The 56113-nt window shown below is 73.3% G+C and carries 56 protein-coding genes (1 of these 56 running past the window's edge); 22 read left to right on the top strand and 34 right to left on the bottom strand.

Annotated features, from left to right (window positions below):
• From ACR9E3_RS16315 to ACR9E3_RS16335, 5 genes are all read right to left on the bottom strand, one after another.
• Positions 1 to 313: the start of an LLM class flavin-dependent oxidoreductase gene (locus ACR9E3_RS16315; RefSeq protein WP_460381347.1), read on the bottom strand. 764 nt of this gene lie to the left of the window's left edge; 313 of the gene's 1077 nt are visible here — the first part of the coding sequence; its start codon is at positions 311 to 313; the stop codon falls past the left edge of the window.
• 65 nt (positions 314 to 378) lie between these two features.
• A complete protein-coding gene (locus tag ACR9E3_RS16320; protein WP_460381348.1) occupies positions 379 to 588 on the bottom strand; it encodes an acyl-CoA dehydrogenase family protein in 210 nt (69 codons plus the stop codon).
• On the bottom strand, positions 513 to 1166 hold the full coding sequence (locus ACR9E3_RS16325) for an acyl-CoA dehydrogenase family protein (protein ID WP_460381349.1): 654 nt from the start codon (positions 1164 to 1166) through the stop codon (positions 513 to 515). The genes ACR9E3_RS16320 and ACR9E3_RS16325 overlap by 76 nt, the downstream gene beginning before the upstream one ends.
• Before the next feature lie 266 nt (positions 1167 to 1432).
• A complete protein-coding gene (locus ACR9E3_RS16330) occupies positions 1433 to 2356 on the bottom strand; it encodes an HpcH/HpaI aldolase/citrate lyase family protein (protein ID WP_460381350.1) in 924 nt (307 codons plus the stop codon).
• Positions 2357 to 3550 (bottom strand): CaiB/BaiF CoA transferase family protein, encoded by a 1194-nt coding sequence (locus ACR9E3_RS16335; RefSeq protein ID WP_460381351.1) that lies wholly within the window; start codon positions 3548 to 3550, stop codon positions 2357 to 2359.
• A gap of 225 nt (positions 3551 to 3775) precedes the next feature.
• Here ACR9E3_RS16335 and ACR9E3_RS16340 point away from each other — a divergent pair, with 225 nt between their 5' ends.
• The gene (locus ACR9E3_RS16340) at positions 3776 to 4222 is read left to right on the top strand and encodes a MarR family winged helix-turn-helix transcriptional regulator (protein WP_460381352.1); all 447 of its coding nucleotides are present in this window, start codon (positions 3776 to 3778) and stop codon (positions 4220 to 4222) included.
• Complete coding sequence (locus tag ACR9E3_RS16345) at positions 4219 to 5640, top strand: MFS transporter (protein ID WP_460381353.1); 1422 nt, start codon at positions 4219 to 4221, stop codon at positions 5638 to 5640. The genes ACR9E3_RS16340 and ACR9E3_RS16345 overlap by 4 nt, the downstream gene beginning before the upstream one ends.
• 3 nt (positions 5641 to 5643) lie before the next feature.
• Here the strand turns inward: ACR9E3_RS16345 and ACR9E3_RS16350 are convergent, their stop codons facing one another.
• Positions 5644 to 6909 carry a hypothetical protein gene (locus tag ACR9E3_RS16350; protein ID WP_460381354.1) on the bottom strand — a complete coding sequence of 422 codons (1266 nt, stop codon included), beginning with the start codon at positions 6907 to 6909 and terminating at the stop codon, positions 5644 to 5646.
• A gap of 196 nt (positions 6910 to 7105) precedes the next feature.
• Positions 7106 to 7765 (bottom strand): hypothetical protein, encoded by a 660-nt coding sequence (locus ACR9E3_RS16355; RefSeq protein ID WP_460381355.1) that lies wholly within the window; start codon positions 7763 to 7765, stop codon positions 7106 to 7108.
• A 323-nt stretch (positions 7766 to 8088) separates the two neighbouring features.
• On the opposite strand from ACR9E3_RS16355, the gene ACR9E3_RS16360 reads away from it, so the two are divergent.
• Together ACR9E3_RS16360 and ACR9E3_RS16365 are read left to right on the top strand one after the other, a co-directional pair.
• Positions 8089 to 8814 carry a hypothetical protein gene (locus tag ACR9E3_RS16360; protein WP_460381356.1) on the top strand — a complete coding sequence of 242 codons (726 nt, stop codon included), beginning with the start codon at positions 8089 to 8091 and terminating at the stop codon, positions 8812 to 8814.
• An 8-nt stretch (positions 8815 to 8822) separates the two neighbouring features.
• On the top strand, positions 8823 to 9755 hold the full coding sequence (locus ACR9E3_RS16365; protein WP_460381357.1) for a PrsW family glutamic-type intramembrane protease: 933 nt from the start codon (positions 8823 to 8825) through the stop codon (positions 9753 to 9755).
• A 13-nt stretch (positions 9756 to 9768) separates the two neighbouring features.
• Here ACR9E3_RS16365 and ACR9E3_RS16370 read toward each other — a convergent pair whose 3' ends face one another.
• A complete protein-coding gene (locus tag ACR9E3_RS16370) occupies positions 9769 to 10458 on the bottom strand; it encodes a LysR substrate-binding domain-containing protein (RefSeq protein ID WP_460381358.1) in 690 nt (229 codons plus the stop codon).
• Positions 10459 to 10658: 200 nt separating this feature from the next.
• Here ACR9E3_RS16370 and ACR9E3_RS16375 point away from each other — a divergent pair, with 200 nt between their 5' ends.
• Together ACR9E3_RS16375 and ACR9E3_RS16380 are read left to right on the top strand one after the other, a co-directional pair.
• Positions 10659 to 11126 carry an adenylyltransferase/cytidyltransferase family protein gene (locus ACR9E3_RS16375; protein ID WP_460381359.1) on the top strand — a complete coding sequence of 156 codons (468 nt, stop codon included), beginning with the start codon at positions 10659 to 10661 and terminating at the stop codon, positions 11124 to 11126.
• 43 nt (positions 11127 to 11169) lie between these two features.
• Positions 11170 to 12300 carry a CDP-glycerol glycerophosphotransferase family protein gene (locus ACR9E3_RS16380; RefSeq protein WP_460381360.1) on the top strand — a complete coding sequence of 377 codons (1131 nt, stop codon included), beginning with the start codon at positions 11170 to 11172 and terminating at the stop codon, positions 12298 to 12300.
• 53 nt (positions 12301 to 12353) lie between these two features.
• On the opposite strand, the gene ACR9E3_RS16385 is transcribed toward ACR9E3_RS16380, so the two are convergent.
• A complete protein-coding gene (locus ACR9E3_RS16385) occupies positions 12354 to 13073 on the bottom strand; it encodes a hypothetical protein (protein ID WP_460381361.1) in 720 nt (239 codons plus the stop codon).
• Between the two features lie 193 nt (positions 13074 to 13266).
• Between ACR9E3_RS16385 and ACR9E3_RS16390 the strand changes: the two genes are divergently transcribed.
• Entirely contained in the window at positions 13267 to 14682 is a 1416-nt protein-coding gene (locus tag ACR9E3_RS16390) for a hypothetical protein (RefSeq protein WP_460381362.1), read from the top strand.
• A gap of 76 nt (positions 14683 to 14758) precedes the next feature.
• Here the strand turns inward: ACR9E3_RS16390 and ACR9E3_RS16395 are convergent, their stop codons facing one another.
• The 9 genes from ACR9E3_RS16395 to ACR9E3_RS16435 are packed head-to-tail and all read right to left on the bottom strand — an operon-like array spanning position 14759 to position 25625.
• Complete coding sequence (locus ACR9E3_RS16395) at positions 14759 to 15472, bottom strand: acyltransferase (RefSeq protein WP_460381363.1); 714 nt, start codon at positions 15470 to 15472, stop codon at positions 14759 to 14761.
• Positions 15473 to 15482: 10 nt separating this feature from the next.
• Positions 15483 to 17387 (bottom strand): tyrosine-protein kinase domain-containing protein, encoded by a 1905-nt coding sequence (locus ACR9E3_RS16400; protein WP_460381364.1) that lies wholly within the window; start codon positions 17385 to 17387, stop codon positions 15483 to 15485.
• The gene (locus tag ACR9E3_RS16405) at positions 17384 to 18826 is read right to left on the bottom strand and encodes an O-antigen ligase family protein (protein WP_460381365.1); all 1443 of its coding nucleotides are present in this window, start codon (positions 18824 to 18826) and stop codon (positions 17384 to 17386) included. The genes ACR9E3_RS16400 and ACR9E3_RS16405 overlap by 4 nt, the downstream gene beginning before the upstream one ends.
• Positions 18823 to 19989 (bottom strand): glycosyltransferase family 4 protein, encoded by a 1167-nt coding sequence (locus ACR9E3_RS16410; RefSeq protein WP_460381366.1) that lies wholly within the window; start codon positions 19987 to 19989, stop codon positions 18823 to 18825. Before ACR9E3_RS16410 ends, ACR9E3_RS16405 begins: the two co-directional genes overlap by 4 nt.
• The gene (locus ACR9E3_RS16415) at positions 19986 to 20753 is read right to left on the bottom strand and encodes a class I SAM-dependent methyltransferase (protein ID WP_460381367.1); all 768 of its coding nucleotides are present in this window, start codon (positions 20751 to 20753) and stop codon (positions 19986 to 19988) included. Before ACR9E3_RS16415 ends, ACR9E3_RS16410 begins: the two co-directional genes overlap by 4 nt.
• On the bottom strand, positions 20746 to 21939 hold the full coding sequence (locus ACR9E3_RS16420; RefSeq protein WP_460381368.1) for a hypothetical protein: 1194 nt from the start codon (positions 21937 to 21939) through the stop codon (positions 20746 to 20748). The genes ACR9E3_RS16415 and ACR9E3_RS16420 overlap by 8 nt, the downstream gene beginning before the upstream one ends.
• A complete protein-coding gene (locus tag ACR9E3_RS16425; protein WP_460381369.1) occupies positions 21929 to 22912 on the bottom strand; it encodes an FkbM family methyltransferase in 984 nt (327 codons plus the stop codon). The genes ACR9E3_RS16420 and ACR9E3_RS16425 overlap by 11 nt, the downstream gene beginning before the upstream one ends.
• Positions 22909 to 24201 (bottom strand): MATE family efflux transporter, encoded by a 1293-nt coding sequence (locus ACR9E3_RS16430; protein WP_460381370.1) that lies wholly within the window; start codon positions 24199 to 24201, stop codon positions 22909 to 22911. Before ACR9E3_RS16430 ends, ACR9E3_RS16425 begins: the two co-directional genes overlap by 4 nt.
• The gene (locus tag ACR9E3_RS16435; protein ID WP_460381372.1) at positions 24198 to 25625 is read right to left on the bottom strand and encodes a glycosyltransferase; all 1428 of its coding nucleotides are present in this window, start codon (positions 25623 to 25625) and stop codon (positions 24198 to 24200) included. Before ACR9E3_RS16435 ends, ACR9E3_RS16430 begins: the two co-directional genes overlap by 4 nt.
• A 326-nt stretch (positions 25626 to 25951) precedes the next feature.
• Between ACR9E3_RS16435 and ACR9E3_RS16440 the strand changes: the two genes are divergently transcribed.
• The 4 genes from ACR9E3_RS16440 to ACR9E3_RS16455 all read left to right on the top strand — a co-directional run bounded on the left by ACR9E3_RS16440 (position 25952) and on the right by ACR9E3_RS16455 (position 29401).
• Positions 25952 to 26752, top strand: coding sequence for a class I SAM-dependent methyltransferase (locus ACR9E3_RS16440; RefSeq protein WP_460381373.1), 801 nt, complete (start codon positions 25952 to 25954; stop codon positions 26750 to 26752).
• Positions 26749 to 27429 carry an acyltransferase gene (locus tag ACR9E3_RS16445; protein ID WP_460381374.1) on the top strand — a complete coding sequence of 227 codons (681 nt, stop codon included), beginning with the start codon at positions 26749 to 26751 and terminating at the stop codon, positions 27427 to 27429. The genes ACR9E3_RS16440 and ACR9E3_RS16445 overlap by 4 nt, the downstream gene beginning before the upstream one ends.
• 523 nt (positions 27430 to 27952) lie before the next feature.
• Positions 27953 to 28672, top strand: a complete 720-nt coding sequence (locus ACR9E3_RS16450) for a hypothetical protein (RefSeq protein WP_460381375.1) — start codon at positions 27953 to 27955, stop codon at positions 28670 to 28672.
• Positions 28673 to 28966: 294 nt separating this feature from the next.
• Positions 28967 to 29401 (top strand): hypothetical protein, encoded by a 435-nt coding sequence (locus ACR9E3_RS16455; protein ID WP_460381376.1) that lies wholly within the window; start codon positions 28967 to 28969, stop codon positions 29399 to 29401.
• A 1-nt stretch (position 29402) separates the two neighbouring features.
• Here the strand turns inward: ACR9E3_RS16455 and ACR9E3_RS16460 are convergent, their stop codons facing one another.
• Positions 29403 to 29981 carry a bifunctional nuclease family protein gene (locus tag ACR9E3_RS16460; protein ID WP_460381378.1) on the bottom strand — a complete coding sequence of 193 codons (579 nt, stop codon included), beginning with the start codon at positions 29979 to 29981 and terminating at the stop codon, positions 29403 to 29405.
• A 102-nt stretch (positions 29982 to 30083) separates the two neighbouring features.
• Here ACR9E3_RS16460 and ACR9E3_RS16465 point away from each other — a divergent pair, with 102 nt between their 5' ends.
• The 3 genes from ACR9E3_RS16465 to ACR9E3_RS16475 are packed head-to-tail and all read left to right on the top strand — an operon-like array spanning position 30084 to position 33720.
• The gene (locus tag ACR9E3_RS16465; RefSeq protein WP_460381379.1) at positions 30084 to 30587 is read left to right on the top strand and encodes a 2Fe-2S iron-sulfur cluster-binding protein; all 504 of its coding nucleotides are present in this window, start codon (positions 30084 to 30086) and stop codon (positions 30585 to 30587) included.
• Positions 30584 to 31627: an FAD binding domain-containing protein gene (locus tag ACR9E3_RS16470; protein WP_460381380.1), complete on the top strand. Its 1044-nt coding sequence runs from the start codon at positions 30584 to 30586 to the stop codon at positions 31625 to 31627. Before ACR9E3_RS16465 ends, ACR9E3_RS16470 begins: the two co-directional genes overlap by 4 nt.
• Positions 31624 to 33720, top strand: a complete 2097-nt coding sequence (locus tag ACR9E3_RS16475; RefSeq protein ID WP_460381382.1) for a xanthine dehydrogenase family protein molybdopterin-binding subunit — start codon at positions 31624 to 31626, stop codon at positions 33718 to 33720. The genes ACR9E3_RS16470 and ACR9E3_RS16475 overlap by 4 nt, the downstream gene beginning before the upstream one ends.
• Before the next feature lie 61 nt (positions 33721 to 33781).
• On the opposite strand, the gene ACR9E3_RS16480 is transcribed toward ACR9E3_RS16475, so the two are convergent.
• Positions 33782 to 34210, bottom strand: coding sequence for a hypothetical protein (locus tag ACR9E3_RS16480; protein ID WP_460381383.1), 429 nt, complete (start codon positions 34208 to 34210; stop codon positions 33782 to 33784).
• Positions 34211 to 34254: 44 nt separating this feature from the next.
• Positions 34255 to 35118, bottom strand: a complete 864-nt coding sequence (locus ACR9E3_RS16485; RefSeq protein WP_460381385.1) for an oxidoreductase — start codon at positions 35116 to 35118, stop codon at positions 34255 to 34257.
• A gap of 67 nt (positions 35119 to 35185) precedes the next feature.
• On the opposite strand from ACR9E3_RS16485, the gene ACR9E3_RS16490 reads away from it, so the two are divergent.
• Positions 35186 to 35737, top strand: coding sequence for a MarR family winged helix-turn-helix transcriptional regulator (locus ACR9E3_RS16490; RefSeq protein ID WP_460381386.1), 552 nt, complete (start codon positions 35186 to 35188; stop codon positions 35735 to 35737).
• 345 nt (positions 35738 to 36082) lie between these two features.
• Complete coding sequence (locus tag ACR9E3_RS16495; RefSeq protein WP_460381388.1) at positions 36083 to 36490, top strand: hypothetical protein; 408 nt, start codon at positions 36083 to 36085, stop codon at positions 36488 to 36490.
• A gap of 54 nt (positions 36491 to 36544) precedes the next feature.
• Here ACR9E3_RS16495 and ACR9E3_RS16500 read toward each other — a convergent pair whose 3' ends face one another.
• On the bottom strand, positions 36545 to 36733 hold the full coding sequence (locus ACR9E3_RS16500) for a hypothetical protein (protein WP_460381389.1): 189 nt from the start codon (positions 36731 to 36733) through the stop codon (positions 36545 to 36547).
• A gap of 32 nt (positions 36734 to 36765) precedes the next feature.
• Between ACR9E3_RS16500 and ACR9E3_RS16505 the strand changes: the two genes are divergently transcribed.
• Positions 36766 to 37599 carry a class I SAM-dependent methyltransferase gene (locus ACR9E3_RS16505; RefSeq protein WP_460381390.1) on the top strand — a complete coding sequence of 278 codons (834 nt, stop codon included), beginning with the start codon at positions 36766 to 36768 and terminating at the stop codon, positions 37597 to 37599.
• A 223-nt stretch (positions 37600 to 37822) separates the two neighbouring features.
• On the opposite strand, the gene ACR9E3_RS16510 is transcribed toward ACR9E3_RS16505, so the two are convergent.
• From ACR9E3_RS16510 to ACR9E3_RS16520, 3 genes are read right to left on the bottom strand one after another with little or no spacing between them, the layout of a single operon-like run.
• On the bottom strand, positions 37823 to 38335 hold the full coding sequence (locus ACR9E3_RS16510) for a hypothetical protein (RefSeq protein WP_460381391.1): 513 nt from the start codon (positions 38333 to 38335) through the stop codon (positions 37823 to 37825).
• Between the two features lie 55 nt (positions 38336 to 38390).
• Positions 38391 to 39041, bottom strand: coding sequence for a TetR family transcriptional regulator (locus ACR9E3_RS16515; protein WP_460381392.1), 651 nt, complete (start codon positions 39039 to 39041; stop codon positions 38391 to 38393).
• A gap of 19 nt (positions 39042 to 39060) precedes the next feature.
• Positions 39061 to 39522, bottom strand: coding sequence for an ester cyclase (locus tag ACR9E3_RS16520; RefSeq protein WP_460381393.1), 462 nt, complete (start codon positions 39520 to 39522; stop codon positions 39061 to 39063).
• A gap of 185 nt (positions 39523 to 39707) precedes the next feature.
• Between ACR9E3_RS16520 and ACR9E3_RS16525 the strand changes: the two genes are divergently transcribed.
• The 4 genes from ACR9E3_RS16525 to ACR9E3_RS16540 all read left to right on the top strand — a co-directional run bounded on the left by ACR9E3_RS16525 (position 39708) and on the right by ACR9E3_RS16540 (position 46023).
• Entirely contained in the window at positions 39708 to 40493 is a 786-nt protein-coding gene (locus tag ACR9E3_RS16525) for a hypothetical protein (protein ID WP_460381394.1), read from the top strand.
• Positions 40494 to 40620: 127 nt separating this feature from the next.
• Positions 40621 to 41580 carry an SIR2 family NAD-dependent protein deacylase gene (locus tag ACR9E3_RS16530; protein WP_460381395.1) on the top strand — a complete coding sequence of 320 codons (960 nt, stop codon included), beginning with the start codon at positions 40621 to 40623 and terminating at the stop codon, positions 41578 to 41580.
• Entirely contained in the window at positions 41580 to 45218 is a 3639-nt protein-coding gene (locus ACR9E3_RS16535) for a WD40 repeat domain-containing protein (protein ID WP_460381396.1), read from the top strand. Before ACR9E3_RS16530 ends, ACR9E3_RS16535 begins: the two co-directional genes overlap by 1 nt.
• A gap of 55 nt (positions 45219 to 45273) precedes the next feature.
• A complete protein-coding gene (locus ACR9E3_RS16540) occupies positions 45274 to 46023 on the top strand; it encodes a sulfite exporter TauE/SafE family protein (protein WP_460381397.1) in 750 nt (249 codons plus the stop codon).
• 156 nt (positions 46024 to 46179) lie between these two features.
• Here the strand turns inward: ACR9E3_RS16540 and ACR9E3_RS16545 are convergent, their stop codons facing one another.
• The 6 genes from ACR9E3_RS16545 to ACR9E3_RS16570 all read right to left on the bottom strand — a co-directional run bounded on the left by ACR9E3_RS16545 (position 46180) and on the right by ACR9E3_RS16570 (position 51887).
• Complete coding sequence (locus ACR9E3_RS16545; protein ID WP_460381399.1) at positions 46180 to 46329, bottom strand: hypothetical protein; 150 nt, start codon at positions 46327 to 46329, stop codon at positions 46180 to 46182.
• A gap of 282 nt (positions 46330 to 46611) precedes the next feature.
• Entirely contained in the window at positions 46612 to 48000 is a 1389-nt protein-coding gene (locus ACR9E3_RS16550; RefSeq protein WP_460381400.1) for a glycosyl hydrolase family 28-related protein, read from the bottom strand.
• A gap of 65 nt (positions 48001 to 48065) precedes the next feature.
• The gene (locus ACR9E3_RS16555; RefSeq protein ID WP_460381402.1) at positions 48066 to 48668 is read right to left on the bottom strand and encodes a sugar transferase; all 603 of its coding nucleotides are present in this window, start codon (positions 48666 to 48668) and stop codon (positions 48066 to 48068) included.
• Positions 48665 to 49885 carry a DegT/DnrJ/EryC1/StrS family aminotransferase gene (locus ACR9E3_RS16560; RefSeq protein WP_460381404.1) on the bottom strand — a complete coding sequence of 407 codons (1221 nt, stop codon included), beginning with the start codon at positions 49883 to 49885 and terminating at the stop codon, positions 48665 to 48667. The genes ACR9E3_RS16555 and ACR9E3_RS16560 overlap by 4 nt, the downstream gene beginning before the upstream one ends.
• Complete coding sequence (locus ACR9E3_RS16565) at positions 49882 to 51102, bottom strand: glycosyltransferase family 4 protein (RefSeq protein ID WP_460381405.1); 1221 nt, start codon at positions 51100 to 51102, stop codon at positions 49882 to 49884. The genes ACR9E3_RS16560 and ACR9E3_RS16565 overlap by 4 nt, the downstream gene beginning before the upstream one ends.
• Positions 51103 to 51239: 137 nt before the next feature.
• Positions 51240 to 51887 carry a GNAT family N-acetyltransferase gene (locus tag ACR9E3_RS16570; protein WP_460381406.1) on the bottom strand — a complete coding sequence of 216 codons (648 nt, stop codon included), beginning with the start codon at positions 51885 to 51887 and terminating at the stop codon, positions 51240 to 51242.
• A 339-nt stretch (positions 51888 to 52226) separates the two neighbouring features.
• On the opposite strand from ACR9E3_RS16570, the gene ACR9E3_RS16575 reads away from it, so the two are divergent.
• The gene (locus tag ACR9E3_RS16575) at positions 52227 to 53168 is read left to right on the top strand and encodes a GNAT family N-acetyltransferase (RefSeq protein ID WP_460381407.1); all 942 of its coding nucleotides are present in this window, start codon (positions 52227 to 52229) and stop codon (positions 53166 to 53168) included.
• 19 nt (positions 53169 to 53187) lie between these two features.
• Here the strand turns inward: ACR9E3_RS16575 and ACR9E3_RS16580 are convergent, their stop codons facing one another.
• The 3 genes from ACR9E3_RS16580 to ACR9E3_RS16590 all read right to left on the bottom strand — a co-directional run bounded on the left by ACR9E3_RS16580 (position 53188) and on the right by ACR9E3_RS16590 (position 56084).
• A complete protein-coding gene (locus ACR9E3_RS16580; RefSeq protein ID WP_460381408.1) occupies positions 53188 to 53853 on the bottom strand; it encodes a phosphatase PAP2 family protein in 666 nt (221 codons plus the stop codon).
• 4 nt (positions 53854 to 53857) lie between these two features.
• On the bottom strand, positions 53858 to 54514 hold the full coding sequence (locus ACR9E3_RS16585) for a class I SAM-dependent methyltransferase (protein WP_460381410.1): 657 nt from the start codon (positions 54512 to 54514) through the stop codon (positions 53858 to 53860).
• A gap of 223 nt (positions 54515 to 54737) precedes the next feature.
• Positions 54738 to 56084 (bottom strand): tyrosine-protein kinase domain-containing protein, encoded by a 1347-nt coding sequence (locus ACR9E3_RS16590; protein WP_460381411.1) that lies wholly within the window; start codon positions 56082 to 56084, stop codon positions 54738 to 54740.
• Positions 56085 to 56113: the final 29 nt, after the last annotated feature.

Below are 56113 nucleotides of genomic sequence, written 5' to 3' on the forward strand. Positions count from 1 at the left end.
GCAGCGAGACGGTCGCGGCGTCCTCGGCGAGGCGGATCGGGTCGTGCAGCGGCGAGACGATGAGGTTGGTGCCCACCCGTAGGCGCCGGGTCCGCTCGCCGATCGCGGCGGCGAGCGTGAACGGCGACGGCGTGTACCCGTCGTCGCAGAAGTGGTGCTCGGTGAGCCACGCCGAGTCCAGCCCGATCTCCTCGGCCCAGGCGATCTGGTCGAGCACCTGCCGGTAGAAGGTGCTGAACGGCCGGTCCGGGACCGGGTTGCGGAAGTCGTACCAGAGCCCGAACGCGACCTCGCCGGTGTCCACGTTGTCCATGCGTCGATGCTGGCGAGTGCGTCGCCGTCGGCGGGACTCTCCTGGCGCCGCAGTCTTGTGGACCTCTACAGCGTCGACGCGGCCATCGGGTGCTCCAGCTCGTCGGCGAAGCGCGCGAGGGCCGCCGCGCGGCGGGTGGGGACGTGCTCGGACGGCACCGCCGTCGGCGCGTAGTCGCGCAGCAGGCGCCGGGCGACGCTCACGCGGTGCACCTCGTCGGGCCCGTCGTAGATCCGCGCCGCGCGGGCCCAGCGGTACATCTGCGCCAACGGCATGTCGGTGGTGAAGCCGAGCGAGCCGTGGATCTGCACGGCGCGGTCGAGGACGTCGGGACGACGTGCAGGTCGCCGCGCGAGGCGTTCCCGACCATCCACTTCCGCCCGGTGATCACCCATTCGTCCCCGTCGCGCACGGCCCGGGTGGTGAACTGCCGCGGGTCGGAGCCGGTGCCCTGCTCGGTCATCGCGAACGCCGAGAGGATGCGCCCGTCGAGCAGCGGGTCGAGCCAGCTCCGCTTCTGCTCCGCCGTGCCGGCCAGCGCGATCAGCTCGGCGTTGCCCGAGTCCGGCGCCTGGCAGCCGAAGACGAACGGGGCGAGCTCGCTGCGGCCGAGCACCTCGTGGAGCAGCCCGAGCCGCAGCTGCCCGAAGCCCTGCCCGCCCAGCTCCGGGTCGAGGTGCGCCGCCCACAGCCCCTGCTCCTTGACCCGCTCCTGCATCGGCGCGGCGAGCCGGCGGAACGTCGTGTGGTCGAGGTCCAGCACCTCGAGCGGGTAGATCTCCTCCTCCAGGAACCTCCGCGCCCACTCCAGCTGCGCCGCGAACTCGGGCTCGGTCGAGAAGTCCCAGGCCATGGTCGGCGACGCTAGGAAGCACCGGCGCGCGAGGCCGAACGGCGGCCGGCGCGGGCTTGGAGGTTCGTCCAACGCTCTGGAGGACGGTCCCGCTCCCGGGGGCAACCCGATCCGTTCTCGGGGTGCTCTCCAGAAGGATCTCTCGAGAGTGTCGTCAGTGCTGCGGCGCCGGACGACGCTCCTGACACTCTCGAGAGATCGAGATGGAGAGCTCGGGCGTCACGCACGGCGGCCGGGCAGGGTCTCGTCGATCCCGGCGGCACCGCTCAGGTCCCCCGGCGCTCGATCTCGGCGGCCCGGGCCAGCACGTCGTCGGCGAGCTTCACGTGGGCGGCGTCGACGAGCCGACCGTCGAGCCCGGTGGCCCCGTGCCCCTCGCGCTCCGCCGCGCGGTAGGCCGCCACGGCGCGCCGGGCCTCCGCGACCTCCGCGTCGGTGGGGGCGAAGACGGCGTTCGCGATCGGGATCTGGTCGGGGTGGATCGCCCACTTGCCGTCGAACCCGAGCGCCGAGGCGCGCTGCGCCTCCCGGGTGTAGCCCTGCGGGTCGCGGTAGTCGGGGTAGGGCGCGTCGATCGCGAGCAGGCCGCCGAGGCGCGCCGCGACGGCGACCCGGCTGCGCGCGTGGTGCCAGAAGTCGCCCGGGTAGTCGACGGTCGGGACGAAGTTGACGTCGACGCGGGCACCGAGCGACACGGAGAAGTCGCCGGCCCCGAAGATCAGCGCGTCGAGCCGGTCGGACACCGTCGCGATCTCCTCGGCGTGCGCGAGGCCGGCGACGTCCTCGATGAGGACCTCGAGCCGGATCCGCCTCTCGCGGCGCAGCTTCGTCTCGAGCTGGGTGAGCAGGACGTCCACCCACCACACGTCCCGGGCGGCGGTCACCTTCGGCACGATGATCGTGTCGAGGCACTCCCCCGCCCGCGTGACCAGCTCGATGACGTCGTCGTGCGCCCATTCGGTGTCGACGCCGTTGATGCGCACCGCGCGCGTGGTCGCGCCGAAGTCGAGCTCGCGCAGCGCCGCGACGGCCCTCTCCCGCGCGGCCGGGCGCTCGGCGGGCGCGACCGCGTCCTCGAGATCGAGGAACACGAGGTCGGCGTCCGACGCGGCGGCCTTGGCGACCATGCGCTCGTTGCTCGCGGGCGTGGCGAGCTCGCTGCGGCGCACGAGCGGTCGGCGGCGGGCCACTCAGATCACCCCGCGGACGCGCAGGTCGTCGATCTCGCCGGGGTCGAGCCCGATGTCGGCGAGCACCTCGTCGGTGTGCGCCCCGAGTGCGGGCCCGAGGTGGTCGATGCGGCCCGCCGCTCCCGACAGCCGGGGCACCGGCGCCTGGACGAGCAGGCTCCCGAGCTGGTCGTCGGGGATCCGGCGGAACACCTCGCGGGCGACCATCTGCTCGTCGGCGACGAGGTCGGTGACGTCGTAGACCGGCGCGGCGGCGATCTCGGCGTCCTCGAACACCGCCATCGCCTCGTCCATCGTGCGTCCGGCCACCCAGTCCGCGACGACGGCGTCGACCTCGCCCGCGCGGGCCAGGCGGCGCTGCGGGTCGGAGAAGTCCGGGTGCTCGGCGAGGTCGGGGCGCCCGATCGCGCGGAACACCCGGAGCGCGACGGTCGGGGCGCTGCCGGACATGGCGATCCAGCGTCCGTCGGAGGTCCGGTAGGTGTTGCGCGGGGCCGAGATGTCCCACCGGTTGCCCGACCGGCGCGGCACGGTGCCGGTCGCGTCCCAGGTGAGGAGCGACTGCTCGAGGATCCGCGCGAGCGGGTCGAGCAGGTTGACGTCGACCAGGCGGCCCTCGCCGCCCGACGTGTCGCGTTCGTACAGCGCCGCCATCACCGCGTACGCCGCGGTCAGCGAGGCGACGCCGTCGGCGAGCATGAAGGCGGGCAGGGTCGGCGGGCCGTCGGGTGCGCCGGTGAGGTGCGCGAACCCCCTCATCGCCTCGCCGAGGGTGCCGAAGCCGGGCCGCTCCGCCTTGGGGCCCTCGAGCCCGAACCCGGTGACGTGCAGCATCACCACGCGGGGGTCCTGCTCGCGCAGGCGGGCGTAGTCGAGGCCCCAGCGCCGCAGCGTCGCCGGCCGCGTGTTGGCCACGACGACGTCGCAGCTCGCCGCGAGACGGCGGGCGAGGTCCTGCCCGTCGGGGGTCCGCAGGTCGACGGTCACCGAGCGCTTGTTGCGCGACACGCTCTTCCACATCAGCCCGACGCCGTCGCGCTGCGCGCCCCAGCCGCGGATCGCGTCGCCGACGCCCGGCGGCTCGAGCTTGATCACGTCGGCACCCAGCTCGCCGAGGTAGGTGGCGGCCAGCGGGGCGGCGGCCAGCGAGGCCATGTCGAGCACCCGCAGGCCCGTCAGTGGCAGCGCGGTCACGCCGCGACCCGCGCCGGGCCCCGCAGCACGAGCGACATCCGGGACGGCCGGGCCATGGGGCCTCCTCGCTGGGACCTGGTGTCCCGGGATCGCGTCACCGGCGCTCCCACCGGGACATCCACCGCGCCCGCCGCCTGGCGGGTGCGGTCGGGCTGATCGCGGTCGTCAGGATGAACTGCACAGTCTGAGATGAACAGTCCGGACTGACGAACTACACTGGTCGGCATGGCGGACGTGCAGGAGCTGAGTGCCTCGTCGGTCCGGGCCGCGCACGAGGTGCGCGTCGCGGTCGGACGGCTGCGACGCCGGCTGCGCGAGTCGCACGACCGCGACGAGCTCACCCCGTCGCAGACCTCCCTGCTCAGCCGCCTCGACCGCGACGGCCCGCAGACGGCCAGCGCGCTCGCGGCCGCCGAGGGGGTGCGCCCGCAGTCGGTGGCCACCTCCGTCGGCGCCCTGGAGGAGCGCGGGCTCGTCACCCGCCGTCCCGATCCCGACGACGGCCGCCGCCAGACGATCTCGGTGTCGCCCGCCGGGCGGGCGCTGCTCGACAGCACGCGGGCCGCGGGCGAGGAGTGGCTCGCCCGGGCGCTGCACGAGCGGCTCGACGAGGACGAGCGCGCCACCGTGATCGCCGCGATGGTCCTGCTCGACCGGGTCAGCAGCCGATGAACGCACCCGCCGTCCTGGCGCGGATGTCGCCCGCGGCCACGGCCGCGCCGGACCGCTTCGACCGGCGCCTCGTCGCGCCGATGATCCTCGGCGCGATCCTCAACCCGATCAACTCGTCGATGATCGCGGTCGCCCTGATCCCGATCGGCGTCGCGCTCGGCGCCGCGCCCGCGGAGACCGCGTGGCTGGTCTCGGGGCTCTACCTGGCCACCGCGATCGGGCAGCCGGTGGTCGGCAGGCTCGTCGACCTCTACGGCCCGCGGCGGCTCTTCCTCGTCGGCGCGGCGCTGATCGGCGTCGGCGGGCTGCTCGGCGCGCTCGCGCCGTCGATCTCGGTGCTCGTGCTGTCGCGGGTGCTGCTCGGGCTGGGGACGTGCGCGGGCTATCCGGCGGCGATGACGCTGATCCGCGGCGAGGCGCGGCGCACCGGCCACGACAGTCCCGCGGGCATCCTCACCGTGCTGGCCGTGTCGACGCAGACGGTCGCGGTGATCGGCCCGACGCTCGGCGGGTTCCTCATCGGCGTCGGCGGCTGGCGCGCGACGTTCACCGTCAACGTGCCGCTCGCGCTCGCGTGCCTGGTGCTGGGGGCGCTCTACCTGCCGCGGACACCCACCTCCGGCGCGACGGGCCTGCGCACCGTCGTGCGGTCCGTCGATCCCCTCGGCATCGCGCTGTTCGTGGCCACCCTCGTCACGCTGCTGCTGTTCCTCACCCACCTGACGTCCGGGCTGTGGTGGCTGCCCGTGATCTCGCTCGCCGCCGGCGCGGCGCTCGTGTGGTGGGAGCTGCGCACGTCCCGCCCGTTCCTCGACCTGCGGTTGCTCGGCGGCAACCGCCCGTTGCTCGCGACCTACGCCCGCGCCCTGCTCGCGGCGATCACGTCGTACGCCCTGCTCTACGGCTACACGCAGTGGCTCGAGGAGGGCCGCGGGCTCTCCCCGCAGGTCGCCGGGCTCCTGCTGCTGCCGGTCTTCGGAGCCGGGATCGTCGTCTCCACGATCACGGGGCGGCGCAGCGAGATCCGGGGCAAGCTCGTCGTCGGCGCGATCTCCCAGGTGCTCGTGGCGGCGCTGCTGCTGCTCGTCGACGCGGGGAGCGCCGTCTGGTTCCTGCTCGTCCTGGCCGTGCTCGCGGGCATCCCGCAGGGGCTCAACAACCTCGCGAACCAGAACGCGGTCTACCACCAGGCCGACCCGGAACGCCTCGGCTCCTCGGCCGGGCTCATGCGCACGTTCTTCTACCTGGGCGCGATCACCGCGTCGGCAACCAACGGCATCGTGTTCCGCGACGGCGCGACGACCCCGGGCATGCACGAGCTGGCGATCGTCATGCTCGTCGCGTCCGGGCTGTTCCTCGTGCTCACCCTCGCCGACCGCTCGCTCGCTCGCGTCCTGCCCGACCAGCCCGCGTCCTGACGGTCAGGACGCCCGGCTGGTCTCGCGCGGGCGCAGGTAGATCAGGCGCGGGGCGGGCCGCGGGGGTGGGATGTCGTCGACGGGGCGGCGGGCGCTCGGGACCTCGGGGACCGGGGGTTCTGCGGGGGCGGCGGCCGGCACGTTCATCCGCTCCTCGAGCAGCACGATCATCTGCTGCGCCCGGCGCACGAGGTCGGGGTCGTCGGCGCGGTCGAGCGCGGCGGACAGCCAGTTCACCGCGCCGCGGTCCCAGCGCCCCGGCTCCGGCGCGTGCGCGGCCGAGCGCTCCGCGAGCGTGACGCCGAGGCGGTGGAGCGCGGCGGGCTCGAGGTCGTCGGGCGAGACCTGGGTCGCGAGCCACAGGGCCACCTGGTCGTCGCCGCGGGCCAGCGCGACCCGGGCGACGCGCGCCCGGTCCGCGGCGTCGAGGCGGAACCACAGGTCGCGGGCGAGCTCCTCCGGGACGGCCCAGCCCGCGGGGTCGGTGTCGGCGAGGTGGGAGAAGACGCGGTCGGCGGCCAGGCGGGTCCCGCCGCCCGCGGCCGGCACCTTGCGCAGCAGCCGGACGCCGCCGTGGTCGGCGGTCACGAGCTCGCGCACGGCCCGCCGCAGCTCCCCGGGGCTCATCGCGGGCGCGCCGAGCGCGGTGAGGTGGATCGGCGCGACCTCGGTGAGCAGCGCCGGGGTCAGCGGGAGCGGGACGCCGAGTCGGTCCCAGTCGACGGCGGTGCGCAGCAGCCCGAGCGGGACGAGCCACGAGGAGCCGATCGGGTCGAGGATCGCGTGCGCCTTCACGACCGGGCGGACACGCTCGCCGAACGGGCGCCCGTCGCCCGCGGGCGGGACGGTCACCAGCGCGTCGTCGAGCAGCCGTCGCGTCGCCGGTGCGAGGAAGGCGTCGAGGTGGGTCCGCCGGGTCGTGACCACGAGCCGCACGGCGTCGTCGAGCGCGCCGAGGACGCCGGGCGTGAGCTGGTCGAGCAGCGCGGGCGGCGCGTCGTCGGCGAGCACCACCACGGGACCCGACCGCACCGCGGTGAGACCGGCCTGCTGCAGCGCGTCGGCCAGGTCGACGGTGTGCGGATCGACGATCGGCAGGAGCAGCCGGTCGCCGAGCATGCGGCGCAGCGCGCGGTGCACCGCCCGTGACGTCCCGGCGAGTCGATCCCCGCTGACGACCAGCAGGGGCCGGTCGGCCCCGAGCGCGTCGACCAGCACGTCGTCCACGGCACGCGGCGTGTACGGCCCGTCCGCCTGGTCGTCGTGCACCCCGGCGATCTCCGGACCCGCCTCCGCCGTCCTGGGCGTGTTCGCCCCGAACGGCGAATCTCCGCGCCGACTCTGCCCCCGCGCCATCCACGTAGTGTCACGAGAACTCGATCGAGGGACCAGGGAGCGAAGGTCATCTCACCCGTTTGCGCGGCGTGTCACCACGTCGATCGGACAGATCGAGGTGTAGCGGGGATCAGCTCCCGACTCGGATGTCGGCGTTCCCGTCGATCTCGTCCTCACTGAACGGCACGCCGGCACCACGACCGGACCCGACGCTGACCACGTAGTAGTCCGAGCTCTCCACGTCGGACACCGAGTAGGGGAACGCACAGACGTCCCCGACGCTGTACGACGAGGACGACGAGGACGACGACGACCTCACGGTCCCGGTGCTCATCGAACCCACGCCGACGAGCTTGCCGGCTCCGTCGTGGACGGACACAGAGCCGCCGGCACGCAGGTCGCTGTTGATCCCCATCCCCTCGCAAGAGCTGCCCATCGGCAGGTAGTTGCTCATGTAGAAGTTGACGGTCCCGCTGACCGTCGTCGCGGGTGCGAGGACCGTCCCGAACAAGCCCAGGACGACGACCACGGCGGCGACGGCACCGAGGACCCACGGCCAGCGCGGGCGGCGAGCGGGCGGGGCGATGCCAGGGTGCATCGGCATCCCGGGCATGCCGCCGGTGCCCGGACCGCCGAGGCCGGCGGGCGGCGGTCCCCACGGCGCGGGCGCGCCAGGGACCGTCGTGACCATCGGCGGACCCTGCCAGGACATCGCGGGACGGGCCGGAGCGGCCGTGCCCCCGGGCACCGGTCCTCGCCGGAGCCGCACCGTCGTCGCCTCGTCGATCATGGGGACCCCCGCGTCCTCCGCCTGCACCGAATGCGCAGGTCATGCCGCCTCTCTCGCCGCAACAAGCTGCTCCGTTACGTGGGTAGCTCGTGAGGATGAACGCCGTAACGGGGCGGGTGGTCGGCGGCGATGCGAGGCATGTCGGGCCACGGTGGCCCGCGCCTCGTCGGGGGGATTCGATGATCACGTGCCGCTGCGGCGCACCGCTCGCACCGTCCGCCACGGGCTGCCCGCGCTGCGGCGCGCGGCCTCTGGGCCCGCGGCCGGCGCCGCGTCCGATGGCGGCGACGGGTGCCGTCGCGACGATGGTCCGGCCGGCGCCGATGGCGTCTCCGACGGCCCACCCGATGGCGGGCCCGATGCGGGCCCCGATGCCGGCCGACATCCCGGCTCGCGTCGCCGCCCGCGCGGGCGCTCCCGTCGCCGCGCCGCCCGCGCCCGCCCCGCACCGCTCCGGGACGCCGACGTGGATGGGATGGACGGTCGCCGTGGCCGGTCTGCTCGTCGCCGGCCTGCTCGTCGCGGTCGGGGTCCTGGTGCTCCGCCCCACGACGGTGACCGTCGCGGCGCCCGCGCCCGTCTCCACGACGACCACGCGCACCGTGGTCCCCTCGACCGTCGGCGACCCCGGGGACCTCAGCGGCTACCGCAGCTCGACCGACACCGAGGCCACGAGCACGTCCCTGCTCTCCGAGGCGACCGACGCGAACCGCGGACAGGTCGAGGCGCTCGTCGGGAGCTGGGTGCCGCAGCTGTCGTCGAAGCGGGTCGGCACGGTCGCCGACGGCATCAGCTACGACAGCACCGACATCCTGAGCCACTACAACCAGCTCTCCGACCGCTACGGGCCCGTCCTGCTCCTCGACTCCACCGACTGGCCGGTGTTCCGCGAGGGCGGGTACTGGGTGGTCGTCGCGGCGCAGCCCTTCGCCACGGCCGACCAGGCGAACGCCTGGTGCAGCGCGCAAGGCCTGGGCGCCGACGACTGCTTCGCCAAGCGCCTCGCGCACTCGGGGAGCTCCACCGACAACACCGAGCCCCGGGGCTGAGGGTCACCGTGACCGTCACCCCCGCCGCACCCCGGCACCACGCTCCGGCGCCCTCGTCCGCGCTGCCCGACCTCGCCACGCTGATCCCCTGGCGCGCCTGGCTGCACCACCCCGCGCTGCGGACCGGACCGGTCGCGCTCGTCGTGGCGCTGGTGGTGGTCCCGCCGCTCGGGCTCCTGCTCGCCGAAGGCCACCACCTGGAACCGGCCGTGGTCCTCTTCGCCGCCTACTTCGCGGCGGCGTGGTGGCTGCTCTTCCGGTCGGTCCTCCGGCCGGTCACTCCGGGACCGGCCGTCGCGGGGAGCCTCGTGCTGCTGGCGCTCTTCACGCAGGGACCGCTCGCGTATGCGCTCGAGGAGGCGCTGGACGCCGACACGAAGAATCTGATCGCCGGCATCTTCACCGTCGGGGTCCCGGAGGAGCTCGTGAAGGCGTTGCCGGTCGCTGTGGTCGTGCTCTGGCTGCGCTCTCAGGGCCGGTTCATGGAGCCGCGCGACGTGCTGTTCCTCGGCGTCGTCAGCGGTCTCGTCTTCGGTGCGGCCGAGGCGATCCACTACGTGCTCGACTACTACTCGGGCGTCAGCGGGCGGGTCGAGGCGCTGGAGATGCTGTGGCGGCTCACCTACAACCCCGCCATCCACGGCGCGTGGGCCGGGATCACCGCCTACTTCCTCGGCCTCGCCGCCCGTCGGGATCCGTCGCAGTGGGCCGCCCTGGCGGGTCTCGGCCTCGGGATCGCCGCCGTGCTGCACGGGTTCAGCAACTGGGTCTCCGGTACCTGGCTGTGGATCGTGGTGGCCGGGGTCAGCGCGCTGCTGCTCCTCGCCTACTCGACCGTCGGCGTCCCGTCCGGCCAGGTCCCCCCGCCGGTCCGGGCCGAGCCCGATCCGCCGACCGCGCCGATCGTCTTCCGGGGCCCCGACGGCCGGTGGTGGGCCTGACCGGCGCTCTGGCTCAGGCCTCGGCCTGGGCTCGGGCGAGCGCGACGAACGCCGTCGCGGCCGGGCCGAGCGTGTCGTCGTCGCGACGCAGGACGAGGTAGAGGCACCGTTCGATCGGGTCGCCCTCGACACGCGCGGTGCGCACCTCGGGGCGGCCGTGCCGCTCGAGGGCGCAGGAGCTGACGACGCCGACGCCCTCGCCGGCGGCCACCGCCTCGATCAGGCCCTCGTTGGTGTCGCGGATCGTCCACCGCTGGTCGGTGACGAGCGGCGTCCCGCGCTCCGCGAGGGCGTCGGTGAACGAGCGCCGCGTCCCCGAGCCCTCCTCGCGCTCGACCAGCGGCGTCGCGGCGAGCGCCGCGACCGTCACCGGTTCGTCGGTGTCGAGCGCGTGGCCGCGGGGGACGGCGAGGACGATCTCGTCGGCGCCCACGACGAGCGCGTCGAGGTCGTCGCCGTCGGGCTCGGCGCCGGCGAAACCGACGTCGGCGCTCCCGTCGCGCAGCGCCGCGAAGACGCCGGCGGAGTCGGTGACGACCGTGTCGACGGTGTACTCGGGCTGGTCGGCGGTGAACTCCTCGGCCAGCTCGGGCACGAGGAACTCCCCCGGGATGCTGCTCGCCGTCACGGCGACGACGGTCGCCGCGGCGTCGGGGTCGTCGAGCTCGGTGGTGTCGAGGTCGACGTCGTCGGGCGCGGTCATGGTGTCCTCCCTCGGACGGATCGGTCATCGGCTCCGGCCGTCCGCGCAGCGACGTACCCACCGCGCGGCGACAACCCACGCACGGATCCTCCGGAGCGCGACGAGGCGGGCGTCACCCGAACGGGAAGGACCTGCCGATATGCCTGCTCAGGCGGCTCGCTAGCCTCCGCGAAACCGGTCGTCGGGGGGCGGGGGCGCAGATGGGCGAGGGCAGGCCGCGACGGGTCCTGACGTTCGGCACGTTCGACCTCTTCCACGTCGGTCACCTGCTGCTCCTCGAGCGGGCGGCCGCGTTCGGGGAGCTCGTGGTGGGCGTCTCCACCGACGACCTGGTGCTGGCGAAGAAGAGTCGGCGGCCGGTGTTCCCGTCCCACCACCGGGTGGAGATCGTGCGGGCGCTGCGCTGCGTCAGCGCCGTGTTCCCGGAGGAGGGCCCGGGGCTCAAGCGCCGCTACCTCGTCGAGCACGGCGCCGACGTCCTCGTCATGGGCGACGACTGGGCCGGGCACTTCGACGAGCTCGGCGACGTGTGCGAGGTCGTGTACCTGCCGCGGACGCCGTCGATCTCGACGACGGCGACGATCGAGGCGATCGCGACCACGGTCGAGGTGCCCGACGAGCTCGGTGCCGCCACGGACGCGCGGGGAGACCGTGCTCCGGCGGCGTGAGCCCTCGCGAGCCGGTCGCCGGAAGGTCCCCGGCGGTGCGCTCGTGGCGCGGCTCGCGCTCGGCGCGCTGCGGGCCCTCAACCAGGCCGTCCCCGAGCGCGACGCGCTGGCCGTGCTCGTCGGGATCCCCGACGTCGACGACGGCATGATCGCGCTGGCCGACGAGCTGCTCGCCCGCGGCCGCGAGGTGGTGCTGCTGACGGCAGGCGCCCGGGTGCCGTCGGGGTTCTACGACCCGCGGGTCCGGACGATCCCGCGCCGCGACCCGCGGGCGCTGTGGTCGTACCTGCGCGCGCGGGACGTCGTCACCACCCACGGCGTGTACGGCGAGCGCGGCGGGCCGTCACGGCAGCGTCTGACCTACCTCTGGCACGGCGAGTCGACCGGCAAGCGCATCGACCGCTACCTCGACGGGCCGTCGAAGCCGCCGTCGACCGCACCGGTGCTGTCGAGCATCGGGCAGGCCTTCCGGTGCGCGGAGTTCGGGCTCGGCCCGCACGACGTGCCGGTGCTCGGGGCCCCGCGCAACGACCGGATGCTGCGGTCGGCGCGCGGCCCCCACCCGCTGTTCACCGAGCGCGCGCCCGCCCGTTGCCGGCTGCTGTGGTTGCCGACCTACCGCGCCGGCGCCGCGCAGGGCCGCCGGCGCACCGACTCGACCCGCGGGCACGCGGGGCTGCCGTTCGACCGCGACGAGCTCGCGGAGCTCGACCGGCGACTCGCGGATCTCGACGTCGCCGTGCACGTCAAGCTGCACCCGTTCGCGGCCGACGCCTTCGACCTGGCGACCCGGGCGCTCGTGCCGCTCACCGACGCGCAGCTGTGGGACGCCGGGCTGACGACCTACACCGCGCTCCCCCGCGTCGACGGCCTGATCACCGACGTCTCCTCGGTGTGGATCGACCACCTGCTGCTCGACCGGCCGATCGTCGTCGCGTTCCCCGACCTCGAGGAGTACCGCGCGACCCGCGGCTTCGCTCTCGAGCCGTTCGAGGACTGGATGCCGGCCCCGGTCGCGCGCACCGTCGACGACCTCGTCGACGAGATCACCGCGATCGCCGCCGGCGACGACCCCCACGCCGCGCGCCGCCGGGCCCGCCGTGCGCTCCTGCACGCCCACGGCGACGACCGGGCCGCCGCCCGCCTGCTCGACTGGTGCGCTGCGCGCATGTGAGCACTTCGGCGTGCTGGGGCACTCCGAAGTGCTCACGCGCGGCGGAGCCGCACCTACCCCGCCCACGTCTCGTAGAAGCGCACGTCGGCGCCGCCGGGGGCGAGGCGGAAGAACTCCCACCCCGCGACCGAGGCGCCGGCGGTGGCGAAGCGCGGATCGGACAGCGTGCGCATCGTCCCGTCGGGCAGGGCGAGGACGGCGGTGTCGCCGCGGTAGGCGACGTCCACGCGCAGCGGCCGCTCGTCCTGCGGCAGCGGCGCCGTGAAGGCGTCGCTCGCGACCTCCTGCAGGCGCTCGTCGACCAGCACGCCCGCGGTCCAGCGCTGGGGCGTGATCGCGAGGTGGATGTGCCCGGAGCCGGCGGGGCGCCCGTCGAGGGCGAGGAGCGCCAGCGCGCCGTACCCGTCGCCCGGCCCGAAGCCGAACACGGCGCCGAGGCGGTCGATGCGTCCCACGACGCCGGTGAGGTCCTGGAAGACGTAGGTGGCGGCGGCCGCCGGGGGCAGGTGTCCGACGAGGGCGCCGCCGGCGATCGACGGCGGCGGGGTGCCCGCGGGCTGCTGGACGGTGCGCAGCGGCACGCCCTCGTCGCCGCTGGTCGGCAGGGCGCCGGCGGGACGCGCCGACCACCGGGTCCCGACCCGCAGCGGGATCTCGGGGAACGACGTCGCCGCGGTCGCCGTCGCGCGGTCTCCGCACCCGGCGAGACCCAGGCCGACGGCACCGAGTCCGAACGCGGCGAGGACGCTGCGGCGGGACGGCACGGCGTTCATGGTGCAGCCACCCGCGCGCGGCCCGGCGCCCACCCCCGGCCTCGTGATCGTGGCGGATTTCCTGACTCTGAGTGTCAGCGTTGACGCCAGGCTGGCACCCCGGTGACCACCCCCGGACGGGTGCGGCGGGGCGGTGGGGGCGGGGTGCGGGCGGGACCTACGCTCGCCGGATGCCCGCCCGGAGCACGACCGGATGATCTCGCGGCGGGCGGCGCTGTCCGCGGCGGCGGGCACGCTCGCGCCGGTCGGTCTCGTCGCCGCGGCGTGCCCCGCCACCGCGACCCCGTCCGCCGACGGCCCGCCCGGGCCCCGCCAGGCCCCGCCGCCGTCGGGTGGGGACGACCTCGCCGCCCTGCGGGACGCGATGCCCGCGGCCGGCGCGCTGGTGCTCGGCGCCGGGGTCTACCAGCTCTCCGGACCCCTGACGGTCGGCCCGGCGCAGGACCTCATCGGTGCGGGCGGCAACCTGGCGGACGCCGCCACGACCCTGCGCGCCACCGCGCCCGAGGCGGGCGTCGTCGTCACCGACAGCGCCGGCATCTCGGGCAACCTGCTGATCGACGGCGCCGGGATCGCGCAGGCGCCGTTCGTGCGCGCCTTCGGGGCGGGCGCCGCGCAGCGCACGTTCCTCAACCTCTCGGTGATCGGCAGCGCCGCCGACAACGTGCTCGTCACCGGCGCCCAGAACGACACCTGGCTCGGGTGCAACGCCCAGGAGGCCGCGCGGGACAACCTCGTGCTCGACCAGGGCGCGGGCGGCCACGCGTTCGTGCGCTGCGAGTTCAACGCCGCGGGGCGCTACGGGCTGCGCTGCGACCGCGAGGTCTCCGGCGGCCCGTACGCCGTCCCCACCGACAACACCTTCGACCACTGCCTCTTCGAGCGCGAGAACACCGCGAGCGGCACGGGCGTCACCCAGGCGTTCCTGCCCGCGGTCGACGCACTGACGTTCACCGCGTGCAGCTTCTGGGCCACGCAGGCCGCGACGGGCCCCCGCATCGACGTCCCGGGGGGCAGCGGGACCGTGACGATCGTCGGCGGGCGCGTCCAGGGCGCCTCGCCCGGCGACGGCGGCACCGGCCTGCGCCTCGGCGACGGGTCCCGGGTCGTGCTCGCCGCGCAGCCGCGCCTCGAGAACCTCGCCGTCGGCATCGAGCTCGTAGCGGGCAACCCGACGGTGCACGTGCTCGGCGCCGTGTTCTGGAGCGGGGTCGGGCGGCGCTACGCGGGGGCCGGGCGACCGGACACCTCGGTGCTCACGCCCACCGACCACCCCGTCCAGATCACCCGCGACGAGCCCGGCGACCGCGCGCTGACCGTCGGCCGCGGCGGCGAGCCCGGGATGCGGCTGACGCTCGGCGCCGACGGGTCGCTCGCCTGGGGCGACGGCGCGACCTACGTGCCCACGGCGCGGCTGTTCGCCGGCGCCGCGCCCGGCGTGCTGTCGATGCCGCCCGGGCAGGCGCTGCAGAGCGGGCGCGGCCCGACCCCGGCGCGCCCGCCCGCCGCGGCCGTCGGGCCCGGCGCCGTCTTCTACGACACGACCCTGCGGCGACCGATCTGGTCCGACGGCGCGGTGTGGACCGACGCGACGGGCGCCCCGGTCTGATCATCCGCGCCGCGAACGGGGACTTCGGGCGCATAGAAGCAGCGAACGCCACGTTCGCTGCAACACACCGGCGAGCTCAGGTCCGGCGCGCCCGGGCGTCGCGGAGGGCGGCGCGGGCGCCGGAGCGGGTCCCGAGCCGCGGCTCGGTGCGCGTCGCGAACCCGGCGTCGGCGAGGTCCGAGACGGGTGACGCGGGCACGCCGGCGTAGAGCTTGCCGGGCTCGGTGAGGTCCTTGGACACCACGGCGCCCGCGCCGACGACGATGTTCTCGGCGATCGTCGTGCCCGCGGTGATCACGCTGTTGCTGAACACCAGGCTCGTGCGCCCGACGACCACCGGCTCCGCCCGCAGCGCCCACTCGCGGACGTCCGCGTAGTGGGTCAGCACGGTGCTGCGGACACCGGCGAGGATCGAGAGCTCCTCGAACCGCACGCCGCCCGCGCAGTCGAGGTAGTGCCGCGAGGTGATCGACGCGCCCCGCCCGAGCACCACGCTCGCCGTGACGTCGTGCTCCTCCTGCGGGATGTACTGCGCCTGCGCCGAGAACCAGTTGAACTGGCCGATGTCGGCCTGGTCGGCGAGGTCGACCCGCGCGAGCTCGCGGAAGATGTTCCCGGGGCCGATGTAGGCGCGCTCACCGAGCCGCAGCCGCCCCACCCGCCAGAACACCGACGGGTGCACGCGCGCGCTCGGCGCCACCCGCCACCCCCGCCCGAGCAGGCCGAGCAGTCGGTTCTTGGCGCGGCCGGCGGGCAGGAGGCCCACCACCAGCAGGATGATCGACCTCAACGAGTCCCCCTCAGGACGCCGGCGGCGGCGTCCCGATCGTGCCTGAGCCGTCGTCGGCGGCCTGCGGCGCCCGGGCCGGGGCAGCACCTCCGGCGGTCGGCCGCGCGGAGACCTGCACCAGCGAGCGGGACCGCTCGGCCTTGCGGGCCAGCTCCCGCTCGACGTCGCGCGGCACCTCACGGACTTCCCGAACCTCCCGGGCCTCCGCGAACGAGGTCTCGCCCGAGTGCGCCTCCCCCGCGGGCACGGCGCCCTCGGGACGGCGCCGGGGTTGCTCGGCGCGCTGCTGGCCGGTCGGGTGCGCGGGATGCGGCGTCGACCGCGAGCCCGCCGGCGGCACCGACGGCGGTCCGGACCGACGCGCGGCTCCCGGGGCCTGGGTCGACGGCGCCGGGGTCGAGGGGGCCTGGGTGCCCGCGCGCTCCGGCCGGGCGCCCCGGTCCGCCGCTTGCGCCGCGGTCCGGGCGGCGGCCTGTGCGGCGGCGCGCGGGGCCGCCGGCTGCTGGCCCTGCTGACCCCGCTGACCCGCCGGAGACGCCGCGGCGCGCGACGGCGTCGAGCCGGCCGGCGCACCACCGATCCCCAGCGCCGTCGCGCGGTAGCCGTCGTACCCGGCCGGGTCGCCGCGGCGCGCCGGGGCGTGGGAGAGCACGGACCCGACGACGCGGGCGCCGACGGTCCCGAGCGCCTCGACGGCCGCCGCGACCTGCGTGCCGGTGGTCGCGCCGGCCCGGGCCACGAGCAGGGCCCCGTCCGAGCGGCTCGCGAGCACCGCCGCGTCGGCGACGGGCAGCAGCGGCGGCGCGTCGAGCAGCACGAGGTCGTACTCGGCGTGCAGCAGCGTGAGCACCTCGCCCATCTGGCCGGACGAGAGCAGGTCGGTGGGGTCGGGCGGGAGCGAGCCGCAGACGAGCACGTCGACCCCGGTGCCGCCCCAGCGCTGCATCGCGTCGGAGAGCCGGGCGCGCCGCCCGAGGACGTCGGTCAGGCCGACGTCGCCGACGAGGCCGAGCCGGTCGGCGATCGTGGGGCGGCGCAGGTCGCCCTCGACGACCGCGACGCGCCCGGCGCGCCCGAACGCGGCGGCGAGCGCGCAGACCAGCGTCGTCTTGCCCTCGCCCGCCACCGCGCTCGTCACCGTGATCAGCTTGTGCGGGCGGTCGACGTCGGCGAACTGCAGGTTCGTCCTCACCCGCCGCACGGCCTCGCCGTAGCCGGCGTCGGAGAGCGGGGTGTCGCCGGCCTCCGGCAGCGCACCGAGCGGAGCCCCGCCGGCGAGGCGCGCGAGCTCCGCGGCGTCGCGCAGCGTCGTGTCGAGGGTGCCGCGCACGAGCGCGAGCGCCGCCCCGCCGACGAGCCCCACGACGAACCCGACGACGAGGTCGACGGGGATCGACGGCCGCTCCGGGTCGGTCGGGGCCGTCGCCCGGTCGACGACGTTGACGCTGATGGCGGGCGGCTGCCCGGGCACGCGCGACGCCTCGAGCTCGCCGACGACCGCGGTGAAGCGCGCCGCGACCGCGTCGGCCAGGGCGGCCGCCCGGGACGGGTCCAGGTCCTCGACGGTGATCGACATGATCGTCGAGTTGGTCGCGGTGGTGACCGCGACGTCGTCGGCGAGGTCGGTCGGCGCCCGGCCCGGCGTGAGGTCCGCGGCGACGGGCGCGAGCACCCGCTCGGAGACCACCAGCTGCGCGTAGGACGTGACGCGCTGCTGGGAGAGCAGGCTGCCCTGGTAGGCGGACAGCGCCCCGGCGCTGCCGTCGGCGGCGGACACGAACAGGCTCGTGGTCGCCGCGTAGGTGCGCGGGGTGAAGAAGGCGACGGCGCCGGCGGCCAGGAGACCGACGAGCACTCCGGCGACGAGCAGCAGCCAGCGCTCGCGCAGCGTGCGCAGCATCGACGTGACGGTCACGGACGAACTCCCCCTGCAGGTACGGCCGCCTCGGCGGAGACGGCCTGTGCGGTGGTGGACGGCGCAGCGGCAGTGGCTGCGGGCGCCCCGACCTCGACGGCCTTCAGGCCGGCGATCAGGGCGAACGGGACGTAGAGGTAGAGGTCGGCGAGGTGGTTCTCCACGACGCCGACGGCGAGCCAGGTCGCGGTGCAGATGCCGAGCACGAGCGGCAGCCCGCCGTGCCGGTGCCGCAGCGCGGCGACGTCGACGGCCACGCCGACGAAGGTCACGAGGAACCCGAGGAACAGCAGCGCCCCGCCGGCGGCGAGCAGCTGCAGCCAGATGTTGTGGCCCTGCAGCGCCACCTCGAGCCCGACGCCCTGCAGGGGGGCGTGCACGAAGTCCTCCCACGCCTGGGTGCCGAGCTGGGCGCGGACCTCGTTGCTGGCCACGGCGCTGTCGGCACCGGCGAGGCGCAGACGCTCGGCGGCCCCGCCGACCAGGTCCGGGACGGACACGGCGGCGATCACGGCCGCCCCGCCCGCGAGCACCGCCAGCGGCGCGAGCCACGGCCGCGACCGCTGACCGACCGCGAGCGTCACGATGACGGCCGCGACCGCGGCGACGAGCCCGCCGCGCGACTCGGACACGACGAGCCCGCCGAGCATGACGAGCCCGACGAGGCCCCAGCCGGCGACCGGGCCGAGTGTCCGGGCCCCGGCCAGCCGCCACACGACGACCGGCAGCGCGAGCGCGGTGGCGACGGCGAGGTGCGTGGGCTGCACGGTCAGCCCGGCCTCGCGTCCGCCCACGTCGACGAGGCCGCGCAGCGCGAGGCTGATGTGCGTCACCCCGCCGTTGTCGGTGATCCCGACCAGCGCGCTCGCGGCGGCCCCGAGCGCCCAGGCGTTCGCGAGCCGGCCGGGCAGGTGCGGGCGCAGCGGCACGGCGAGACACACCGCGAGCGGCAGGGCGACCACGGCGACCAGCCACGCGAACGCGGCACCGAGGCCCGGCCACCCCGCCTCGGGGGCGACCACCAGCTCCGGCGGCACGTAGCGCGCGGAGAGGTACGCGGGGCTCGGCGGGCTGATCAGGGTGATCAGCGCGACCAGCGTGATCGCCGCGGCGAGCACCCACACCCACACCGACAGCACGACGGGGCGGCGCAGCAGCAGCGCCCGCGACCCGAGGATCAGCAGCGAGAGCGCGAGCAGCACCGGGGCCGGCTTGAGGCCCCCCGCGGTCAGCGCGTTCCACGGCGCGGTCGCGACCGCGCCGAGCAGCATCGCCACGGCCAGCCCGTCGATCCCGCGCAGGACGACGAGCGCGGCGACCGCCACCGCGGCGCACCCCAGCACGAGGAACGTCGGGCGGGCGCCGAGCAGGTCGTGGGCGGCGACGGCGCCCGCGGCGAGCACCGCGATGCCGAGCAGCGCCGGGAGGACCCGGCTCATCCCCGCGTCACCGCCAGCGCGCGCAGGTCGATGGCGTCGCGGTAGACCTCGGTGATCGCCGCGACCCACGCGGCCGCGGTGTAGCGCTCCGTCGCGACCACGCGGCAGCGGCGCGCGAGGACCTCGCGGCGGTCGAGCACGGTGTCGAGCGCCGCCGCCACCTCGCCGACCTCCGGGGTGCGGCCGACGACGACGCCGGTGCCGTGGCGGGCGATGTCGTCGGCGGCGCCGTTGCCGGCGCAGGCGACGACCGGGGTGCCGGCCGCGATCGCCTCGAGGTAGGTCAGCGGCGGGCCGGCCTCGGGCCACTGGCTGGGCACCACGACACCGCGGTAGTGCCCCGGCAGCGCGCGGCTGACCGCGTGGGGCAGCGTGCCGAGGAACGTGACGTTCGGGCCCGCGAGCGCGCGGAGCTCGTCGGCCTCCTCGCCGTCGCCGACGACGTCGAGGGACCGGTCGGCCGGCCACGCCGCGAGCAGCTCGCGCAGGCCCTTCTCGCCTGAGAGCCGCCCGGTGAACAGCCAGCGCTCGTCACCGTCCTGCGGGGCCGCGGCGGGCGGGTCGGGCACGAAGTTGGGCACGACGGCGAAGCGCTCGCGCCCGACGCCGGCGCCGCCGTACTCGTCGGCGGCACGCTCGGAGATCGCGACGAGGCGGTCGGCGCGCCGCACCACCGGGTGCACGGCCGCGCCGCCGCGGTGCGCGAACGCCAGCGGCACCGTCGCCAGCCGCGACCCGTGGTAGCAGCCGTGCCGCACGCCCGACCACGCCGAGCCGAGCACGCAGTCGGTGCAGCGGCGCCCCTCACGCGTCAGCGTCCCGGCCGCGCACAGCGGGCGGAAGTTGTGCAGCGTCGCGACCAGCGGGCCGGACCACCGCTCCAGCCAGCGCGTGCCGAAGTGCGGGTAGAGGTTGTGGACGTGCACGACGTCCGGGTCGGCCTCGGCGAGCGCGGCCGTCGGGTCGGGGCCCTGGCCCGTGATCGTCGTCGCGGCGGCCTCGAGCGGCCACGTCGCACGGGTCATGCGGTCGTCGGAGTGCTGCGCGACGACCGTGACGTCGTTCCCGTCGGCCCGCAGCGCCTCGACCTGCGCGCGCACCGCGACGTTCTCGCCGCTGGGGACGTCCGAGCGGTAGAAGCCGTGGACGATCGCGATCCTCACGCCTGGTCACCGACCTTCTGCAGGAACACGAACCGCATCGACCGCACCGGCGGCGGGGTGATCGCGGCGAGGCGCCGGAACGCGGTCCACGCGAGGGCCGACCGCCCGGCGTAGGCCGGCTCGCTCTCGTGGGTGTAGCCGCAGTGCGCGAACCGCTCGCGGGGGAACCACCGGCGCAGCGCCGCGGCCGTGTTGAGCCGGTAGTGCGTGGGGAAGGTGTCGCGCGCGTCCTTCGTCGGCTGCACCCGGGCGAGGACGGCGTCGTGCAGGCGGTTGGGCACCATGCGCGCCGGCATCGCGATCGCGCCCCAGCGGTTGGGCGTCCGCGCGCAGATCCACCCGCCGGGGCGCAGGACGCGGTGCAGCTCGCCGGCCACCCACGCCGGGTCCTCGACGTGCTCGAAGGTGTAGTCGGAGACGACGACGTCCACCGACGCGTCGTCCAGCGGCAGCGCCGCCGGGGGCACGACGACGTGCGCGGCGTCGAGGCCCGGGTGCGCGAGCACGGCGTCGTCGACGTCGATCCCGACGACCGTGCGTCCCGGCGCCCGCAGGTCGCGCAGGCGGCGGTCGATGGCCGCGGGAGCGTGCTCGAACCAGTGCCCGCGGCCCGCCCCCAGATCGACGACGGTGGACGTGGCGTGCTCGTCGAGCAGCGCGTGGACCCGCAGGTAGAACTCGACGGTCCCGTTCAGGCGGGAGTAGCCCCCGGCGGCGAGCTCGGGCAGGTCGCGCCGGCGGCGGGCGGCGAGGGTGTCAGGCAACGGTGCTCCCCAGGGGCATCTCGTCGACGGTCAGGTGCGCGACGGCCTCGTCCAGGGCCTCGGCGACGACCGCGGGGTCCGCCGCGGTGGCGTCGACGAGGGCGGTGAGGTGCAGCGCCCCGCCGACGCGGGTGAGGTAGACGGTCACGACGCGGGCGCCGCGCGGCAGGGCCCCGCCGAGGACCGTGCGCGGGCCGTCGGCCCAGGGCAGCGCGTCCCAGCCGGGGTCGGCGCCGCGGTCCGACCAGCCCAGCGTCGGCACCGACTCCCCGGCCGGCGTCCCCGGAGTGGCGCCGAGCGCGGCGAGGACCCGCCAGCGGGCGTTGGTCAGCAGGAACTGCAGCAGCGGCAGGCCGTCGTCGACGGCCGCGGCGAGGTCGGCGGCGGGGGCCCCGGAGCCGCCGGGCAGGGTGACGGTCGAGATGAGGTTGCCGGCGACGGGCTCGCCGGCAGGCAGGTAGCGGCGCAGGTCGACGGGCACGACCACGCGCTCGACCGGCACGCCGCGAGCCCGCAGGGCCATGACGGATCCGTCGAGCAGCGTCGTCGACACCGAGCGGGCCGGCGCCTCCCGGTCGCGGCGGCGCCGGATCGCCCGGGCCTGCCCCGCGGTCACGGTGCACCGGACGACCCTCGCGTCCCCGATCGCGGTCGCCGACGGGCTCGGCGGGGTCACCGGCGCCCGCCGGGCCGCGGCGATCCGGCGGACCGCGCGGGCCACCCGCCGGGGATCCCGCGCCCAGTACCGGAGGCCGGCGGCGGCGACGGCGAGCTGCGACGGACGCGGGCGCCGCACCGCGAGCACCGGCGTACCGGGCGCGGCGACGAGGTCCGCGACGAGGCGCCGGGTGACCGCCGCGTCGCCCACCGCGTGGCTGTAGAGCACGCCGACGACGCCCGCGGCCCCGCCGGTGCCGACGAGCACCACGAGCGGCGGGCCCGACCACGCCTCGCCGGCGCGCGCGAGCACCGCGTCGACGACGGCGCCCTCGCCGTCACCCGCGATCTCCTCGACCACCAGCGACGGCTCGGCCCGGCGCAGCCACGCCGAAGCGGGCAGGACCGCGAGGACCGCCGCGTGACGAGCGCGCACGCTCGCCGCCGTGACCCCGCGCAGCGGGCCCAGCACCGTGAACAGCCAGGCGCCGCTCCAGGGGCGGTCCCAGACGTCGGGCTCAGAGCTCATCGCCACGCTCCTCCGGCACGAGGAGCACGTCGCGGTGCCCGGGCCCGGTGGCCGCGGCGAGGCGCAGCGGCCGGGCGCCCGCGCCGGTCGGGGCGAGCAGCCGGTAGTCGTGGTCGAGCAGGTCGGCGAGCACGCCGTGCAGCCGCCGGGCCCCGCCCAGGACCTCGACGAGCAGCACCGGGCGCGACGCGAGGATCGCCGGCCGGGCCGCGGTGAGCACGTCGGCCTCGCTGCCCTCGATGTCGAGCTTCACGAGGTCGCGGCCCGCGAACAGCTCCGAGGCCGGCGTCGTCCGCACCGTCACCGAGCGGCGGGCGGCCCGGTCGTCGACGCCCTCGGCGCTCTCGCGCAGGTAGGACCCGGTCGGCGCGGTCTGGTGCGACTCCTGGTCGGGCAGGGCGAGCTCGAGGTGGTCCGGGGCGCCGTCGCCGACCGCGGCCGCCGCGAGGACCGTCGCGTGGTGCAGGCCGTTGAGGTCGAGGTTGCGGCGCACGATCGCGGCGGCGTCGGGCTGCGCCTCGACGGCCGTGTAGGCGCCGACCGGAGCCGCGGCGGCGCCGACCACGCTGTAGTAGCCGATGTTCGCGCCGATCTCGAGGACGTCGCGCGCCCCGGCGCAGAGCCGCCGCCACCACGCGGCCTCGGCGGCCTCGTAGCCCTGCTCGCCGAACCACCACAGCACCCGCTCGGTGCGCGAGCCGACGACCTCGAGACGCTCGCCCCGCCCCCCGGGCACGGTGATCGTCGCGTGCGGCAGCGGCCGGTAGTACAGCGCGCTCGCGGGCAGGCGCCAGCGCCGGTCGCGCTCACCGGCGGCGCCGATCCAGCGGTCGTGCACGGCGTCGACGACCGGCGCCGGCACCGCCCGCAGGCCGCCGTGCAGCGTGCGACGGGCCAGCACCCGGGCGCGCCGCCACGGCGCGAGGCGCGGCGGCGCGGGCGCGAGCCGCGGCAGGGGCGCGGTGGTGGTCATGCGACGGACCTCCGGGACGGGACCCAGCGCCGCGGCGCCGCCACGAGCGGGTGGACGACGGCGAAGGTGGCGACGAGCCCGGCGACGGTGGCGACGGCCTGGCCGGTGACGAGGCCGTCGGCCCCGGCGGCGACCGCGCCGACCCCCGCCAGGGCGACCACCGCGACCAGGCGGGCGGCGTTGAGCGCGAAGGCCGTCGCCGCGCGGCGCGTGCCCGACAGCAGGGCCAGGGACGGCACGGTCAGCGCGAAGGCCGCGGCCTGCACCGCGACCGGGAGCACGAGGTCGGCGGCGCCGACGTACTGGCCGAACAGCAGGCGCACGAGCGGGTCGGCGAAGGCGGCGACCAGGGCGACGACCGCGACCACCGGCAGCACGGCGGCCGTGACGCGGCGCCGGCCGGCCCGCAGCGCGCCCGGCTCCCCGGCCGCGTGGCACCGCGCCATCGCCGGCGTCGCCAGCGTCAGCACGGCGCCGAGCAGCACCATCGTCGGCTGCAGCGTCATCAGCTGCACCGCGCGCAGACCGCCCGCCTCGGCCGGCCCGAGCAGCAGCCCGGCGAGCAGCACGACGGCGTAGACCTCGACCTGCCCGAGCACCGAGCTCGCCGTGAACCACCCGGCCACGTCGCGGGTCGTCCGCGCCCAGGGTCCGGGGTGCGCGGGGCGCAGGCCGCGCCCGGGGCCGGCCACGAAGACGACGAGCCCGGCGAGCGCCCCGATCCCCCAGGCCGCGGCGAGCAGGCCGAGGGTCAGCGGCGCGCCGGTCAGCAGCGCCACGGCCAGGGTCGTGGCCTGGGCCAGCGCCCACGCGACGTCGAGGCCCAGCGCCGCACCCGGCCGGCGCTGCGCGAGCAGCAGGTAGCGGGCGAGGTCCTGCAGCAGCGCCGCGGCGATCCACGGCACGAACCAGACGAGCCCGCCGATCCAGACCGACGCGGCGAGCAGCAGCGCCGTCGCCGCGAGCGCGGCCAGCCCGGCGAAGCCCAGGGCGGACCGCACGAGCGCCGGGCGGCGGGCGTCGTCGACGCCGGGCAGGTGCGCGAGCAGCGTGGTGCCGACCAGGCCGCGGCCGGTGGCCAGGACGACCGTGACGGTGCCGAGGGCGACCGCGAACGTCCCGAACGCCTCGGGGCGCAGCAGGAACGACGCGGTGTAGGCCGTCGCCGCGTTCGTCGCGGCGTTGAGCACCTGCCCCGCGAGCCCCAGCAGGGGCGTGACGCGCCGCCGCCGGACCGACCCCGTCCCCGGGGCGGCCCCGGCGGAGGCGTCGGTCGGGACCGAGGTCACGCGACCGTCCGCCGCATCCGCCGCCGCAGGGCGAGCAGTCCGGCGGGCTCGGGCTCGTGGTCGTCGGTCCCGGGGGCCGGCGGCACGTCCGACAGCGACATGTCCTCCACCGAGACCTCGTCGGCGACGAGCTCGCGCAGGGGCACCGGGGTCTGCGGGGTCGCCGTGCGACCCCCACCCAGCAGCGCGAGCCACGCGACGTACGCGCGGCGCGCGGCCGCGGCGGAGCAGCGGGTCACGGCGTAGCGGCGCCCGGCCCGGCCCAGGTGCGCGGCCACCTCCTCGCCGCCCATGCCGAGCGCGACCGTGGCCTCCAGCAGCAGCTCGGGGCGGCCCGGCTCGACGACGATCCCGGCGCGCGCCGCGGTGACCTCACGGGCGGCGGGGCTCGACGGGCTGGTCGCGGCGACCACGGGCCGACCGGCGGCGAAGTACGAGGTGAGCTTGCTGGGCACGCACATCTCGCTGATCGAGGGGCGCTCGTTGACCAGGAGGACGTCGGCGGCCGCGAGCGCGGTCTCGAAGTCGCCGTCGGGCAGCGGGTCGGCGAAGCGCAGCCGGTCGCAGCCCGCGGCGAGCTCCACGAGGCGGTGGCGCTGGTTGCCCGCGCCGAGGAGCACGAAGGTGACGGGCAGGTCGCGGGCCTGCGCCAGGCGCGCGGCCTCGACGACGTTCTCGAGGTTCTGCTTCGCGCCCATGTTGCCCGCGTGCAGGGCGACGGTGTGCTCGGCGGGCCATCCCAGCTCCGCGCGCATCCGCGTCGGGCAGCCGGTGGGACGCCCGACGTGGGTCCAGTTGCGGATCACCGAGACCGCCTCGGCGCGCACGGCCGAGCGGGTGAGCCCGGCGCGGAAGACCTCGTGCACCGCGGCGACCCGGTCGGCGCGGCGCAGCAGCGCGCGCTCGAGCCCGGCGACCGCGCCGCCGCCCCGCCCGCCGAGCACGCCCGCCTCGGCGACCACCGAGCCGTAGAGGTCCTGCACGACGACGCCGACGGTCGGCCGTCCCGCGCGCCCCGGTCGTCCCCGGCGCAGCAGGGCCGCGGCGACCGTGAGCAGCGCGGGGCTCACGGCGATCACGACGTCGGGACGCCGGTGGCGCACGGTCATCGTGGCCAGCGCGAAGGCCGCCTCCATGAGCACGCGGCCCACCCCGGTCGGGCGTGCCGGGACGGGGTGGCGAACGCGGGTCACGCGCACGTCCCCGTCGCGCTCCTCGCGCCGCAGCCATCCGCGCAGTCCCCCGCGCAGACCCCGGTACTCCGGCGCGACGCGCCACTGCGGGTAGTGCGGGAAGCCGGTGACGACGTGCACGTCGTGACCGGCGTCGGCGAGCGCCCGCGCCATGCCCGTCGTGTAGGGCGCGATGCCGGTCGTCTCCGGCGCGTAGTTCACACCCAGGACGAGCACGTCGAGTCGGGGCACAGCACTCCTCGGGACCGGCAGTCGGGGTGGGGACCCCGCACGCCCGGGTCCCCCTGCACTGGACGGGGAGCGAAGCGCTCGTTTCCCTCGACACCGGTCTCGTCGTCGACGAGTGGGGAGCACCGGTGAAGCGGACGTGACGTCACGGCCCTGTCTCGAAGCCATAACGAGGGCCTACGCGTGGCGTTGATCACCCACATGGTGCGTCCTGGTCCGGAACCGACCGGAACCCCCGTTTGCGCTGTGCGGATACGTCGCCCGTTCGGGTCGGGCACCGCGCCGCTAGCTTGGCCGCCACCTTCGCTCCGACCCGAGGAGGTCGCCGGGTGACCGTGATCGACCCTCAGACCACCGCGTCCACCGTGTCCGCCCCGGAGGCGGGCGCCGGGCTCTACGAGGATCTGCTGCGCGGCCTGGTGGCCGACGGCGTCCTGCGCCCCGACGACACGGTGCTCGTGCAGTTCGCCGGCGCGTTCGACCGCGAGGTCACGGCCCGCATCGGGCTGACGCGCTGCACGTTCGTCAACCTCGCCCCGGACTCGCCGTCGAGCCGCCTGCCCGACGCGGTGCACGGCGACGCGCACGCGATGAATCTTCCCGACGGCGCGTTCGACCACGTCATCGGGCACGCGGGCCTGCACCACTGCAGCCGCCCGCACCAGGCGCTGCACGAGATGTTCCGGATCGCGCGCAAGACCGTGGTCGCCGTCGAGAACCAGGACTCGCCGCTGATGCGCGCCGCGTGCCGGCTGGGGCTCGCCGGGGTCTACGAGCATGACGCGGTGCGCGACGGCGGCGGGACCACCGGCGGCGTCGACGGCACCGGCATCCCGAACTTCGTCTACCGCTGGACCCGCCACGAGGTCCGCAAGACCGTCCGCACCTTCGACCCGGCCCACGACGTCCCGGTCGACTTCCACGCGCACTGGCTCGTCGGCCCGGACCGGGCGCTGACGCCGGGCATGCGCTCGGTGCTCGGTGCGTCCGAGGGGACGGGCCGCGTGCGCGCCGGCCTCGCGGCCGGGCTGAACGCGGGGCTCAACGGGCTCGCCCGCCACCAGGGCAACATCTTCGGCTTCGTCGTGCGCAAGGACCTCGCCCGGCCGCAGCCCTGGATCGAGTCGTGATCATTCGCGCGCGACGTCCGCGCACCCTGCTCGCCGTCCTCGCCGTCGTGCTGCCCGGCGCCCTGCGCCGCTGGGTGCACGTGCGCCTGCTCGGCCACCGGATCGACCCGACGGCACACCTCGGCCACTCGTTCGTCGACGTCGACCGCCTCGAGATGGGTCCCGGCGCGTCGATCGGGCACCTGAACATCATCCGCGGCTGCGAGCGCGTGAGCCTCGACGAGCACGCCCTGATCGGGCACCTCAACTTCGTCAACGCGATCCGCCGCGACAAGGGCTTCTTCGACGACGTCGAGCGGCGTCTCGAGGTCGTCCTGCACCCGCACGCGCGGATCATGATGATGCACTTCGTCGACGCCAGCGACCTGATCGAACTGCACGAGCGGGCGTCGCTGACGGGCTACTGGACCCAGGTGATGACCCACTCCTACGACCCGGCCACCGCCCGCCAGGGCACCTGGCCGATCGTGATCGGGGCGTGGAGCCTGGTGAACACCCGCTGCACCCTGCTGCCCGGCGTCCGCATCGCCGAGCGCTGCCTGGTCGCCGCCGGTGCCGTGGTCACGGGCCCTCTGGCGGAACCCCTGACGCTCTACGGCGGCGTGCCGGCGAAGGCGCTGCGCACGGTGCCGGCGGACATCGGCATGTTCGTCAACGAGGACGTCGTCGTCCGCTGACGTCCTCGCGGGCGTGATCGGGACGCTCGCCGGTCGCGGCGCGCGCCGTGCGCCCGCGCTGAGCTGGCGCCCGAGGTGGGGCGCGCGCCGATGGAGCGAGGGCGTCCTTCGCTGCATCCCACGCACCCAGGGCGCCCCTCGAACCGGGCGGGCACCCGGGCGCCGGTGGAGCGAGGGCGTCCCTCGCTGCCTCCCACGCAGCCAGGGCGCCCCTCGGACCAGGCGGGCACCCGGGCGCCGGTGGAGCGAGGGCGTCCCTCGCTGCATCCCACGCACCCAGGGCGCCCCTCGGACCGGCGGGCCCCCGAGCCGACGCCACGAGGGCCCACCCGACGCCGTTCGCCGGCGCCACCCGAGGACCAGCACCTCGGGAGCACGGCTGAGATGTTCCTGAGATTTATCCGTGACCGAACCGTTACCTCACACGATCGAGGGTCGTTACCCCTTCGGCGTAACCGACGGACGGTCGTTCACCCGGTGCGCGCAGAGACCAGTACCCACACCGGTGAAGGGATACCTCCTCATGGGCGCACACTCCGCTCCGACCACGCCACGGGCCGGCCGCATCGCCGGCCGCGGTGCCCTGACCGCCACCGCCGCGATCGCCCTGGTCGGCGGCGGCAGCGCGGCGGCGTTCGCGGCCACCCCGGCCGAGGTCGGCACCGCGGCGGCCACCGGCCTCACCGAGACGGCGCACGACCTGCCCGCCACCCACGGCCTCGCGGCGCTCCCCGAGCTCCCGGCGACTCCCGCGCTGCCCGCGATCCCGGCCCTGCCGACGGCCGCCGCGCTGCCGGCGCTGCCGGCGACGCCCGAGCTGCCGGCCACGCCGGAGCTGCCGGCGACGCCCGCGCTCCCGACCCTGCCGACTGCCGGCACCCACGCGGTCGAGACGAGCCCCGACCACGTCGTCGGCGGCCTGACCGAGCCGGTCACCGACCCGATCGACAGCGCGAGCGACGGCGCGAGCACCGCGGTCACCGACCCGGTGGACGACGCCACCGGCGGAGCGCCGCTCGACAGCGACGCCGTGGACAGCGACGACGTCGAGAGTGGGCACGTCGACAGCCACGCCGCCTCCGACGCCTCCGAGGCCACGGACGCCGCCGACACCTCCGCGCTCTCCGACGCGACCTCCGCGCTCCCCGACCCGACCGGACTCACCGGGAGCAGCTCCTCCGCCGACTCCGGCTCCTCCGCGGACTCCGCCTCCCCCGCCGCCGTTCTCGCGGGGGTTCTCTGACCCGAGCGCGGTCGACGACCGTGCGATGACGTCGGGGGGCGCCCCGGGTCCACCTCGTGGACCCGGGGCGTTCGTCTGTCCGGGTCCCGGATGAGCGAGTGATCCCTCCAGGTGCTCCGTTCACCCGATGTCATCGGGTCAGAGGAGCACCCGGGCGGATCATGGTCGGGCGGACCGGCGCACCGATCGTGGCCGCTGCGCAGACGGGAGGTGTGAACGCGTTCACCACGGCAACCCTGCTCCTACGCCGAACAGCCCAGCATCACCGGACCGCTGGGCGGACGGAGGTGCTCCGTGGGACGCCACACCCGACCCGAGCCGGAGGACGCGGCCGACGCGACCGCCGACGGCCACCGCCGGATCGCCATGGCCATCCGCCACACGATCCCGGCACCCACTCCGGCCGGCCCGACACCCGGACTCGACGCGACGACGCTGTCGATCCGCCCGGTGGCGCCGGCGGCGCGCCTCGCGACGGCACCGGCGGCGGACGCCGTGGTGATCACCCCACCCGTCCCGGCGGCCGGCCCGCCGTCCCGGCTGTCGTGGAGCGCCCGCCGCACGGCGCGGCGCGAGCAGGAGGCGAAGGCCGCGCTCGCGGCCCAGCTCTCCCGGGCCCAGCGCCGGAGCCGGCAGGTCGCGGCGTTCGCGTCCGTTCCGACGCCGCGCAGCCCCGCGGGGCTCGAGGCTCCGGTCGACGCGGCCCGCCCGCCGTGGACCGCGCACTGACCTACTCCTTGTCGGGGTCCGTCCCCGAGTCGCTGTCGGTGCGGAAGTCGTCCGGCGTGGCCTCGGACAGCGCGCGCCGCAGCTGTTCCACCTCGTCCTCGACGTCGGCCGTGGTGGCCGCGGCCGGGTCCGCCTCGTCGGGCTCGTCCTCGGCGCCGCCGACGGTCGCCACCGCGGTGGCGGGCAGCGCCGCCTCCGAGAGCACCTCCTCGTCGGCCTCGATGGGGCAGCCCTGGTGGACGGCGAGGGTGACGGCGTCGCTCGCGCGCGCCGACACCGCGCGGGTGCCGCCGTCCGCCGTCGTCAGGTCGAGCTCGGCGTGGAACTGGCCCTCGACCAGCGCCGTCAGCCGCACACCGGTCAGCCGAGCGCCGAACGCCTCGACGGCGTCGAGGAGCAGGCGGTGGGTCAGCGGGCGGGGCAGCGTCGCGGCCACCTCCGCGGCGGCGAGCGCCGTCGCCTCGGGCGCGCCGATCCAGATCGCGAGATAGCGCCGTCCGCCGGTGCGCTCCCGCAGCAGCAGCACCGGGTCCTCACTGCCCTGTTCCTGGCCCACCCCGGCGACCTCGACCTCAGCCATGTCCCCCACTATCCGCCCGGGACCGCGCCTCGTCGACCGGGCCCCGACAGCCCTGGGCGAACGCGTGCGTAGGCGTAACCGGAACGTGGTACCTCTTAGCTCGTGAAGCTCGACCTCACCCTGACCGTCGACGGGCACCACCACAGCCTCACGGTCGACACCCGCACCACCGTGCTCGACGCCCTGCGCGAGCACCTCGACATCACGAGCCCCAAGAAGGGCTGCGACCACGGCCAGTGCGGCGCCTGCACGGTGCTGCTCGACGGGCGCCGCACCCTGTCCTGCCTGTCCCTCGCCGTCGCCCACGACGGCGCCGAGATCACCACCGCGGACGGCCTGGCCCCGGAGGGCGAGCTGCATCCGCTGCAGCAGGCCTTCGTCGACCACGACGCCTACCAGTGCGGGTACTGCACGCCCGGCCAGATCTGCTCCGCGGTCGGGATGCTCGACGAGGCGGCCCACGGCGCGCCGAGCGTCGTCACCGAGGACCTCACCGGCGACGTGCGGCTCGACCGCGCCGAGATCGCCGAGCGCCTCTCGGGCAACCTCTGCCGCTGCGGCGCCTACGCGCACATCGTCGACGCCGTCGAGCAGGTGGCCCGGTGAAGCCCTTCGCCTACGAGCGCCCCCACGATGCGGCCGGCGCCGTCGCCACCGTGACCGCAGACCCGGACGCCGCGTTCCTCGCCGGCGGCACGAACGTCGTCGACCACCTCAAGCTCGGCCTCGCGGCGCCGAGCACGCTCGTCGACGTCACCGGCCTGACGTCCACCGAGATCACCGACCTGCCCGAGGGCGGGCTGCGGATCGGGGCCGGGGTGCGCAACGCCGACCTCGCCGCCGACGAGCGGGTGCGCGCCCGCTACCCCGTGCTCGCCCAGGCCCTGCTCGCCGGGGCGTCCGGCCAGCTCCGCAACATGGCCACCACCGGCGGCAACCTGCTCCAGCGCACCCGGTGCGTCTACTTCCAGGACCTCACGACGCCGTGCAACAAGCGTTCGCCGGGTTCCGGCTGCGCGGCGCTGGAGGGCTGGGCGCGCCACCACGCGGTCCTCGGCGCCACCCACGAGCCGGCCGACGTCGCCTGCGTCGCCACCCATCCCTCGGACATGGCCGTCGCCCTGGCCGCGCTCGACGCGCAGGTGCAGGTCCTCGGCCCCGACGGCGAGCGGACGATCCCGCTGACACACCTGCACCGGCTCCCCGGGGACGACCCGGCGCGGGACACGGTCCTCGCCCACGGCGAGCTGATCACCGCGGTCGACGTGCCGGCGTCGCCGGTCGCCGCGCACTCGACGTACCGCAAGGTGCGAGACCGCGCGTCGTACGCCTTCGCGCTCGTCTCGGTCGCCGCCGCGCTGGCGGTCGACGACGGCGGCACCATCACCGACGCCCGCGTCGCCCTGGGCGGCGTCGCGCACGTGCCGTGGCGCGCCACCGCGGCCGAGGGCGCGCTCGTCGGCGCCCCGGCCACCGACGACACCTACCGCGCCGCCGCGCGCGCCGAGCTCGTCGACGCCCGGCCCGTCGAGAGCCCGCGCGGCGGCACCGCGTTCAAGCTCCCGCTGGTCACCGCGACGCTGGCCGCCGCGCTGCGCGGGCTGGCGGAGAACCTGGCGGAGAACTCTGCGCAGGAGGCCCGATGACCACCGCATCCCGTCCCTTCGTCCCGCACGCCGTCGGCACGGCGATGCCCCGGCCGGAGGGTCCGCAGAAGGTCCGCGGCACCGCCCGCTACACCGTCGAGACGCCGGGCAGCGAAGCGCTGTACCTCTTCCCGGTGCAGGCCGGCGTCGCGCGGGGGCGCGTCACGGCGATCGACACGAGCGCGGCCGAGACGCTCGAGGGCGTCGTCGCCGTCCTGACCCACGAGAACTCGCCGCGCCTGGCCCGCGAGGCCGATGCCGACCACGGCGTGCTGCAGTCGGCGACGATCCACCAGCACGGCCAGTACCTCGCCGCCGTGCTCGCCACCTCCTCGGAGGCCGCGCGGGAGGCCGCGTCGCTGGTGTCGGTCGAGGTCGTCGAGGAGCCGCACGCGGCCGTCCTCGACGAGGACTCCCCCGACGTCTACGCGCCGGAGGCCCTCGTCGTGGGCGCCACCGACGACACCCGCGGGGATCCGGAGGCCGCGCTCGCGGCGTCCGCGGTCACGCTGCGCCGGACCTACCGGACGCCGATGGAGCACCACCAGCCCCTCGAGCCGCACGCGACCGTCGCGTGCTGGGAGGACGGCCGGCTCGTCGTCCACGACGCGACCCAGGCCGTGAGCTGGACCCGGCAGGCGCTCGCGGCGGCGTTCGGGCTCGACGAGTCCGACGTCGACGTCGTCGCCCAGCATGTCGGGGGCGGCTTCGGCTCCAAGGGCGGCACCCACCCGAACACGATGCTCACCGCGCTCGCGGCGCAGGCCGTCCCGGGCCGGTCGGTGCGCTACGCGCTGACGCGCCAGCAGATGTTCGACCTGGTGGGCTACCGGCCGGCGACCGTGCAGCACATCGCGCTGGGCGCCGACCGCGAGGGCCGGCTCACCGCGATCACCCACGACGTCGTCGACCAGGGCTCGAAGATCGGCGAGTTCGTCGAGCCTGCGGCCGCGTTCAGCCGCGGCATGTACGCAGCCGAGGCGCGGCGCACGACCCACCGGGTGGTGCCGTTGGACATCGGGGTGCCGACGTTCATGCGCGCTCCCGGCGAGGCGCCGGGCAGCTTCGCCGGCGAGTGCGCGATGGACGAGCTGGCGATCGAGCTCGGGATCGACCCGGTCGAGCTGCGGGTGCGCAACGAGCCCGAGGTCGACCCGGAGTCCGGGCTGCCGTACTCCAGCCGCAACCTCGTGGCCTGCCTGCGCCGGGGCGCGGAGCGCTTCGGGTGGGCCGACCGTGACCCGGCGCCGCGCGCGCGGCTGGTCGACGGCTGGTGGCACGGCACCGGGGTGGGCTCGGCGTCCTTCCCGGTCCCGCGATTCCCCGGATCGGAGGCGACGATCCGGGCGACCGGCGCGGGCGACACGGCGGGCTACATCGTCGAGATCGCCGCCTCCGACATCGGCCAGGGCGCGCGGGCGGCGCTCACCGCGATCGCGGCCGACGCCCTCGACGTCGGAGTCGAACGGATCGACCTGCGCATCGGCGACACCGCCTTCGGCCCGGCGGGCCCGGCCGGCGGCTCGGCGGGCACGACGTCGTGGGGCGCGACGATCGTCGAGGCGGCCGACCGTTTCCGGGACAAGTACGGCGACCATCCCGACGACGGCGACGAGGCCGACGCCCACACGCCCGACAACCCGTGGGCCGGCGAGTACTCGATGCACTCCTTCGGGGCGCACTTCGTCGAGGTGGCCGTGCACGCCGACACCGGCGAGATCCGGGTGCCGCGGATGCTGGGGGTGTTCGCCGCGGGCCGCATCGTCAACCCGCTGACCGCCCGCTCGCAGTTCCTCGGCGGCATGACGTGGGGGCTCTCGGCCGCCCTGCACGAGGAGAGCGTCCTCGACGACCGCTTCGGCCACGTCGTCAACCGGGACCTCGCCGGCTACCACGTCGCCTCGAACGCCGACGTCGGCACCGTGGACGTGGAGTGGCTCGACGAGGACGACCCCTACGTCAACCCGATGGGCACCAAGGGCATCGGCGAGATCGGGATCGTCGGCGTCGCGGCGGCGATCGCCAACGCCGCGTATCACGCCACCGGCGTCCGGGTCCGCTCCCTCCCGATCACCCTGGACGCGTTCCTCTGACCGGCCTACGTGAGCGAACTTTGGGCCTATAGGCCCAAAGTTCGCTCACGTACGGGTCGGGTCACCGGGCGGTGGTGATCCCCCGGCCCAGGCTCGTCACGGCCTCCCGGGTCTCGGTCATCGCCGCGACGCACTCCGGCGGCGCGCCGCCGGTGGCGCAGCCGGCGCGCAGGAAGTGGTCGTGACCGGCGACGACGGCCGCGGCCGGATCGGTGATCTCGGGCTGGCCGGGGCGCGCCACCGAGGCCGCGTTCGCCACGTTGAGGACCTCCTCCTCCCACCGGCCGCACCGGGGGTACAGCCCCGCGACGTCCCGCGACGTGTAGCAGGCGTCCTGCTGGACGAGCTCCAGCTTCGTGCGCGCGGCCTCGAGGGACTGGTCGGGCCGCGCCGCGGGCCCCGACGTGCCCTCGGTGTAGTCCGACGAGCACCCGGCCACCGCGACGACGGCGAGCAGCAGCCCGAGCACCACCCGCGCCGCTGCGATCACCGGCCCACGGTGTCAGGGGTCCCGGAGGGTCGCCACCGCGGGGTTCAGGTGGTCGCGGTCGCGGGGAAGTCGGTGTCGCGGCCGAGCGGCTCGACGGCGTCCAGCTCGGCGAGACGGGCGTGGAACGTGTCGCGCACGGTGTCGAACGCGTTGGCGCCGAGCGGCAGGCGCAGAGGCGGGTCGTCCATCGCGGCGACGTCGACGACGGCGTGGGCGGCGCGCTCCGGGTCGCCGGGCTGCGTGCCGTCGAGGGTCGCGAACCGGGCGCGCGAGGTCTCGAGGATCTCCGCGTAGGCCGGGATCGGGTCCGCCACCACCGGCGAACGGCCGGCGAAGTCGGTGCGGAACGGCCCGGGCTCGATCATCGTGACCCTGATGCCCAGCGGCGCGACCTCGGCCGCGAGTCCCTCGGACGCACCCTCGAGCGCCATCTTCGTCGCCGAGTACGCCGACCCGCCGAGCGCGGAGCGCACCCCGGCGATCGACGACATCTGGATCACGTGGCCCGAGCCCTGCGCCCGCATCACCGGCAGCACCGCGCGCGTGACGGCGAGGGCGCCGAAGACGTTGACCTCGAACTGGGCGCGGATCTGCGCGTCGGTGAACTCCTCGAACGCGCCGCGGCTGCCGTAGCCGGCGTTGTTGACCACGACGTCGATCCGGCCGAACTCGCCCACCGCGTGGTCGACGGCCGCGGTGATCGCGTCCGGGTCGGTGACGTCGAGCGCCGCGGTCCGGACCCGCTCGGGCGCCTCCGCGGCCAGGTCCGCGACGTCGCTCTCCTTCCGCGCGGTCGCCACGACGCGGTGTCCGCGCGCCAGCGCCGCCCGGGCGATCGCGCGCCCGAACCCGGTGCTCGTCCCGGTGATGAGCCAGACCGTCCCGGCCCCGTCCTGCGGCGTGCTCATCGCCGCCACCTCCTGATGCCTTGGGTACCAAGACAAAATAGCTTGAGTACCAAGATAGTGTCGAGCCGTGGACGACACCCAGCCCCGCGACGCCGTCGACGCGGAGCTCCCGACGTGGATGGCCCACCTCCCCGCGGTGGAGCCCGACGTCGAGTCTGCCCGCCAGCGCATCCGGCGGCTCTCGCGACTGTTCGACGAGGTGATCGCCGACGCCGCGACCGACCACGACATGAGTGTTGGCGACCTGGAAGCCCTGTCGGTGCTGGCCCGGGCCGACGGGGAGCTCCTGCCCGGCGACATCGCCCGCACCCTCGGCATCACGTCGGGGAGCACGAGCCTCCGCCTCCACCGCCTGACCCGCGCCGGCCTCGTCGAACCCGCGCCGCGTTCCGGCGACGGCCGTAGCCGCCCGGTGCGCCTGACGGAGCGTGGTCGGCAGCGCTGGCGCTCCGCCACCGACCAGCGCACCGGTGTCGACCACGCCCTCGTCACCGGCGCCCTCGACCCCGCCGCCCTGCGCAGCCTCAACGACCTGCTCGCGGCCCTCCTGGGGCACGTCGAGCGCGAGCTCGGCCGGCACGCCCCGGCCCGCGGACCCGTGGAGCGCGTCGAGGGTTGACGCTCGGAAGATCACCAGCACGGCAAGCACGTCGCGGGGCTTCCGGAGGTGCGTGGTGCGCTGCTGATCACGCGGACGGGCCCGCCACCCCAGCGGGCGACGCCTACCACGGCCTTACGGCGCCCGTGACCCGGGTCCCGACCCTCCCGCGATCCCCTGACCAGCACGGATCGCCGTCGTTCCCCCTCATGCGCACCCACGAACCCCAGCACGGAGATCTCACACCTTCGTGAGATCCCCATCACTTACTGCTCGTGGCTGCCGTTGGGCTGATCGGTGTACGGGGGGACACCCACGTTTCCCTCGCACCTGTCTCGACAGCACTGCAGCAGAGGGGAACATCCGATGGGCGCACACCACGCTCCACGCAGCTTCCGCGGCGACCGGGTCGCTCGCATCACGGGTCGCGGTGCCCTCACCGCGGCCGCGGCCTTCGCCCTCCTCGGGGGCGGCAGCGGGATCGCGCTGGCCGGCGAGGCGCCGTCGCACGGTCACAGCCACGACCGCGACTGGCACGACTGCTCCTGCGACCACCACCGTCACGGCGACCGCCACCACCACGACGGCGACCACCGCCGCCACCACGAGCCGGACGGCGTCCGGGGCGGCCTGACCGAGCCCGTCACCGACCCCCTGGACGCCGCGACCGACGGGACCACCACGCCGGTCACGAACCCGCTCGACGAGCTCACCGGGGGCGAGCCGGTCGCCCCGGAGACCGCGCCCGACACGGAGACCGTCGACGCCACCTGATCCCGACAGACGCAGGCCCCGGTCACCACGGCGGTGACCGGGGCCTTCGTCGTCTCAGCGCTTCAGCACGAGCACGATCGCGATCACCACGAGCAGCACCGACAGCAGGTCCGCGGTGACGATCGCGTGCGTCTCCGAGAGGACGAGGAGCTTCGGCCCCTCGACCGGCTTGTTCAGTGGCAGCCACGCCAGCGCCACGACCACCAGCACGCCGGCCAGCACCAGCCGCCCCCGCCTCGTCACCCCGGGAGCCTGCCACGCGACAGGATCACCCCGTGGCCACCGGGGTCGTCGTGACGACGAGCAAGTCCGCGTCCGACGCCGTGCGCGCGGAGGCCCGGCGAGTCGCCGACGCCTGGGGCCTCCCGCTCGTGGAGCGGGGCAAGGCCTCCGTCGCGACGGTGCGCGGCGACGCGACGACGGCGCTCGTGTGCACCGAGGAGGGCTGGGTCGCCGAGTCGGCGCGCGGGCGGCTCGCGTTCCACCAGGGCACGGCGGCCAAGCGGCTGCGGGCGCTGCGCCACGGCCAGACCGATCCGCTCGTCCGCGCCGGCGAGCTCGCGCCCGGCGACCACGTCCTCGACGCCACGCTCGGCCTCGGTCGCGACGCCCTCGTCGCCGCGTGGGCCGTCGGTCCGCAGGGCGCCGTGATCGGTGTCGAGGCCGACCTCGTCCTCGCCCTCCTCGCCACCGAGGGCTTCGCCGGCGCCATCCCCCGCGTCGGATCGGCACCCGTCGAGGTCCGTCACGGCGACTCGCGTCAGGTGCTCGCGGCGATGGCCGCGGCCGGCGAGCGCGTCGACGTCGTGCTGCTCGACCCCATGTTCGGCGACCCGCGCGCGTCCGACACCGGCTTCACCCTCGCCCGTGAGCACACCGTGCCCACCCCGCTCGACCCGGAGTGGGTGGCGCTGGCGCGGGCGGTGGCGCGGCGGTGGGTGGTCGTCACCGCCGAGCGGGCCCGGGACTGGTTCCCGGACGCCGGCCTGGAGCGCCTGGCGGGGACGCGGTCGGGGCGGTGGTTCCGGGCCAGACCCGGTCCGGCCGCGGCGGCATCGGCGCTGCCGCCACCGCCGGGTCCGGCCGGCGCCGGCTCGGCCAGGCGATGACGATCGCCATCGCCAGGGCGACCGCCGAGAGGAGGTCGGCGGTGGTGATCCCGTGGCGCGACGACAGCTCGAGCAGCGTCGCGCCCTCGACGGGCTTGTTGATCCGCGCCCAGATCACCGCCGCGACCACGAGCAGGGCCGCCACGAGCAGGCGGCGCGCCGAGAACACCATGCAGAGAAGACGTGCACCGCGCCGGCATCGTTCCCCGTGGACCGGACGAGGTCAGCCGTGCTCCAGGATCAGCCGCAGCACCAGGACAAACAGGCCGACAACGCCCGCGGCCACGGCCCCGAGCAGGGTGGCGAGCACGCTGCGCCGCGCACGGTAGCCGCCGACGCCGCCGATCACGACGAGGAAGACCAGCCCGAGCCAGATGACGGCGTCGACGGCCTCCTCCGGCGTGTAGAGGTGCGTGGCGGCGCCGACGATCGCGATCACCACCGGCGGGACGGCGAGCTGCAGGACCTGTGCGGAGTGCCCGACGATGCGGCGGATCTCCCCGCGGGCGAGCGGCGGCGCCCCCGTCCGGCTGACCCGCGCCAGCACGCCCGCGAAGACGTACGCGGCGAACGTCGCCACGAGCGGCCCGATGGCCACCAGCGCGGCCTCGCCGAAGTCGGAGATGCCGTCGTCGAGCGCGACGACCAGCACGGTCATCAGCACGACCGTCTCGTAGACCGCGTGCTCCACCTCGAGCCGCAGCGGGCCCCAGCGCAGGGCGAGCGTGTCGGTCACCCGCCGCATCCTGCTGCCCGCGCCGGGTCGGCACGCGGCGGACACCCCGACCGGGTCACGCTCCGACGAGCGCCTCGGTCATCGTCCGCGCGAGCCAGGCCTCGTAGCGGTCGAGACTCCACCCGCACCGGCGCAGCAGACGGTCGGCGGTCTCGGGCGCGGTGAGGGTCCACAGGATGTCGCCGGCCTCGGCGACCGTGAGCCCCTCGCGCAGGCCGAAGCGGTCGGCGAGGGACCGCGCGACGGACGCCGTGCCGATCGACCGCTCGCGCTCGATCGTCTCGACGAACGCCCGCACCTGCGGGTCCCGACCGGGCGCCTGGATGTACACGGTCGTGAGCAGGGCCCCGGCGCGCTCGAGCATCTGCCGCCCGACCCGCGCGTAGAGGCGCAGCGCCGTCGCGGCGTCGGGCGCGGCCGCCATCGCGACGGCGTGCGGGCGCGCGCCCACCGGCACCGGCTCGTCGTCGCCGGCCAGCGCCACGTCGTAGACCGCCTTGAGGACGTCGGCCTTGGTCCCGATGACGTTGTAGACGGTCTGCGGGCTGACCCCGGCGCGGTGGGCGATGGCGTCGACCGTCGCGCCGGTGTAGCCGCGCCGGACGAACAGCTCGCGCGCCGCGCCGAGCACGCGCGCCCGCGTCTCGCGGATCTGCTCCGCACGGTGCGCACGCGCCGGGGGCGCGGCCCGCGGACTGTCGGCCACCACGGCAGGATGCCCCTGCTCAGGCGTCGACGGGCAGGGACGCGACGGGGAGGAACGCGGCGGGCGGCGCCGGCGGCTCGAGCGCCCCGGACTGCCACAGCGCCCCGAGCTCGTCGCGCACGCCCCAGTGCTCGGCGAGCAGGCCGTCGCGCACGCGGTAGAGGTGCATGGTCTCCATCGCGTACGGACGACCGGTGGCCGGGAAGCCCAGGTGCTCGGACGTCGCGACGCCGTGGACCGTCGCCCGGGCGGCGAACCAGTCCCCCTGCGCGACGGTCTCGTGCACCTCGTAGCGAATCCCCAGGACGTCCTTGAGCCAGCGCATGGTGCGCACGTAGCTCTCTCTGCCCGGTGGCATCCAGGGCGGGGCGCCGTGATCGACGAAGTCCTCGGTGACGAGCTCACCGATGCGCTCGATCTCGTCGGCCTCGAAGAAGGCGATGACCTGATGGGCGAGGGTCTCTGCGGTGCTCTGTGTCATGGAACGAGAGTCCAACCAGGACACCGGGTGCCGCCACGATCTTGGAGGATCGCGCCGCGGCGTTCCACCGGTAGCCGGGGGATCACGATTCGGTCGCCCCTCGGCCCCTCGCCACGGACCCCCTTGGCGGAACAGCCAAGTGATGGAACGGTCGATCTCCGTCGGACTTCCGGGGGGAGCACGCGGTGCCAGGTCGGTTTCGTGGCGCAGCGAAAGACCTCGTCAAACTTCGCGACGTCGACGTCTACGTCGCCGCGACGGTGGCGGTGGTCCTCGCGGCGCTCACCGTCATTCCGCTGCTTCCCGAGCCGGCCAACTGGGGCGACCAGGCGCGATGGGCCGTCACCCTCGCCGCCCTCGCGATTCTCGTCTTCCGCTCAGCATCGCCGCCGTCGAAGGCCGAGACCTTCGCCGAGATCGTGGGGGACCGCTCGACGTTCGACCGCCGATCGTTGGCCGAACGATGGGGATCAGCGCGCGAGGTGTGCATCTTCGCTCCGTCAGCCGTGAACCTGCTCTCCGCGCAGAACTGCGAGACCCTCGCCCGCACCGTGCTGTCCCGGCGCGACGGGAAGGTTCGGATCGTCGTGATCGATCCGACCACGGCGCGTTCCGCGGCGCGGCAGCTCGATGCCCTCGAGGTTCCCCAGCTCTCGCTCGAGGCCAGTCTCACGGCAACGCTGCGGCAGCTCGAGTTGATGAGCAACTGGCCGATGGCGGGCTCCTTCGAGTACCGCGTCCTCGATTACAACCCCGGCTTCAGTCTCGTGGCGACCGACCCGTCGACGCGCCGCGGTTCGACGATCATCGAGCTGCACGGCTTCTACAACCGGACCACGGGTTCCCGGATGCACGTCGAGTTCAGTCGAGCGGTCGACGAACGCTGGTACGCCTACTGGAACGAGCAGTACGAGCACATCTGGGCCGCCGCCACGGCCCGGGCCGAAGAACGCCACCCACAAGCGCCCTGACCTCCGAAAGTGCTCGATGGCCAACTGTTGCGCCGACAGGGTGAGAGGCCTTGGCCATCGCGTGACCAAGCGTGACGATAGGACCTCTTTAGAGGCTGTCGCGAGGTGCCGGGGGGCAGGAGCGGGCATGGACGACGACACCGACGTCACGTACGACCTCATGGCGAGGCAATTACAGCGCGGACGGGTGGTCCCGGTTCTCGGCGCCGGGGTCAACATGTGCGGCCGCCCCGAGGGGACGCACTGGCAACGCGGCCAGTACCTCCCCAGCGGCCCCGAGCTCGCCACCTATCTCGCCGACGAGGCCGGGTATCCGAACGACAACGAGCGCGATCTCGCGCGGGTTTCCCAGTATCTCGCGGCGGTGCTCGGCGGCCGCTCGCTGTACGAGGACCTGCGCTATGTGTTCGACGTCGATTACCCACCGACCGCCCTCCACGGCTACCTCGCTGCTGCCTCGCGGCACGTCCGGGAGAATCCCACGCGTCACGGGTGCATGCTGTTCCTCACCACCAATTACGACGATGGCCTGGAGTGCGCCTTTCGGAGCGCGCGCGAGCCGTTCGACCTCCTCGTCTACATCGCCCAGGGCCCGCAGCAGGGTCTCTTCCGGCACGTCCGACCCGATGGTTCGTCGACCGTCATCGAGAGCCCCAATGTCTACAGCGAGATCGATTTCGAGCAACGTGCCGTCATCGCCAAGATTCACGGCGCCGTACAGCGGATGCCCGGACCCGTCGACCCGACGGCCGACAGCTACGTCATCACCGAGGACCATTACGTCGACTACATCAGCCGCGCAGACCCGAGAACGCTCTTCCCAGCGCGCGTCGCAGAAAAGCTCGTCGACTCTCATCTACTGTTCCTCGGCTACAGTCTGCGCGACTGGAATTTCCGCGTGTTGCTGTACCGGATGTGGGCCCAGCAGCAGGGGCTCACCCAGAAATCCTGGGCAATCGAGTCGAAACCCGACGTGATCGACCTCGCCGCCTGGCGGGAACGCGGCGTCTCCATCCTCAAGAAGCGCCTCGAGGCGTTCGTCGAGGAGATGGCGCGACGGATGCCGCCGCCCGAAACGGCGGCGTGATGACCGAGGTCAGCCGGTCGGTGCGCGCCGAGGCAGCGGACGCGCCGGCGCGGCCGTATATCGGCCTGGCCCCGTTCGCCGAGGCCGACTCCGTCTACTTCTTCGGACGCCGCTCCGAGGTCTCTCTTCTTGCCTCCAACCTCCGTGCATCGCGATTGACGCTGATGTACGCGCCGAGCGGGGTCGGGAAGACGTCAACGCTGCGCGCCGGGCTCCTTCCCCGCCTGCGGAAGGTGGCCGAGGCCGCCGACCTCGAAAGCCTCGAGGACGACGACCTCTCCGAGGCCGGCCGCCTCATCGTGTACGTGAGCACCTGGTCGGGCACGCCGATGGAGACGATCGCGTCGGTGCTCGGCGAGGTCGTGCGCGAACGATGCGCACGCCGCCGACTCGCCGGCCCCGTCGAGCGGCTCACCTTCTCGGCCGATGGGCTCCAGCGGGCGTGCACCATCGCGGAGGCCACCGGGGTCGACCTGATCTTCGATCAGTTCGAGGAGTATCTGCTCTACGCGCCAACGCACGACCCGGACAACGATCTCGCCCGAGAACTGGGCGCGATCCTGCGGACGCGCGATGTGTCCGCGAACTTCCTGCTCTCCCTCCGAGAGGACGCGGTCGCTGGTCTCGACCGGTTCAAGGTGGCGGTGCCGCGACTGTTCGACAACTACCTCCGCCTCGCCCACCTCGACGAGTCCGGGGCCCGAGCGGCGATCGAGGGGCCGCTCGACGAATTCAACAGAGCCGCCGGTGTCGACGGCGCCATGACCGTCGAGCCCGCGCTCGTCGACGATTTGCTCGCCGAGGTCCGCGTCGGCCGGCTCTCGGTCGGCCCCGACGATGCCGCTCCCGGGCCCCGGACCGCCGAGCGGCATGCGATCGAGGCGCCGTTCCTCCAGCTCGTGCTCACCCGCATCTGGGACGAGGAGCGCGCCGAGGGCTCCGGCCGTCTTCGGCAGAGCACACTCCAGCGCCTCGGCGGCGCCCACTCGATCGTCCAGAACCACCTCGACACCGTCATGGCCGGTCTATCCGTCGCCGAGCGCGATCTCGCCGCCGCGATCTTCCGGTCACTCGTGACCTCGTCCGGCTCGAAGATCGCCCTCGCCGTCGACGACCTCGCGGACATGACAGACGTACCTCGTCACGAGATCCTCGAGCTCGTCGAGTACCTGGCCTCCGGCACGCACCGCGTCCTGCGGCCTGTTCCACCGCCTGCGGGCGACGCCGGCCCGACGCGATACGAGATCTTCCACGATGTCCTCGGCGCCGCAGTCCTGTCCTGGAGGCGACGCCATCTCGCCGAAGTGGCGCGGGCTGCGGCGGAGCGCAAGCTCGTCGAAGATCGCCGACGAGCCGAGGCCGATGCACTCGAGACTCAGCAGAAACTACGCCGGACACAGCTCATCGGCCTTGTTGTGGTCATCGCGCTTCTTCTCGCCATCGGTGGCGGCTTCATCGCCCTCCTCCAGGCCCAGAAGGCCGAGCGAGCCGCGTTGCTGAGTCGGGCCGCACAGAGCGGGGATGTCTCACCGACGGTGAGCTTGTCCGACGCGGTGCAGGCCGACGACGTCACATCCGACGTGGAGTCACAATCAGCCGTTCTGAGGGCTGCATCTCTTCCCCGCTCCGAGGTCGTGCTCGGACCGGGCTCTCGCGACAACTCCCGTGTGCAATACCTCTTGAATGCGCGATCGGCGCCAGGCGTGACGACCGTTGGTCCGGCCGGAGAGGTCCGCGCTTTGACAGACGACGGGCGAGTGGTGGGCAGACGCACCGCACCTGCTTCCTCGGGAGTCTCGACGGCCTCCGACGTCTCCGCCGATGGCGATCGCGTCGCGACGATCGACAGTGCGCAGCAGGTCAGCGTCCTTTCGATGTCGACCGGCGCGGTGACCTCATTCGGGCCGGTCTCCCCGAACGCCCGCGTCGGTTTCTTGAGTGGGCCGGCGGAGGGCCGCGTCGTGCTCGTCGACGGCAATCGCGGCGTCTACGTTCATCGCCTCGACGGACAGGGCCCCGACCTCACGCTGGACACCACCGCGACCCTGGCCCAACCCGTCGGTGACGGATCGGTGGTGGTGACCAGCGACGCAACGGGGGAGCACGTCACGAGCTGGAATGCCATGACCGGGCAAAAGCTCGCCGAGACCGCAGTGCCGGGACTGTCGTGGCTGCTTCCCTTTGGACGTGATCGCGTTGTCGTGATCTCAGCAGGAGCCAAGGACACCCTGGGTACTTGGGCTTGGGCGAGTCCGATGGCTCCGGCAACGCACACCCTCGAAGAGTACCGGCGCTCCATCTCCAATGTCCGCGTAGACGAAGCCAGCAATGCGGTGATCTTGGCGGTGGACAAGACCGCTCGTGTCTACGACCTCACGACCGGCGCATTGGTCTTCGACATCCCGGAACAGCCCGACTGGGTCAACGACGCCGCGTTCAGCCCCGACGGCCAGTGGGTCGCAACTGCCGGAGGCGACGGCAAAGTCCAGATATGGGAAAGGATGCGGAGCTACCCGCGCGGAGCGACGTACTCCTTCGCGGGCCATGAGGGAGGCGTCGGCGCCCTCTCATGGGATCAGGCGTCTCGTGGCCTGCTGTCGGTCGGGTCCACCGATGGGACGGTGCGTGACTGGATCTTGCCGGACGACCATCGGTTCACCGGGCACTCCGACTGGGCGCTTGCCGTCGACGAGAGCGGAGACGGTCGCTGGTTGGTGAGCGGGTCGAGTGACACCTCGGTGTGCGTGACGGCGGTCAACACGGAAGGTCCGCCTGCTTTCCCCTGTCTCGTGACGCAATACCGCGTGTCGGACGTCCACTTCGACCCAACCGATGCGCGACGCCTGATGGTGCTCACGGACTTCGCCGCAGCCCCCGAGCTGTACACATGGAGTCCGACCGGAGCCGTTCCCGGCGCACCCTTCCAGCCCATCACGGACGTTGGTGGTTACCTCGTCTCAATAGCGGTCAGCGAAGACGGCCGTACCGTCGCCGCCGGCGACAACAGAGGCGTTGTACACCTCTGGGACGCGGCGACAGGGTTCCTCCATCCTGAGGCGAGCCTGCGGGCGACAGCGGGTCCGACCGTCGCGGGTCTTGCCTCCGCGGGCCTGACCTTTGACCCTCGAGGGCAGTACCTGGCTGCGGCAGGCGGGGACGCGATCACGGTGTGGCGCCAGGACACAGGGCGATATTTGCCTGCCGAGACACTGCCCCTGGCTAATGCCGCGCAAGTCACCTACGACCCGACCGGGACCTACATAGCCGGGACGACCAGCGACGGCACCATCGAGCTTTGGACCCGCGATGGCCGACCGGTCCTCGACCGACCCCTGGTCGCGGAGGGATCTCGACGGTTGGGGTCGCCGGCGTTCTCGTCCGACGGCCGGCTCATCGCGGCCGGGAACGCGAGTGGGCTGGTGCAGGTGTGGGACGTCCGATCCGGGCGGCTCGTTGCGTCGGAGCGCCACCACGGCGAGGCAGTGAACGACGTAGCGTTCCTGTCCCCGGACGGATCAACGATCGCCAGCGCCAGCGACGATCGAGACGTTGCCACATGGACGTGCCTGGCGTGCCGGGATCCGCAGGCGGCGATGGACCGGGCGAGACAGGTGGTCAACGAGCAGCCGGCCGGTTGAGGTCTCGCAGTCCGTACATCAGGCGTGAGCCGCTCGGCGGGCCTAGGGTCCGCGCGTGACGTGGTGGCACGGCCTGCTGATCGCGTTTGCCGGAATCTGGGCAGGGACCATCAATACGGTCGTCGGGTCCGGAACGCTGGTGACGTTCCCGGTGCTCGTGGCCCTCGGCTACCCGCCGGTGACCGCGACGACGTCGAACGCGATCGGCCTGATCCCCGGTTCCTTCACCGGCGCGTGGGGCTACCGCGGGGAGATCGCCGGGGCCCGCGGTCAGCTGATCCGCTGGTCGGTGATGTCGGCGCTCGGCGCGGTCGTGGGGACGATCTTGCTGCTGTCCCTGCCGCCGGACGCGTTCGAGACGATCGTGCCGTTCCTCGTGGGGATCGCGCTCGTGCTGGTCGTCGTCCAGCCGTGGCTGACGCGCCGGTTGCAGCGGTCCGGCGGCGGGTCGCGCGCCGGCTGGCTGCTCTACCCGCTGATCTTCCTCATCGGCGTCTACGGCGGGTACTTCACCGCGGCCCAGGGGATCATGCTCGTCGGCGTCATGGGCCTGCTGCTCACCGAGCCGCTGCAGCGCCTCAACGGCTACAAGAACGTCCTCGCCGCGGTGGTCAACCTCGTCGCCGGCGCGATCTACGCCGTCGTGGCGCCGATCAGCTGGCCGGTCGTCGCGATCCTCGCCGTCAGCTCCACGATCGGCGGCCTGATCGGGGCGCGGATCGGGCGGCGGCTCTCGCCGACCGTCCTGCGGGCCGTGATCGTCGTCGTCGGGCTGGTGGCGATCGTGCGGCTGGTCGTCGAGTGAGCTTCGGAGAGCCCGTCAGATCCGATGCCCACGACTCGAACCGAGCCCGCAACTGGGTCACGTCTGCTCGCGCCAGGTGGGACGACGACCTCACCGAGTGTCTCCTCGCGGGGGCGCCGATGAGCATGCCAGCACAGCTCGCGCGGGCGTGCCGGATCAAGCTCCGAGGCTGACATGCAGGTTGATCCCGAGCAGCACGAGCGGCCACAGGAACAGCGCGAGAAGGAACGACAGCAGTGAGGAGATGTCAGTGATTCCGTAGTTGTTGGACAGAGCCACAACCAGTCCGATGATCAGGTAGACCACGGTCCCCAGCGAGATGTTCCGGCCTCGACGCATGTCTGACTCCTGACTCCGGTGGTGAGGACAACTAACACCGGCGACGCTCCGTGCTGGTCTGGGGGTCGTCGAGCGGCCGCACCACTCGGACGACCGAACGCTCAGCCGCGACTCGGGCCACGAAGGCACTCCCATGCACGCCCTGGCGCTGGTCTTTCTCGTAGACGCCAGCCCCGTCGGTTTCGGTCCCGTCACGACCCGCGCTCGACGCGTTTCGGACGGAGCGCCGCGCTGGGGACCGAGCTCCTGCTACGGGCCGCCCGGTCCTGCGAAGACTTCGGGGTCGACTTCGGCCTCACCGTTACTCCTGGCGAGGTTGAGTGTGGGGGTCGTCGAGTGCCCCGGCTCCTGCTCGGCGACCAGCCCGACGCCGGTCAGGATGTTGTCCTCGACGGTCAGGGCAGCCGAATAGCCGCCGCGCAGCAACCGGACGAAGGCCGACGGTGCACGCCCCTCGATCTTGTTGCGCAGGAGCTCGAGCCCGCGGCAAGCATTGACGAGGACCGTCGACTGGGAGTCGCCTCCGACGTTGGTCCACACGTTGTCCGACAGACTGATCTCGGCTGACCCAGAGCCTGGGAGTCCACAGACGACGCCAGCTTGGGCGACACCCGAAACGCGGTTGTCGCGCAGGGCGACCCCGCGCAATCCGTAGATCTCGCAGAAGAACGATGCTCCCCGACCGTCCATGTCGTTGTCCGCCACGAGCGCCTCCGAGACACCTTGCTCCGGGTACACGTCGTGGTCCTTCCACGAGAGCCGGACCGCACTGCGTGCAGACTCGACGAATGTGTTCGCGGTGATCCGCATTCTCACGGGAGGATGCCGGAGCGTCGGTGGTGTGACCACGAGGGCAATGTCGGCGACATTCCCGCCGTTCTTCTCGAACACATTTCCCGAGATGTCGATGTCATCGAGGACGGCGTTCTTGTCGTAAATATTCGGCTCGATATCGATCGGACCGGGCATGGTGGATCGAGAACAGCGGGTAAAATGGCATCCGCGCACCTCGAGCCCACGCACATCGATGACGCTGATGGCGTTCCTGTTCTCCCCGTTGCCGCCGTCGAACTTGCAGTCGACGATCGAGATCGTATCGTTGTGCCGCTCCACGGCGGCCGCCTCCCCGGAGCCGATCATGATCGCGTCCCCCTGGAAGTACACGAAACGGCAGCTCTGCACCGTCACCTCGGATACCGCGGACAACCACAGTAGGTACTCGAATTCACGGAAACCGTCTGCTGAACGACCCTCGAACGTGATGCCTTGGAGACGAATGTGCTTGATGTTGTCGCGCGGATCGACTGTTCCACCGGTGCCCGGGTTCACCGCGAGCAGGTGCCGGGCGCCCGGCCGGAAGACCAGGGTGCCGGGACCCAAGATCGTCGTGTCCGACCGCAGCAGCACGTCTCCAACGACGTAGCGCCCTCCGTTCAGAGCGATGGGCCGTTGACCCGCTGTGCCGTCACAGGCCCTCTGGAGGGCTGCTGAGTCGTCTGCGCTGCCATCGCCGACCGCACCGAAATCCCGCAGGTCGGAGGGCGCTCGCGAATCTGAACCGGTGGCGAACAGGCTCACCGTGCCCACGAGGCCCACGGCGGACAGCAACTGCAGCAGGCGCCGGCGATCCAGCTCCATCGTGCACCCCTTCGGCGCCCTAGCGGTGCCCCGGAATCGCGACAACTCCGGAACGATACCCGCCGTCAGGGTTCGTCGAGGGGCAGCGGAGGCGTGGGCACCGGGAAATCCGGGTTGACCCCGCCCACACCGACCACACCCCTTGGCCGGAGGAGACAGACGATCGTGAGCAGGATGATCGTTCCATCGACCCGCCAGGAGCGGTGATCGATGTACCACAGATCCAGCTCGATCCTCTCCGGCCACGACAGTGAGTTCCGGCCGCGCACCTGCGCCCAACCGGTCAGACCTGGACGCACGGCCAGGCGGCCACGTTGTCGGCTCGAATAGTGCACGACCTGGCTGGGCAGCGTGGGACGAGGGCCGATGAGCGACATCTCTCCACGCAGGATGTTCCACATCTGAGGGAGTTCGTCGATGCTCGTGACACGCAAGACGTTGCCCAGCCAGTTGATGCGGGCTTCGTCCGGTTCATCCTCGTACCGGGGCTTGGCCATCGTGCGGAACTTGACGATGTTGAACGTCTCGCTCGCGAGCCCGGATCGCTCTTGCCGGAAGAGCACTGGTCGACCGAGGCCCAACAGGATGGAGAGCGCCGCGACCACGAGGATCGGCGACAGGACGACGAACCCGATTGACGCCACCACGACGTCGACGAGGCGCCTCATCGTGACGCCGCGCCCATCACCTTGCGCGTGGCCGCGATGACGTCATCGACGTCCGTCCTGGACATCGCAGGATGGACGGGCAAGGTCAGTGAGTGCGCCGCGAGCATCTCAGCGACCGGAGTGTCCACCGGCTCATCATCGAACTCCCGGAACGCGCGTTCACGTTGGATCTCGCCGCATCCGCCCACCGTACTGGGAATACCTTCCGCTTTGAGAGCTGCCACAATTCGATCGCGGCCCCAGGCAGCGTCCAGTTCACCCGGGGCGATGCGCACGAGAAAACGGTAGAACGAGGCCTCGACGCCCGGGGGCGCGACGGGCAGGAGGACTCCTGGCACATCGCCGAGACCCGTGATCAACGCCGACGCGATGTCACGGCGGCGCTGCACATAATTAGGCACTCTACGGAGTTGGCGGCGTCCGACTGCGGCGTGGACCTCGCTCATGCGCGCGTTGGTGCCGAAGCTGTGGTGCACCCACCGGAACCCCGGTGAGGGCGGCGCCGTGGACTCGACGTAGTCCTTGCCGTGATCCTTGTACTCCCAGCAGCGACGCCACAGCTCCGCGTCGCGAGTCGTGACCGCTCCGCCCTCGCCTCCGGTCGTGAAGATCTTGTCTTGACAGAACGACCATGCTGCGAGATCACCGGTGGTGCCCACCGAGCGCCCGTCCCTGCGGGCTCCGTGCGCTTGGGCGCAGTCCTCCAGAAGCCAGAGGCCGAGCTGGTCGCATCGTTGCCGGATCGGCTCGAGATCAGCAGGGAAGCCGGCCAGGTGCACCGCGATGACACCTCGCGTTGCGGGAGTCAGCCGCTGCTCCACCGTCGCGAGGGACAGGCACCGCGAGTTCTGGTCGACGTCTGCCACCACGGGACGCCCACCGCAAGCCACCACCGCACTCGCCGTGGCGATGAAGGTCGATGCGGGGACGATCACGTCGTCTCCGGGCGCGATTCCGAGGGCCCGGATGCCCGCCTCCAGAGCCAGTGTGCCGTTGGCCATGGCGACGGCGTGCGGCACTCCCGCCCACGTAGCGAACTCCTCCTCGAACCTCCTTCCCTGATCACCGGTCCAGTAGTTCACCAGACCAGAGCGGATCACGTCGCCCGCGGCAGCGACGTCCCCCTCATCGAAGGTCGGCCAGACCGGGAAGGCTTCCCTGCGGACGGCGTCACCACCGTTGACAGCCAGCGTTGCGACATGCGTCGTCGTGCTCACCGCGCGGACCCCCCAGTCCTTCGAAGCGACTCGACCGCTCTCCCGTCGCCCGGTCGGCCTGGTCGGTCGAGTGCGCTGCTCGAGATCTCGCTCTCGTAGAGTTCCGCCACCTTGTCCCAGACGTGCTCGCTGTCGAAGCTCTCTTCGACGAAGGAACGCGCGCATCGGCCCATCTGAACTCGCAGGAGCGGGTCAGTCGCGAGACGTGTCATCGCCCGCGCGAGGCCGACTTCGTCGTCTACTCCGACGACGATCGCGGACTCGCCCTCGAGTACAGCGTCTCGACAGCCGGTCGCGGTCGTCGTCACGACAGGGAGCCCACAGGCACCCGCCTCGAGCAGAACGTTGGGCAGCCCCTCGCGGCGAGTAGGAAGAACGAGGACGTCCAGCGCGTGCAGGTACGGTCGGGGATCGACCACCGAGGCGACCTCGACGATGCGCGGGTCCTGGTCCATGAGACGCGCCGTCCGCTCCGGACAGGGGTCCGTGGGGTCGTGGGGACCGATGATCACGAGCTGGGCCGGCGTCGTCAGCTCGAGGGAGCGGAAGGCGTCGACGAGCGCAGCCAGACCCTTGTCCGCAGTCACCCGCCCCACGAACCCGAACGTGACAGGCTGCGGGTCGAGGCCCGCCGATTCTCGGGCAGGAGCTCGGTCGTGGACGTCCGACGTCACGAAGCGCGTCAGGTCGACCCCATTGGTCGAGCCGCGGTCGAGCACCACCAGCTTCTCCGAGTCGGCGAGCCCCTCCTCCAACGCCTTCTGGCGCAGCTCCGGCCCTGCGCACAGGACAAGGGTCGCAGCACGACAGGTCATGTTCTCCACGACCCGCAGCAAGTGTCGCCGCGCTGTCCCGGGACGCTCGCCTTCCAGCCGAAGACCCCATAGCGAATAGATCCGGACCGGGACCCGGGCCAGGAACGCCGCGATGGAGGCGACGAACGCCGCCTTGGGCGTAGCAGCGTTGACGAGGGCCGGGCGAAGTCTGCAGAACAACACGAGCATCCGGAGCAGCGAGACGAGGTCACGCGGCCCGAGCAGGCCTCGCCGCATCCGCATGGCGTAGAGCTCCGCCCCTTCGGACCTCGCGTACGCCTCGAGTCCTGTTCCGGGTGAGCACACGAGCGCGACCCGGAATCCTCGTTTCCTCATCGCCCCCAACTGCCCCTTCAGCAGGTTCTGCGCCGTGGCGGCGATGGAGACCACGTAGACGACCAAGGGCGCCGCGTCACTCCGACCTCGGCCTCGCGACAGTGGAGAACGGATACCAGAGGACGACAGCTGCCTGAGCGAGTTGGTCGCGTCGGAGACAGTTTGAGGGTCGGCGGCTTTCGAGGGATCATCGGCCGCAGCGCTCATCGAGGCCGCCGCGCCCCACGTCCCGCGGGCTCGCCCACTTCTGGTTCCGATCTTTCCGAGGGAGCATCGATGGCGCGGAAATCGGTCTGCGCCCGAAGGAGTCGCCAGGTCTGGCGCCGCTCGAGATACGGCTCGAAGCCGGCCCGGGCACAGCCCTTCAACGACGCGGTGTTGTCGACACCGACGAAAGTGATCGCATAGCGAGCGCCGAAATCGTGCGCGCGCTCGGCCACCAGGGCCATCGCCGCGCTCATGATCCGCTTGCCCCGTGAGGCCACTGGCGTGTAAGCGGCCTCGAGTAGAGCCGTATCCTCGTCCATCACCGGGAAAGCACCGCCGAAATAACGCTGCACATTCGCGTTGTCGGACGCCGTGAAGATCCACTGCGTGTAGCACGGGATGTCATCCGGGGTGACTCCCACCTGCCCCGCGCCGATGCCGGCCTCGAGGAGGCGCTTCCGCGTGGCACGGTCCCAACGTTCTTCCGGCGATTGCTGGTCGTCGACGTCGAGCACGTACGGGATGTCCCGTTCCTCGATCGACCGCACATGCACATCGACCAGCGCCTTCGGCGCCTCGAACGGCACACTCAGGTCCCGGCTCAGGCCGAAGGCGTCCTCGTCCGACCAGAGTCGTCGACGCACAGCTCCATAGGCCGGACGTAACAACTTCGGGTCCGAGACCGAGTCGCTCAGCGCCCGAACAAATGACTTCGTACCCATAGGGCCCCCCTGGTGGTCGGCATCGTGTTCGCCGATGAGGTGCGCCCCTCTGCCCCCGTCGCAAGCGCTCCTCAGGCACTACTCTCACTCGCTGGTCACGCTACGCTGCCAGCTGCGCCAGGTGAAGACCGTGACGCCCTCAGATCTTCACCCGGCAAGCGGTCGATGTACTACGCTTCGTATCTAAACCGCCGTGTTGGTGCTCGATCGGGACAACTCGGTGCTACATCCGCATCACGAGCCCCTGGAGGTGCCAGCTCTATGCCTGCCGAACGGGTCGTCGCTTCTCTGATTCCCGATCGAGGTGACGCCGCGACGGGTGAGGATTTTTTCCGCAGCGCGTCGTTCCTCGCCGCGGAGGGTGCCACGCACAGCTTGGTCATCGAAGAGGCTGACACACGTATCGCCGTCCCTCTCGTCGTCAGGCGGGTGCCCGGACATGCTCGATGCGATGCGGTCTCCCCCTACGGCTATCCGGGCGGGACACGACGGGGCCCGCTGATCGACCGCCGAGACGTGGACTTTTCCTCCACGGGTCTGGTGAGCATCTTCCTCCGTGAACGTGCCCTGGAACCGACCCTTGCCGGCGGATCGCCGCGCTCGACCATTCACCTGTTCGACCCCGCCCGTCCGCGGTCGATGAGCTCGACCTTCGCTCGACATGTCCGCCGGAATCTTCGCGCGGGTTACAGCGTGCACGTACGGCCCGGGGCTGAGGTCGATGACGACGGGCTCGCGTCGTTTCACTCCTGTTACATCGCGACGATGTCACGTCGTCAGGCGGCCGGACGCTACTTCTTCTCCGGGTCCTACCTGCGGACGTGCCTCGACCACCCGGGGTCGTGGTTGGTGTCCGTGCATGCGGGTGACAGTTCGATGGCCTCTGCGCTAATTGCGGTGCGCAGCGACCAGGTCCTCCACTATTACCTGGGTGGCACGTCGGACGAACATCTGGATGCGTCCCCGGCGAAGAATGCCTTCGCCCGCTCGATGGAGTTGGCCGAGGAACTGGCCGTACCGCTCAACCTCGGTGGAGGTCTGACACCCGGTGACGGGCTCGAACGGCTGAAGGCGTCCTTCACCAACCGCACCGATTCCTTCACCACTCACGAGATCGTCGCCGATGTAGAGAGCTACGAGGCGCTGACCAGAGCACGAGAGCACGAGCATCCCTCGAACTTCTTCCCTGCCTACCGGGCCTGAAGGTCCGCCCGGTCGGAGCTCACGACCGACTCGGAGACGGGTTCAAGCGGAGGCGGTGAGCCCTTGCCACGAGGCTGTCGCGGGCGAGCGCGCAGGTCAGCACGACACCGATCGCCACGCAGGCTCCACCGAGTGTGTCCGTGACGTAGTGCAGCCCCAGAGCGGACAACGTCAGTGACTCGGCAATGGCGACCACCGCGAGCAACAGAAACGCCGGCCATCGCCAGGGAGACTGCCGCCACCTCGCCGCCACGAGTACGACAGCCACGACGACCAGCGCGGTCACACCCGTCATGTGCGTGGACGGATAGGCGTAACCCACTCCGTCGCCCAGGGTCCTCCCGACGATCGGCTTCAGGAGAAGGAAAGTCGTGATGACCGCCAAGGGCGGTGAGAGGAGGGCGAAGAGACCGGCTCGCGCAAACCGTGCCGCCAGGACGGTGAGGACGACGATGCCGATCACCATCGGGATCGGGTCGCCGAGGAGGACCAGAACCCTGAGCCCGTCGGGCCAGTTGTGGAGGGCCCGGTCGGCCCAGCGATCCACGGTACCGGGATGAGATGTCCCCGCGTAGCGCGTGCCGACGACGGAGACCACGACGAGCGCGGAAAGGACGAGGGCGACTACCGCGACACGTGCACCGGGCGGGATCAGCCGACGAGGTGCTTCGCTCGACCGTGCCACGGCTTCAAGGATGCCCGAGGATCCCCGGCATCGGCGACCGATCGCCCAGCTCGGCGTCCAGCACCTGCCCACGGCTTCGGTACACGACGGCGTCGAGACAGGGCATCGTGTATTCACCGACACGCTGGAACGCCGACGACTCGTCGAAGAGCGCTCTATGTTCGGGATTGAAATACAGCACCCACAACGCACGGTCCGCTCGACGGAGCGAAGCCTTGATCTTCTCCAGCGCCGCCGCCATGACGACGCCGTCGAAAGGGTTGAAGAAGAAGAGCACAGTCTCGTCGTCGGAGAGCTCGTAATCGGCTGCATCGACATCGATGACCTGGACCTGTCGCTCCGGGGCATCGCGACAGTACCTTCGCACATTGGCGCGCGCGACGTCGGTGAGCTTGCTGGAGAATTCGAGGCCGACCACCTTCTGGAAGCCGTACTCGTGGGCGAGCAGGAGCGCGCGTCCCTTGCCGCACCCGTAGTCGCAGAACACGGCGTCGTGGGGCAGGGCGAGATCGGCGAGCAACTTACGGAGCCCTCGTGCATCAACCGGCTCGTACCGTGACGCGTGAGACGCATAGGGCCCGACTGCGTCGAGGTCCCCCACGCCAACCCTCGCCGATGTGTCGACCCCACGTCGAAGGTCGAACACCCGCTCGCCCGCCATAGCGCCGATCTTGCGGAGGACGGCGAGCAACCCGAATCGCTGCAGAGCCCGAGACGTACGGGTGATGACACCGTCGGACGCGGCATGGCACACGGGGAGGAATCGACTTCGTAGCAGGAAGTACTGGACCCGGAACAGCGGAAGGAGAGCTCCGTGCCCCGATGCGGATGTCACCGAGTAGGGGCTCCTCCGCGCACGGCGGCCATCGTCCTGAGGGACGGCCTCATCCATGAGCCTGGCTGGAGGTCGCCGGGATGGCTTCTGCCGTGCGTCGTTGCTCGATCAGCTCTCGGCCGCGGTCGATGAGGCGCTTGAGGTGCCCCGATCGTGAGGTCTCGGGGAGAAGGACCGCCCCCACGATCCGGGCGGAGGCTCGGGACAGCGCGGTCCTCGCTCCGCGGAGCTGGTCGGGGGTGGTCACGCCCGCCCGGGTCACCAGGATGACACCTCGACACAGAGTGGCCAGGATGGTGGCGTCCGGCGCCGATTCGATCGGCGGCGCTTCGACGAACACGAAGTCGAACGAACCCGAGAGCTTCTCGAGGAGCGCGACCATCGCCTCCGAACAGATGAGTTCGCCTGAAGTGTCCGCTGCGAGGCCACGGGCCAGCACGGATACGGAGGCCGCCCCGCCCCGTTGAAGCGCCGATTCGACCGGCAATCCCTCAACCAGGACGTCGGTCAGACCCGTGGCGTTCGAGACGTCGGGTCGTTCTGCTGCCTGTGGCGAGCGCAGATCGGCGTCGACCACGACCACGCTGTGACCCTGCTGGCCGAGCACCACGGCGAGGTTCCTGGACACGGTCGTCGCGCCGTCCGCCTGAGAGCAGCTCGTCATCACGAAAACGCCAGCGGAGCGCGCCTCGAACTGCAGATTGGTGCGAATCTCGCGGTAGACCTGGGTCACGCTCGGATTCCCATCGCTCCCGGCGGAGGCCGACGTGTCTGCCCGCCCGTCGCCCACCACACCCAGACACGGCGCCCCTAACAGCTCGTTCAGCCGCGATGCCGTGCGGACGGTGTTGTCGAGCGTCTCCCTCAACACGGCCAGACCGAGCCCCAGCAGCACACCGAGCAACAGACCGAGCACCACGTACATCGGAGGTCCGAGGGAGACCGGCGCCGTCGGAATGGTCGCGGGCTCGACCACGGCGGCGGTCACCGCGGGCTGGAGACCTGGGTCGGTCTGTTCGAGGACTCCGACCATCCGCACCATCGCAGCGCCGCCGGCGTCGGCCAAGGATGCGGCCCGGACGGGAGAGACGTCACTGGCAGAGACAACGATCAGTGAAGAGTCCGGCTGTGGCGCGACCGCGACCTGCCGTGTCACCACCGTCGGGTCGACACGGGCGGCGCTCGCGGTGTCGCTCGTGAATCGCCAGCCGGTCGCGAGCTGTGCGTAGATGCGAGCCTTCTGCTCGGCGAGCAGCGCGCCTTGGTACGCCGTGCTGCTGTCGGCAGTCGGTTGCGCGGCGACGTAGACGTTGGTGTGCGCGCTGTACGTCCTGACCGAGGTGAGGCCGGCCAGGACGCCCACCAAGAGCCCGACGGCGCTCAGGACAGCGACCACACGCCAACGCTCGCGCACCACGCGCGCGA

The sequence above is a fragment of the Actinomycetospora sp. C-140 genome, from assembly GCF_054796175.1.

What these genes read in the sequence shown, in the direction of transcription:
- ACR9E3_RS16475 (WP_460381382.1), top strand. Translation starts at nt 31,624, where the DNA reads ATGACCACCGCATCCCGTCCCTTCGTCCCGCACGCCGTCGGCACGGCG.
- ACR9E3_RS16460 (WP_460381378.1), bottom strand. Translation starts at nt 29,981, where the DNA reads ATGGCTGAGGTCGAGGTCGCCGGGGTGGGCCAGGAACAGGGCAGTGAG.
- ACR9E3_RS16450 (WP_460381375.1), top strand. Translation starts at nt 27,953, where the DNA reads ATGGGCGCACACTCCGCTCCGACCACGCCACGGGCCGGCCGCATCGCC.
- ACR9E3_RS16495 (WP_460381388.1), top strand. Translation starts at nt 36,083, where the DNA reads ATGGGCGCACACCACGCTCCACGCAGCTTCCGCGGCGACCGGGTCGCT.
- ACR9E3_RS16520 (WP_460381393.1), bottom strand. Translation starts at nt 39,522, where the DNA reads ATGACACAGAGCACCGCAGAGACCCTCGCCCATCAGGTCATCGCCTTC.
- ACR9E3_RS16370 (WP_460381358.1), bottom strand. Translation starts at nt 10,458, where the DNA reads ATGACCGCGCCCGACGACGTCGACCTCGACACCACCGAGCTCGACGAC.
- ACR9E3_RS16555 (WP_460381402.1), bottom strand. Translation starts at nt 48,668, where the DNA reads ATGAGGCGCCTCGTCGACGTCGTGGTGGCGTCAATCGGGTTCGTCGTC.
- ACR9E3_RS16340 (WP_460381352.1), top strand. Translation starts at nt 3,776, where the DNA reads ATGGCGGACGTGCAGGAGCTGAGTGCCTCGTCGGTCCGGGCCGCGCAC.
- ACR9E3_RS16405 (WP_460381365.1), bottom strand. Translation starts at nt 18,826, where the DNA reads ATGAGCCGGGTCCTCCCGGCGCTGCTCGGCATCGCGGTGCTCGCCGCG.
- ACR9E3_RS16530 (WP_460381395.1), top strand. Translation starts at nt 40,621, where the DNA reads ATGGACGACGACACCGACGTCACGTACGACCTCATGGCGAGGCAATTA.
- ACR9E3_RS16390 (WP_460381362.1), top strand. Translation starts at nt 13,267, where the DNA reads ATGATCTCGCGGCGGGCGGCGCTGTCCGCGGCGGCGGGCACGCTCGCG.
- ACR9E3_RS16585 (WP_460381410.1), bottom strand. Translation starts at nt 54,514, where the DNA reads ATGGCGGGCGAGCGGGTGTTCGACCTTCGACGTGGGGTCGACACATCG.
- ACR9E3_RS16325 (WP_460381349.1), bottom strand. Translation starts at nt 1,166, where the DNA reads ATGGCCTGGGACTTCTCGACCGAGCCCGAGTTCGCGGCGCAGCTGGAG.
- ACR9E3_RS16425 (WP_460381369.1), bottom strand. Translation starts at nt 22,912, where the DNA reads ATGACCACCACCGCGCCCCTGCCGCGGCTCGCGCCCGCGCCGCCGCGC.
- ACR9E3_RS16535 (WP_460381396.1), top strand. Translation starts at nt 41,580, where the DNA reads ATGACCGAGGTCAGCCGGTCGGTGCGCGCCGAGGCAGCGGACGCGCCG.
- ACR9E3_RS16385 (WP_460381361.1), bottom strand. Translation starts at nt 13,073, where the DNA reads ATGAACGCCGTGCCGTCCCGCCGCAGCGTCCTCGCCGCGTTCGGACTC.
- ACR9E3_RS16420 (WP_460381368.1), bottom strand. Translation starts at nt 21,939, where the DNA reads ATGAGCTCTGAGCCCGACGTCTGGGACCGCCCCTGGAGCGGCGCCTGG.
- ACR9E3_RS16550 (WP_460381400.1), bottom strand. Translation starts at nt 48,000, where the DNA reads ATGGAGCTGGATCGCCGGCGCCTGCTGCAGTTGCTGTCCGCCGTGGGC.
- ACR9E3_RS16485 (WP_460381385.1), bottom strand. Translation starts at nt 35,118, where the DNA reads ATGAGCACGCCGCAGGACGGGGCCGGGACGGTCTGGCTCATCACCGGG.
- ACR9E3_RS16360 (WP_460381356.1), top strand. Translation starts at nt 8,089, where the DNA reads ATGGCGTCTCCGACGGCCCACCCGATGGCGGGCCCGATGCGGGCCCCG.
- ACR9E3_RS16345 (WP_460381353.1), top strand. Translation starts at nt 4,219, where the DNA reads ATGAACGCACCCGCCGTCCTGGCGCGGATGTCGCCCGCGGCCACGGCC.
- ACR9E3_RS16355 (WP_460381355.1), bottom strand. Translation starts at nt 7,765, where the DNA reads ATGATCGACGAGGCGACGACGGTGCGGCTCCGGCGAGGACCGGTGCCC.
- ACR9E3_RS16375 (WP_460381359.1), top strand. Translation starts at nt 10,659, where the DNA reads ATGGGCGAGGGCAGGCCGCGACGGGTCCTGACGTTCGGCACGTTCGAC.
- ACR9E3_RS16320 (WP_460381348.1), bottom strand. Translation starts at nt 588, where the DNA reads ATGCCGTTGGCGCAGATGTACCGCTGGGCCCGCGCGGCGCGGATCTAC.
- ACR9E3_RS16575 (WP_460381407.1), top strand. Translation starts at nt 52,227, where the DNA reads ATGCCTGCCGAACGGGTCGTCGCTTCTCTGATTCCCGATCGAGGTGAC.